This is a genomic window from Paenibacillus contaminans, assembly GCF_003285015.1.
In the GTDB taxonomy this organism is placed as follows: domain Bacteria; phylum Bacillota; class Bacilli; order Paenibacillales; family NBRC-103111; genus Paenibacillus_V; species Paenibacillus_V contaminans.
In genome coordinates this window covers 115,343-173,013 of sequence record NZ_QMFB01000009.1, presented here as the reverse complement: position 1 = coordinate 173,013, position 57,671 = coordinate 115,343, and the positions used below count along the sequence as shown (strand labels likewise).

The 57,671-nt window shown below is 54.9% G+C and carries 48 protein-coding genes and 2 pseudogenes (2 of these 50 running past the window's edge); 21 read left to right on the top strand and 29 right to left on the bottom strand.

What is annotated here, in order from left to right:
* The 7 genes from DQG23_RS17025 to DQG23_RS16995 all read left to right on the top strand — a co-directional run.
* Positions 1-630, top strand: the 3' portion of a protein-coding gene (locus DQG23_RS17025) for a FecCD family ABC transporter permease (protein WP_113032066.1). 381 nt of this gene lie to the left of the window's left edge; only the last 630 of its 1,011 coding nucleotides appear in the window; its start codon lies off the left edge, out of view; its stop codon occupies positions 628-630.
* Between the two features lie 8 nt (positions 631-638).
* Positions 639-1,682: a FecCD family ABC transporter permease gene (locus DQG23_RS17020; protein WP_113032169.1), complete on the top strand. Its 1,044-nt coding sequence runs from the start codon at positions 639-641 to the stop codon at positions 1,680-1,682.
* 2 nt (positions 1,683-1,684) lie between these two features.
* On the top strand, positions 1,685-2,560 hold the full coding sequence (locus DQG23_RS17015; protein ID WP_113032065.1) for an ABC transporter ATP-binding protein: 876 nt from the start codon (positions 1,685-1,687) through the stop codon (positions 2,558-2,560).
* Entirely contained in the window at positions 2,538-3,107 is a 570-nt protein-coding gene (locus DQG23_RS17010) for a nitroreductase family protein (protein ID WP_113032064.1), read from the top strand. Before DQG23_RS17015 ends, DQG23_RS17010 begins: the two co-directional genes overlap by 23 nt.
* Positions 3,108-3,246: 139 nt before the next feature.
* Positions 3,247-4,830 (top strand): AraC family transcriptional regulator, encoded by a 1,584-nt coding sequence (locus DQG23_RS17005; RefSeq protein WP_113032063.1) that lies wholly within the window; start codon positions 3,247-3,249, stop codon positions 4,828-4,830.
* A 438-nt stretch (positions 4,831-5,268) separates the two neighbouring features.
* Positions 5,269-6,207, top strand: a complete 939-nt coding sequence (locus tag DQG23_RS17000; RefSeq protein ID WP_113032062.1) for a hypothetical protein — start codon at positions 5,269-5,271, stop codon at positions 6,205-6,207.
* 9 nt (positions 6,208-6,216) lie between these two features.
* Positions 6,217-8,160, top strand: a complete 1,944-nt coding sequence (locus tag DQG23_RS16995; protein ID WP_113032061.1) for a hypothetical protein — start codon at positions 6,217-6,219, stop codon at positions 8,158-8,160.
* Between the two features lie 145 nt (positions 8,161-8,305).
* On the opposite strand, the gene DQG23_RS16990 is transcribed toward DQG23_RS16995, so the two are convergent.
* The 4 genes from DQG23_RS16990 to lplT all read right to left on the bottom strand — a co-directional run bounded on the left by DQG23_RS16990 (position 8,306) and on the right by lplT (position 15,412).
* Complete coding sequence (locus tag DQG23_RS16990; RefSeq protein ID WP_113032060.1) at positions 8,306-9,856, bottom strand: SMI1/KNR4 family protein; 1,551 nt, start codon at positions 9,854-9,856, stop codon at positions 8,306-8,308.
* 223 nt (positions 9,857-10,079) lie between these two features.
* A complete protein-coding gene (locus DQG23_RS16985; protein WP_113032059.1) occupies positions 10,080-12,236 on the bottom strand; it encodes an ABC transporter ATP-binding protein in 2,157 nt (718 codons plus the stop codon).
* Between the two features lie 20 nt (positions 12,237-12,256).
* Positions 12,257-14,008: an ABC transporter ATP-binding protein gene (locus DQG23_RS16980; RefSeq protein ID WP_113032058.1), complete on the bottom strand. Its 1,752-nt coding sequence runs from the start codon at positions 14,006-14,008 to the stop codon at positions 12,257-12,259.
* 165 nt (positions 14,009-14,173) lie between these two features.
* Complete coding sequence (gene lplT, locus DQG23_RS16975) at positions 14,174-15,412, bottom strand: lysophospholipid transporter LplT (RefSeq protein WP_158560564.1); 1,239 nt, start codon at positions 15,410-15,412, stop codon at positions 14,174-14,176.
* Between the two features lie 374 nt (positions 15,413-15,786).
* Here lplT and DQG23_RS16970 point away from each other — a divergent pair, with 374 nt between their 5' ends.
* The gene (locus tag DQG23_RS16970) at positions 15,787-16,566 is read left to right on the top strand and encodes a VOC family protein (protein WP_113032168.1); all 780 of its coding nucleotides are present in this window, start codon (positions 15,787-15,789) and stop codon (positions 16,564-16,566) included.
* Positions 16,567-16,648: 82 nt separating this feature from the next.
* Here DQG23_RS16970 and DQG23_RS16965 read toward each other — a convergent pair whose 3' ends face one another.
* The 5 genes from DQG23_RS16965 to DQG23_RS16945 all read right to left on the bottom strand — a co-directional run bounded on the left by DQG23_RS16965 (position 16,649) and on the right by DQG23_RS16945 (position 21,226).
* On the bottom strand, positions 16,649-17,410 hold the full coding sequence (locus tag DQG23_RS16965) for a hypothetical protein (protein WP_113032056.1): 762 nt from the start codon (positions 17,408-17,410) through the stop codon (positions 16,649-16,651).
* An 18-nt stretch (positions 17,411-17,428) separates the two neighbouring features.
* Positions 17,429-18,271 (bottom strand): AAC(3) family N-acetyltransferase, encoded by an 843-nt coding sequence (locus tag DQG23_RS16960; RefSeq protein ID WP_113032055.1) that lies wholly within the window; start codon positions 18,269-18,271, stop codon positions 17,429-17,431.
* Positions 18,261-18,962 (bottom strand): cyclase family protein, encoded by a 702-nt coding sequence (locus DQG23_RS16955; RefSeq protein WP_158560563.1) that lies wholly within the window; start codon positions 18,960-18,962, stop codon positions 18,261-18,263. The genes DQG23_RS16960 and DQG23_RS16955 overlap by 11 nt, the downstream gene beginning before the upstream one ends.
* A 384-nt stretch (positions 18,963-19,346) precedes the next feature.
* On the bottom strand, positions 19,347-20,519 hold the full coding sequence (locus tag DQG23_RS16950; RefSeq protein WP_113032054.1) for a M20 family metallopeptidase: 1,173 nt from the start codon (positions 20,517-20,519) through the stop codon (positions 19,347-19,349).
* A gap of 11 nt (positions 20,520-20,530) precedes the next feature.
* Positions 20,531-21,226: a uracil-DNA glycosylase gene (locus DQG23_RS16945; protein WP_113032053.1), complete on the bottom strand. Its 696-nt coding sequence runs from the start codon at positions 21,224-21,226 to the stop codon at positions 20,531-20,533.
* Between the two features lie 506 nt (positions 21,227-21,732).
* Here DQG23_RS16945 and DQG23_RS16940 point away from each other — a divergent pair.
* A complete protein-coding gene (locus tag DQG23_RS16940) occupies positions 21,733-21,945 on the top strand; it encodes a helix-turn-helix domain-containing protein (protein WP_113032052.1) in 213 nt (70 codons plus the stop codon).
* 17 nt (positions 21,946-21,962) lie between these two features.
* Here the strand turns inward: DQG23_RS16940 and DQG23_RS16935 are convergent, their stop codons facing one another.
* A complete protein-coding gene (locus tag DQG23_RS16935; protein WP_113032051.1) occupies positions 21,963-22,811 on the bottom strand; it encodes a helix-turn-helix transcriptional regulator in 849 nt (282 codons plus the stop codon).
* Between the two features lie 131 nt (positions 22,812-22,942).
* On the opposite strand from DQG23_RS16935, the gene fabF reads away from it, so the two are divergent.
* Positions 22,943-24,181, top strand: coding sequence for a beta-ketoacyl-ACP synthase II (fabF, locus tag DQG23_RS16930; protein WP_113032050.1), 1,239 nt, complete (start codon positions 22,943-22,945; stop codon positions 24,179-24,181).
* Positions 24,182-24,462: 281 nt separating this feature from the next.
* Here fabF and DQG23_RS16925 read toward each other — a convergent pair whose 3' ends face one another.
* From DQG23_RS16925 to DQG23_RS16905, 5 genes are all read right to left on the bottom strand, one after another.
* Positions 24,463-25,245 (bottom strand): DeoR/GlpR family DNA-binding transcription regulator, encoded by a 783-nt coding sequence (locus tag DQG23_RS16925; protein ID WP_113032049.1) that lies wholly within the window; start codon positions 25,243-25,245, stop codon positions 24,463-24,465.
* Between the two features lie 258 nt (positions 25,246-25,503).
* Positions 25,504-26,625, bottom strand: coding sequence for a 2-aminoethylphosphonate--pyruvate transaminase (locus DQG23_RS16920; protein WP_113032048.1), 1,122 nt, complete (start codon positions 26,623-26,625; stop codon positions 25,504-25,506).
* Positions 26,626-26,673: 48 nt separating this feature from the next.
* The gene (gene phnX, locus DQG23_RS16915) at positions 26,674-27,471 is read right to left on the bottom strand and encodes a phosphonoacetaldehyde hydrolase (RefSeq protein WP_113032047.1); all 798 of its coding nucleotides are present in this window, start codon (positions 27,469-27,471) and stop codon (positions 26,674-26,676) included.
* Positions 27,472-27,795: 324 nt separating this feature from the next.
* Positions 27,796-28,263, bottom strand: a complete 468-nt coding sequence (locus tag DQG23_RS16910) for a zinc ribbon domain-containing protein (protein WP_158560562.1) — start codon at positions 28,261-28,263, stop codon at positions 27,796-27,798.
* A gap of 346 nt (positions 28,264-28,609) precedes the next feature.
* Complete coding sequence (locus DQG23_RS16905; protein WP_113032045.1) at positions 28,610-29,134, bottom strand: C40 family peptidase; 525 nt, start codon at positions 29,132-29,134, stop codon at positions 28,610-28,612.
* Positions 29,135-29,369: 235 nt separating this feature from the next.
* Here DQG23_RS16905 and DQG23_RS16900 point away from each other — a divergent pair, with 235 nt between their 5' ends.
* A complete protein-coding gene (locus tag DQG23_RS16900; RefSeq protein WP_158560561.1) occupies positions 29,370-30,866 on the top strand; it encodes a CAP-associated domain-containing protein in 1,497 nt (498 codons plus the stop codon).
* A 105-nt stretch (positions 30,867-30,971) separates the two neighbouring features.
* Here the strand turns inward: DQG23_RS16900 and DQG23_RS16895 are convergent, their stop codons facing one another.
* From DQG23_RS16895 to DQG23_RS16885, 3 genes are read right to left on the bottom strand one after another with little or no spacing between them, the layout of a single operon-like run.
* Positions 30,972-31,823: a sugar phosphate isomerase/epimerase family protein gene (locus DQG23_RS16895; protein ID WP_113032043.1), complete on the bottom strand. Its 852-nt coding sequence runs from the start codon at positions 31,821-31,823 to the stop codon at positions 30,972-30,974.
* Positions 31,820-32,872, bottom strand: coding sequence for a Gfo/Idh/MocA family protein (locus tag DQG23_RS16890; RefSeq protein WP_113032042.1), 1,053 nt, complete (start codon positions 32,870-32,872; stop codon positions 31,820-31,822). The genes DQG23_RS16895 and DQG23_RS16890 overlap by 4 nt, the downstream gene beginning before the upstream one ends.
* Before the next feature lie 46 nt (positions 32,873-32,918).
* A complete protein-coding gene (locus tag DQG23_RS16885; RefSeq protein WP_113032041.1) occupies positions 32,919-33,902 on the bottom strand; it encodes a Gfo/Idh/MocA family protein in 984 nt (327 codons plus the stop codon).
* Positions 33,903-34,086: 184 nt separating this feature from the next.
* Here DQG23_RS16885 and DQG23_RS16880 point away from each other — a divergent pair, with 184 nt between their 5' ends.
* Positions 34,087-35,007, top strand: coding sequence for an AraC family transcriptional regulator (locus DQG23_RS16880; protein ID WP_113032040.1), 921 nt, complete (start codon positions 34,087-34,089; stop codon positions 35,005-35,007).
* Positions 35,008-35,288: 281 nt separating this feature from the next.
* Positions 35,289-36,218 carry a cysteine synthase A gene (gene cysK / locus DQG23_RS16875; RefSeq protein ID WP_113032039.1) on the top strand — a complete coding sequence of 310 codons (930 nt, stop codon included), beginning with the start codon at positions 35,289-35,291 and terminating at the stop codon, positions 36,216-36,218.
* 335 nt (positions 36,219-36,553) lie between these two features.
* Here the strand turns inward: cysK and DQG23_RS16870 are convergent, their stop codons facing one another.
* A complete protein-coding gene (locus tag DQG23_RS16870) occupies positions 36,554-36,772 on the bottom strand; it encodes a hypothetical protein (protein WP_238177915.1) in 219 nt (72 codons plus the stop codon).
* Positions 36,773-36,931: 159 nt separating this feature from the next.
* On the opposite strand from DQG23_RS16870, the gene DQG23_RS16865 reads away from it, so the two are divergent.
* The 3 genes from DQG23_RS16865 (at position 36,932) to DQG23_RS16855 (ending at position 42,234) form a co-directional block, all read left to right on the top strand.
* Positions 36,932-40,396 carry a response regulator gene (locus tag DQG23_RS16865; protein ID WP_113032038.1) on the top strand — a complete coding sequence of 1,155 codons (3,465 nt, stop codon included), beginning with the start codon at positions 36,932-36,934 and terminating at the stop codon, positions 40,394-40,396.
* 304 nt (positions 40,397-40,700) lie between these two features.
* Positions 40,701-41,411: a response regulator transcription factor gene (locus DQG23_RS16860; RefSeq protein ID WP_113032037.1), complete on the top strand. Its 711-nt coding sequence runs from the start codon at positions 40,701-40,703 to the stop codon at positions 41,409-41,411.
* 178 nt (positions 41,412-41,589) lie between these two features.
* A complete protein-coding gene (locus tag DQG23_RS16855) occupies positions 41,590-42,234 on the top strand; it encodes a cupin domain-containing protein (protein ID WP_420330237.1) in 645 nt (214 codons plus the stop codon).
* Between the two features lie 205 nt (positions 42,235-42,439).
* Here the strand turns inward: DQG23_RS16855 and DQG23_RS16850 are convergent, their stop codons facing one another.
* Positions 42,440-42,970, bottom strand: a complete 531-nt coding sequence (locus DQG23_RS16850) for a GNAT family N-acetyltransferase (RefSeq protein WP_113032035.1) — start codon at positions 42,968-42,970, stop codon at positions 42,440-42,442.
* Positions 42,971-43,574: 604 nt separating this feature from the next.
* Between DQG23_RS16850 and DQG23_RS16845 the strand changes: the two genes are divergently transcribed.
* The 3 genes and pseudogenes from DQG23_RS16845 to DQG23_RS42970 all read left to right on the top strand — a co-directional run.
* Complete coding sequence (locus tag DQG23_RS16845) at positions 43,575-44,471, top strand: AraC family transcriptional regulator (RefSeq protein WP_113032034.1); 897 nt, start codon at positions 43,575-43,577, stop codon at positions 44,469-44,471.
* 247 nt (positions 44,472-44,718) lie between these two features.
* Positions 44,719-44,937 (top strand): annotated as a pseudogene (locus tag DQG23_RS42975) (YiaA/YiaB family inner membrane protein); the annotation flags it as partial.
* Between the two features lie 27 nt (positions 44,938-44,964).
* Positions 44,965-45,165 (top strand): annotated as a pseudogene (locus DQG23_RS42970) (YiaA/YiaB family inner membrane protein); the annotation flags it as partial.
* A 278-nt stretch (positions 45,166-45,443) separates the two neighbouring features.
* Here DQG23_RS42970 and DQG23_RS16835 read toward each other — a convergent pair.
* From DQG23_RS16835 to pyk, 3 genes are all read right to left on the bottom strand, one after another.
* Positions 45,444-46,595, bottom strand: a complete 1,152-nt coding sequence (locus DQG23_RS16835; RefSeq protein WP_158560560.1) for a BTAD domain-containing putative transcriptional regulator — start codon at positions 46,593-46,595, stop codon at positions 45,444-45,446.
* 14 nt (positions 46,596-46,609) lie between these two features.
* A complete protein-coding gene (locus DQG23_RS16830) occupies positions 46,610-48,397 on the bottom strand; it encodes a sensor histidine kinase (protein ID WP_113032031.1) in 1,788 nt (595 codons plus the stop codon).
* Positions 48,398-48,746: 349 nt separating this feature from the next.
* Positions 48,747-50,162: a pyruvate kinase gene (gene pyk, locus DQG23_RS16825; protein ID WP_113032030.1), complete on the bottom strand. Its 1,416-nt coding sequence runs from the start codon at positions 50,160-50,162 to the stop codon at positions 48,747-48,749.
* Positions 50,163-50,317: 155 nt separating this feature from the next.
* On the opposite strand from pyk, the gene DQG23_RS16820 reads away from it, so the two are divergent.
* A complete protein-coding gene (locus DQG23_RS16820; RefSeq protein WP_113032029.1) occupies positions 50,318-51,103 on the top strand; it encodes a helix-turn-helix transcriptional regulator in 786 nt (261 codons plus the stop codon).
* Positions 51,104-51,324: 221 nt separating this feature from the next.
* Here the strand turns inward: DQG23_RS16820 and DQG23_RS16815 are convergent, their stop codons facing one another.
* From DQG23_RS16815 to DQG23_RS16800, 4 genes are all read right to left on the bottom strand, one after another.
* The gene (locus DQG23_RS16815) at positions 51,325-52,167 is read right to left on the bottom strand and encodes an SDR family oxidoreductase (protein ID WP_113032028.1); all 843 of its coding nucleotides are present in this window, start codon (positions 52,165-52,167) and stop codon (positions 51,325-51,327) included.
* A 140-nt stretch (positions 52,168-52,307) separates the two neighbouring features.
* Entirely contained in the window at positions 52,308-52,778 is a 471-nt protein-coding gene (locus DQG23_RS16810) for a nucleoside deaminase (RefSeq protein WP_113032027.1), read from the bottom strand.
* Between the two features lie 332 nt (positions 52,779-53,110).
* The gene (locus DQG23_RS16805; protein WP_146762322.1) at positions 53,111-53,653 is read right to left on the bottom strand and encodes an SET domain-containing protein-lysine N-methyltransferase; all 543 of its coding nucleotides are present in this window, start codon (positions 53,651-53,653) and stop codon (positions 53,111-53,113) included.
* Positions 53,550-53,924: an S-adenosylmethionine decarboxylase family protein gene (locus DQG23_RS16800; RefSeq protein ID WP_113032025.1), complete on the bottom strand. Its 375-nt coding sequence runs from the start codon at positions 53,922-53,924 to the stop codon at positions 53,550-53,552. The genes DQG23_RS16805 and DQG23_RS16800 overlap by 104 nt, the downstream gene beginning before the upstream one ends.
* Positions 53,925-54,130: 206 nt before the next feature.
* On the opposite strand from DQG23_RS16800, the gene DQG23_RS16795 reads away from it, so the two are divergent.
* The gene (locus DQG23_RS16795; protein ID WP_113032024.1) at positions 54,131-55,114 is read left to right on the top strand and encodes a copper amine oxidase N-terminal domain-containing protein; all 984 of its coding nucleotides are present in this window, start codon (positions 54,131-54,133) and stop codon (positions 55,112-55,114) included.
* 196 nt (positions 55,115-55,310) lie between these two features.
* Here DQG23_RS16795 and DQG23_RS16790 read toward each other — a convergent pair whose 3' ends face one another.
* Positions 55,311-57,068 carry a sensor histidine kinase gene (locus tag DQG23_RS16790; RefSeq protein ID WP_113032023.1) on the bottom strand — a complete coding sequence of 586 codons (1,758 nt, stop codon included), beginning with the start codon at positions 57,066-57,068 and terminating at the stop codon, positions 55,311-55,313.
* 248 nt (positions 57,069-57,316) lie between these two features.
* A protein-coding gene (locus DQG23_RS16785) for an extracellular solute-binding protein (RefSeq protein WP_113032022.1) crosses the window boundary here: on the bottom strand, positions 57,317-57,671 show its end. Its footprint extends 1,157 nt past the window's final position; only the last 355 of its 1,512 coding nucleotides appear in the window; its start codon lies off the right edge, out of view; it ends in the stop codon at positions 57,317-57,319.

The window sequence follows — 57,671 nt, the reverse complement described above, 5'->3', positions numbered from 1 at the left end:
GCCGGAGCGGCCTTGGGTGCGGCAGTGGTCTTCATGCTGGGTTCGCTGGGCCGGGACGGACTGACGCCGATGAAGATGGTGCTGGCCGGCGCCGCAATGACGGCGCTGTTCTCGTCTTTTACCCAAGGCATTCTGGTGCTGAATAAACAAGGGCTCGGCACCGTGCTGTACTGGTTGACCGGTACGATTGCCGGGCGCGAGCCGGATATGCTGGCTGTCGTCTTGCCGTATATGATCATTTGCTGGATCGCATCATGGTTCATATCCCGGGATTTGAACGTCCTGATGATGGGCGAGGATACGGCCAAAGGTCTGGGGCAGAAAACGGCGTGGCTCAAGGCGGCGGCCGGGCTGATCGTAGTCGTTCTGGCCGGCGGAGCCGTCTCCGTGGCCGGGCCGATCGGATTTATCGGCGTAGTCATCCCCCACATCGCACGGTTTTTCTCCGGAATCGACCATCGCTGGGTTATTCCTTATTGCGCCGTATTTGGAGCGATTCTGCTTATTGCCGCCGATCTGGCGGCGCGCTTCATCATGATTCCGGAGGAAGTGCCGGTAGGCGTTATGACGGCGCTGATCGGCGTGCCATTCTTTTTTTACATTGCCCGAAGGGGGATTGTCCGATCATGAAAAGCTTCATGAAAGCGTACGCTCCCTATCGCTCGGGAAGGCAGAACCTATCGTTTCTCGTTCATAAGAAAACGGTGTTCGTTGCGTCCGTGTTGCTGGTCGCCAGTGTCGTCATCGCCATTGTCAGCACCGGTCTGGGGGAAATGTACATTTCCCCGCTCAATGTGCTTCGCGCCGTGTTCGGCGCCGGGGCCGAGGAGCATGTCATGGTGATCCAGAAGCTGCGTTTGCCGAGGATTATCGTCGCTATGCTGGCAGGAGCCGCTTTGGCCGGATCAGGCGCTTTGCTGCAGGGGATGATACGCAATCCGCTTGCTTCTCCCGACATTATCGGCGTTACCGGCGGCGCCTCCGTATCGGCGGTTTTATTCCTTACTTACCTGTCCGGACAAATCAGCATCCGCTGGATGCCGTTTTTTGCGATGGCCGGCGCCGTTCTGGCTTCGATTTTGCTGTACTTGCTGGCCTGGAAAAAAGGGATCACACCCGTGCGGCTTATTCTGATCGGCATCGGCATGGCTTCTTTGACCTCGGCGGCAACGACCATGATGATCCTGTTCAGCCCGAAAAACGATCCCGGCCAAGCCTATTTGTGGATGACCGGATCCGTATATGCAGCCAACTGGGAAAATGTGCTGACGATTCTTCCCTGGGCGCTGGTCCTGCTTCCGCTTGCTTTCCTCCTCTCCCGCCACGTCAACATCGGCCAGCTTGGCGACGATATCGCGGCCAGCGCAGGCAGTGCGGTCGAGCGAAATCGCCTGATATTGCTGCTCATCAGCGTCGCGCTGGCAGCGGCGGCGGTATCGGTTGCCGGCGGCATCGGATTTGTCGGATTGCTGGCCCCGCACATGGCGCGCAAGCTCGTCGGGTCGAGCTTTACCCGGCTGTTACCCGTTTCCGTGCTGCTGGGCGGCATGATCGTGATGCTGGCGGACCTGGCCGGAAGAACGTTTTTTCTTCCGCTCGATGTTCCGGCAGGCGTCTTTACGTCTGCCGTCGGAGCTCCGTTTTTTATTTATTTGCTGTATGCCAAACGGAAGGAGCAGTAAAGGTGCCGATATTGGAAACCCGAAATCTCAGTTTATCCTATGGTCATGAACGGATTATCGAGCAGCTTGATCTTACTGTGCCGAGAAAGCAGATTACGGTATTCATCGGTTCGAACGGATGCGGCAAATCGACGCTGCTTCGCTCGATGGCCCGTTTGCTGAAGCCCGAGCAAGGAGAAATCATTCTCGACGGCAGGCAAATTCGGGAGCTGCCTACGAAGGAAATTGCCAAGCGATTGGCAATCTTGCCGCAAGGCCCGATTACGCCGGAAGGCCTGACCGTATTTCAACTGGTGAAGCAAGGGCGTTATCCTTACCAGCATTGGATCAAGCAATGGTCGGAGGAGGATGAGCGCATGGTCGTTCAGGCTATGGAAGCGACCAAAATGCTGGAATTGGCGGATAAGCCGGTAGACTCTTTATCCGGCGGTCAACGGCAGCGGGCGTGGATCGCCATGACCTTGGCCCAGGGGACCCGGACGATTTTGCTGGACGAACCGACGACTTATTTGGATATGGCGCATCAAATCGACATTCTCGATCTGCTGTTCGAACTGAATGCGCAGTCACGGACGACTGTCGTCATGGTGCTTCACGATTTGAATCTGGCCTGCCGCTATGCGCACCATATCGTAGCGATCAAAGACAAATCGGTGTACGCGCAAGGCAAACCGGAGGACGTCATCCACGAGGAACTGGTCAAAGCGGTGTTCGGTATGGAATGCAAGGTGATACCGGATCCGTTTTTTACAACGCCCCTGTGCATCCCGAAGGGGAAAGGAAGGATTGCTGCGCCGGTCACCCCCTATCCGGCCAGTTTAAATAACGAGACCCATTCAGAGAGGAAGATGGATTTTGAAACCGTTGGAAAAAAGTGAAACGCCGGTAGCGGACTTGATCAAGGCGAGAAGAACGGTCAGACTGTTTACGAACGACGAGGTTCCCGAGACGCTGCTGCTGGAGCTGCTGAACGCGGCCGTATGGGCCCCAAACCACGAATATCGACAGCCTTGGCGGTTTATCTTGTTCCAAGGCGAAGCCAGACGAACCTTCGCTGAAGCGATGGTCCGTACCTATGATGCTGAGGATATGGCGAAATATGGACCTAAAAAGCGGGAATACCTCGAATCCGTCCCGGCCCATCTTATTGTCGTGCTCAAGGAAGATCCGCGCCAGAAGGTTTGGGATGAGGATTACGCCGCCGTATGCAGCCTGATTCAAAATTTTCAACTGGCCGCCTGGGAGCAAGGACTTGGAGTCGTGTGGAAAACAAACCACTATAATTACGATCCCTCATTCCGCGAGACGGTTGGCGTGCAGCCGGGGGAAAAAATAGCCGGCGTGCTTCACATCGGTTATCCGAAAGTTGTTCCGCCAGCTCGTCCCCGTACGCCAGCCGAGGAATTGCTGACCGTCTTCAAATAAAACCTTCCATTCCGATAAAAAAACAGCTATACTGACATTGCTGATAATGATTCTCATTGATATGTCATGGGAAATACGGGCGCCGCTCCGGCGGACGTCCCGTTTCTTCCCGACGCTGTGGCCAGGAAGGTGAAGACATATGCTGTCCTGCACTGTTCCCCAATATCCTCTTATGCTGCTTTCCTCTCTCCATAAACGCCGCTTCCGCTCCAAGCATGTATTGTCCCGTCAACCGATTCCAAGCAATATGCTGTGCGTGATCATCCAGGGAAAAGGTTTGCTGCATCTCGATCATCGTGCAATCCCCCTACAGCCGAACCAAATTTATTTTCTGCAGCCGTCGATGAACGTAGATATCATCCTCGAATCGAGCTGCATCGAATATTATGTGCTCATGTTCAGCAGTGTAACTGTCGGAAAACGTCTGGGGAATTGGACCTGCTCGCCGGGCGATGAGGCCCGTATGCCGCTTCCGCCTGGCAGGCTGCAGATTCGATCGGTCAAGCCGATCCTCAACCGGATTGAGCGGATGTATCGCAACAGGCGTTCGCACCCCGATCAGGCACAGAGGCTGCAGCTTGAGTTCCAGTCGCTTCTGCAGGCCATAGCCGATGATGTATCCGAGCAGGACGAGCCGGCGGCGGAACATGGAGGTATCGACCAAACTGTCGCATATATGTATAAGCATTTTCATGAAAAGGTAAAGCTGGATACGTTGTCCGATATAGCGGGGCTGACACAAACCTCATACTCCAGAAGCTTCAAGAAAGCCAAAGGAGTATCGCCGATGGAATACTTGAATCAGATTCGGATCGACAGCTCCAAGCAGATGCTGGAACAAAACTACTCCGTTAAAGAGGCGGCCGAATCCGTCGGCATCGGCAATCCGTTCTATTTCAGCAGGATGTTCAAGCGAGCGATAGGAATCTCCCCCGCCGTTTACGTCCAAAGAAGACAGCTTCGCGTAGCCGTTGCTTGCTCCTTTCGTTATGAGGACAATCTTCGTTCTCTTGGCATCGAGCCGCTGGCCGAGCTGAACAAAGGCCTCTATGTGGAGCTAAGCCCGGAGGAGTACGACATTGAGGTCGGACAGCAACTGCAGCTTCTCCGTCAAGCATGCCCGGATCTCATCATCGCAGACTGCCGGCATCGTCAGTTCTACGAGCAGCTGAAGCGGATCGCGCCGACCGTCGTATTGGAATTTACCGCGAACTGGCGGCAAAATCACCGAAAAATCGCCGAGCTAGTAGGCAGAGAAAGTGAAGCGGAGCAAAATCTTCGCAAGGTCGAACAAAAAATACAAGACGCCCGAAAACGATTAAGCTCCATCCACCCCGGCGAAACGTTCTCCTTCATGCGCCTGTACAGCCAAAAAGTCAGGATGCAGGGGCTCGCCAACCATCCGATGAATACATTGCTGTATGCGGAGCTCGGCCTGAAGCCGGGCGGCAGTGTGCCGCCGGACATTCAATACCGGGAGTTCGATGTGCACCAGGTGCCGCCGTTCGATACGGACTATTTGTACATTTGCAAGCTCGAGGAGCTTGACGGCACGGCGGAGTTCCTGACCCGGATGCAGCAGAACGCATGCCGGGACGGGATACAGGCTGCTTCGAACCAGCACATTCGTTTGGTATCGAACTGGATAGGCAAAAGCTGGTCGCCGATCGGGCAGTTTCAGATTATGGATGAACTGCTGGAAGGGGAAGTATCACAAGGATAACCGGCTTCGTTGTGGACGAACGCGTTACCGTCGAAGTCGGAATTACCGAAACATCAAGCGGTATCGATCAGCAAATCAAGCTCTGACAGTCCCTGAACCGAGTTGAATTTCCGGAGCAGGGGTTGTTTGCGTATAATAGTAAACGGAAGGCTTTAAAGGATTTCTACCGAAGACGGTGAATTACAGGAATTAGGGAGTGTTCCGACCTCCAGGAAAACGATCGTGATCATAAGGCGGCTTTTCGGAACAATCTCTAAAACGGAAGGAGCATTCATTTGACATTATCCTTGATGCAAACCGTTGTTTACGGCATTTGTCTCCTAGCCATCGCGTGTTACGCGGTCTTTCAAACGCTTTTCATACTGCGTAAGCGCAGCCCTGCTCAAGATCAAACAGACGCGCTTCTGCTGAAACTATTAAACGGTGAGAGTGATCGAGATGAAAAAGCTAGCCGTTCAATTTAGCAAACCGGCCCTTACTAAATACACCTTCGATCGCCTGAAGCTTTGCCGGAAATGCGAAATCTACACGGTGCTGGACAATACGCACTGCCAAGCATGCGGGAGCCAAAGTCCCTTTGTCTCCTTCCGCGATTATTCCGATACGCTGTGCCGGCGCAAATTCTATACGGAATCGGCGCTTGCGCTCGCGCTCGGCTGCATTGCCGTCGTCATGGCTTCTACGATTCCGCAGCTGCTTGCCGCGGCGGGCGTTACATTGGCCCTGCCCTTGTTTCTCTGGCTGCTCTATCGCAAAGCGCTTCCCCGCAGACAGTCGATCCAGCTGGAGAAGCTTGTTCTTCATGAGCACAAGAAGATTCTCGAGGGTTTGGAAAAAGACATTCTAAGCGCCATCGCCGACGCCAACGAGGAGAAATTCAAGCCCGCTTACGAGAAGCTCCGGGAGATCAGCGTTTTCCTTCATAACGATAATATCAAGAAGGTCAAAATCGTAATCCTGAACCGCTTCGTGCTGCGCCGCGACATGAATCTTGAGTTGGAATCGCTGATCCCGTCCGATTTCGACAAGGATTTCGTCTATTACCTTCTCGAGGTGTCCAAAGTGAACAGGCAGCTGATGAAAAGCAAAACGTTCGACTATATCATCCGGTACAGGCACGCCATCGCGCAAATGGAAGACGGAACGGATCTGCTCGTGAATGCGGCCGGTGCGGCTCTGCGGTTGAAGCAGTATGTCGACCGCTACATGGAGCTGATTTTGCCCCACCTGGACGCTCTTCCTAGGGAACGCCTGCTTCGTTTATGCAAGCTGCTCGCTTCGCGGGAATCCGGTGAATGGCAAGAGCTGTACGCCCGCACGAAAGACGTTGTCAAGAAAAAATACGACTTCGACCCGGAATTCAAAGGGGTCATCTAGGAGTACGCCATGCATTTTACTTCCAATCGAACATCGCTCAGGATCCGCAACATCGCGATTGCGATTCTCCTGATATGCGCTGCGGCGGCTTGCTATAAACTTTATTTGACGGATCGCAAAATGGACCTGGTGAACGAAGCGGACGAGCTGTACAAGCAGAATGAATGGATTCGGGCCGAGGAGCTTTTTACGAAGTTGGACGGCATGTGGGCGATCGAATACAAAAAGGACCTGATCAGGCAATCGCTCGCCGCGCTTCAGCCGGTTACGGAGATGAAAAGCCGGCTGGCTTCGCTTCATCGCCGGGCTGAGGAAGCGGCCGGAAACGATAACAGCGCCGCTCTTGTCGAGACGTATAACGAGTATGCCAAGCTCGCTGCGGAGGTGGGCAAAGAGCCTGAGAAGCTCGCCGTTTTCCAGGAGCTGACCGGGCGCCTTAACACCGAGATCGAGCTTAAGTCAGCGATCGACCAAGTCAAGGAACGTTTAATGGCGCAAATGACGAACGACATAAACAAAAATAACTTCGGGCAGGACCAAGTTGTAGAAAGCCTGCTGCTTATTCCCGACTCGTTCTTCGGCAAATCCGGCGCGAAGCAGAAGGCGATTAACGAGCTGCTGCAAAATTACGATACCGCCGCCCTTCAAGCGCAAGCCAAAAAATCCGGCATTCAGGAGCTCGGCGAAGCCGTTAATGCCAAGCTGCAGTTATATAAAAAATACAAATGGCAGGCGTCTTGGCTGACCTCATGGCTGGACGCCCACGCCTTGCAGGCTTTGCAGAAGCCCGGCCAGGCCGGCGAAATCCAGAACTTTATCGGCTTGGCCAAAACGGTGCAGGCTATGAAGGATGTCATTCCGGCATCCGGCAAAGCGCAGTCGTATATCAAGAAAACGATCGACGGCTGGTTTAAATCCGCCGAGCAATCGGTCAAAGCCAATAAATTCAGCGATGCCGTCGCCATGTATGAAAAATTGAACGATTACCGGGATACGTCCAAGGAAAAGGCGGAGGCCGAGCGGAAATGGGCGATCGCGCAGCCGAATCATATTCTGGAAGCGAAGTTCCCGGGGCGTAAAGTCGACATGCTGTATACGGATGCCCAGAAAGCCGGATTGACTGCTATCGCAGCCGCCGTTGCCGACGGAAATACGCTTATTTTCGGAGCGATGCTGCCGAACGGCACGCTGCAGACGGCGGAAGCCGGACTGGATAGAAGCGACAAGGTGAAAAGCCTTAAGAGCTACGATGGTATAAGCGTGAACGGAAAGTACGTCCTTGTAGCCCAAACGGCTTCCGGCACCCGAGAAAGCCGCTACATCGGCTACGAATTCCGCGACGGCGCGCTGCAGCCGTTATTCGATTTCGAGGCGAACGGCTTCGCTATGGAGCGTCCGGGGCTTATGCTCGTTCAGTCTCCGGCGGACAAAGCGGACGGAGAGCAGGCGTATTACGAGATCGTAAACGGCAAATACACTTACAGCCGTCCAAAGTCGGATTATGTGGACATTGTCTTGGATGACTTGCTGAACTATCCGAAGAAGAAGGTCCGATTTACCGGCAAAATCGTATCCGTTAACGGACAAACAGCCATCGCCGAGTTCAAGGACAGCTACATGATGCTGAAAGGAAGCTTCCCGTTTGCAGTCGGAGCAGCGCAAATCACCGGTACTTGGACCGGCTACGAATCCATGCAAATGGACGGCCAAACCTTGCAGCTCCCAAGCTTCCAGGTCAGCGGGCTGGAAAGCCGCGAAGCCGCGGGAACACGCGAAACCCAAGGAGGGGCCAAAGCCGACGGTGCCACCAAGGCCGATGGAACCACCAAAGGGGACGGAAGCGCCAAGACCGACGGAGCTGCTAAAGCGACTGAGACGCCCAAAAGGTCGCCTCAGCCGTCCCCGAGCGGTACTCCGGCCCGATCACCGGCCCATTCGCCGGTCCGTTCTTGACGGCTTCGTTAACAGGAAACGCTCATAACCCGCGGGGCCGCAGGCTATGATGAAAATTCAGCCGGCGATCGTGCATTTTAGTAAAAAACGGCTGTCGACGTCATTGACGCCTCAGTGGAAGCGGCATGGCAGCCTTGTAACCGATCTACCTGCGGGCACGGTCCATGTATTCATGCCAAATTTCACTTTCCTCTTCCGTCATACATCCGTTCATCGTTGAGAAATCGATGATACGGTCAAAACATTCTTTTAACAGGGAAAATTGTTGGTACGATGCCATTATTTTTTTCAACGAGGCCGAACGGGCTACCTCCTCCAGTTTCCCGACATCGGGACATTCACTCATTGTTAAGGTGTGGAGGTTCTCAAGCTTAGCCACAGTTGACATATCCAGAACCGCAGAGTCCTTTAAAACCAGCTCTTGCAGCTTATGGCATCCTTGTACGAACTCCAGATTCGTCAAAGAAACGCCTTCCAGCTCAAGCTTTTGCAAATTCACAAGTTGTCCGATTGCATCCAAATCGCTCACTGCGACAGTCCCTAAGCCGGAGATCGCAAGTTCCCGAAGCTGACTGAGCTCCGACAAACCGCTTAGCTGCTCCGCATCCGGCCAGGTGATTTTCAGGGTACGCAAGCTCTTGATCGGTTTCAAAGGAGAGAAATCGCGAATTTGTGTTTGTTGAGCATCCAACTCCTTTAATTTTGGAAGCAAGCTAAGAGGGGATAAATCGGTAACAGCCGTACCCGATATGATTAGCTCCTGCAAATGCTCCAACTTTTGCAGCGGACGAAGGTCCATAACCGGATTTTTCACCAGATACAGCTTCTTCAATTGCTTGCAGCCGCTCAAAGCTTCAATGGAGTGAATATCGTTCACGCTCAGAACTAGTTCTCGAACGTCCTCACAACGTCCCAGCGGGGTAATATCCGTTAGCCCCTCACGAATAAAACGAAGTTGTTTCGCCAAAAGAAATTGTTCCGATGTGCCGACCGATTGGATCCGCTCTTGCCAACCTTTATCCAGACTTTCAAACCAACTCTTCACATCCGTCGCGCCTGACTGTTGTCGAGCCGGCTGCAATACGGGGAGCTCCAATTTACGAATTGCGTCGAGAAAATGAACGGCCCCCTCGCGGCCATAGCTCCAAGAGTGATGATCCTCATCTTGAATAACGGTGTAGTTGCCTTCTTTAGCCGTATCCCGGATAAATTGCAGGAAATGAGCGACTTGCCGGGCGATCACATACTTGATCTCTTCGTCGCGGCCGAAATTGATCACTTGTCCTCGTATGCCGTTCTTGTCAGGATCCAGGTCGACGCCAATGTTGTTGCCGCCCCAATCTTTGCTGATCGGCAGCCAATACCGGTTAATGTACCGCTCTCTAATCCAGCCGGAGGGTACGGAATAATGCTCTCCTTCCAGGGCGTAGCCCTCCTCCAGTTCTGTCCAGACCTTCCACTCCGATAACATCTCACCAAGCGAAAGGAACGGCAATCCTAAAAACAACCCCGGCCCCCCGTCCTTTTCTCCATTATGAATCAGGTAGAGCTCCCGCAGCTCCGACGGCAGGGAGATCCCGAGTTCCTCTTCCGTTTGGCGAAGCTCTTCTTCGGTTGCAGGCGCATTTAACGATTCGGCTAACCCGGGAAGATCCGTCCGAAGCAGCTCTATTATTTCTTGAACCAAATGTTTCATCTACTATATTTCCTCCTTGCAGCTCTGCATAGGTTGTTGATCTGCAAGCTGCGGTAGTTGCTCGAATGGTTACTTGAGGTAATGGAACGGGGTCAATCCGTTCTCCTTCGCCGTCTCGATGCCATCTCTCTTTCGGCCGCGTATCGCCGGTTTCGGTCGACTTAAGAGCCGCCAGCGTCTTCTATTCGCAGCAGTTCTGCCGGTGTTGAGCAAATTGGAGCCTCTAACGTCTCTTATTCGCCTCCGCGACGCCCGCAGTTCCTGCAGTACCCGTAGCGCCCGTAGCGCCCGTTTCACCGGTTTGGAGCTGGTACATCTTGTAATACCTTCCGCCGAGCTGCATCAGCTCGTCGTGGGTGCCGCGCTCGACGATTTCGCCCCGGTGCAGGACGAGAATGCGGTCCGCCTCGCGGATCGTCGACAGCCGGTGGGCGATGACGAACGTCGTGCGGCCTTCGCTCAGCACCGCGAGCGCGCGTTGAATGAGCCCTTCCGTCTCGCTGTCGATGCTGGCCGTCGCCTCGTCGAGGATAAGAATCGCGGGATCGAACGCCAGCGCCCGCGCGAACGAGATGAGCTGCCGCTGTCCGGCCGACAGCGTGCTGCCCCTTTCGACGACCGGCTCGTCATAGCCGTTCGGCAGCTGCTCGACGAACGAATCGGCGCCGACGTCGCGAAGCGCTTTTTTCACCTTTTCCAAATCGATGGAAGGGTTATACAAGCTGACGTTGAATTTGATGTCGCCGGCGAACAAGAACGGGTCCTGCAGGACGATGCCCATCCATTTGCGCAGCTCCTGCTTGGAGAACTCCCGAATATCTCTGCCGTCAATTCGGATGGCCCCTTCTCCCGGCTCATAGAAGCCAAGCAGCAAATTCATGATCGAGCTTTTGCCCGATCCGGTATGCCCGACAAGCGCTACGGTTTCGCCTTGCTTAGCCTCGAACGAAATGCCGCGCAGTACCGGCTGGCCCTCCTTATACGCGAACGTAACGTTATCGAACGTGACGCGCCCTTCCGGACGGGCTGCCTTCACCGATGCCGATGCCTCCGCCTCGCGATCGACCGGTTCGTCCAGCAGATTGAACACGCGCTCCGCCGATACGAATGCCCGCTGCGCATTCATCATCTGGTCGAAAATCCCGATGATCGGCTGCGTAAAGCGGCCCAAATAATCGATAAATGCATACAACACCCCGAAGGATACGGATGCGTGAAGCGACTGTCCGCCAAAATACCAAACGACCGCCGCCGTAGCCAAACCGCCTACCAGCATGACAATATTTCGCGTCGACAAAGCGAATACCCTGATTTGTTTTTTCTGATTGATGTACCGGTCCTGGTTAAGCCCGTCGAATTCCTTGGCTGCCGCATCCTCCCGGCGAAACGCCTGAATGATCGGCATGACGTTGATCGCTTCGTTCAGCTTGGCGTTCATGTCCGCAAGTCTGGCGCGCATGTTCGTGACGTAAACCTTGGAATACTTCAAATGGATCATCATGACGACGGCAAAAATCGGCAGCATCGCAAGCGCGACGAAAGCCAGCCTGACGTCCAGCAGGAACAGCGCCACCAATATGCCGAGCAGCGTTACCCCGCTGACGACGAACGTCGCCATAAAGCTCATGAACAGCTCCTTGATAGCCTCGGTATCGTTAGCGATCCGGGACACGATCTGACCGATCGGCGTGCTGTCGAAATAACGGATCGGCATCCGCTGAATATGATTCATGACATCCATCCGCATTTTCTGAATAATTTGCAGCGCGGTCGTTTGCAGCATATACGACTGGAGAAACGTCAGCCCGCCCGACAGGAGCAGCATGATCACGAACAGGCCCGTCAGCTCAAGTACCGGTTTCAGGTCATGCTTATAAAAAGCGACGACATCCGTTATCTCCAGCTTCTCCGCCGGATACGTCTTCGTCCCGCCGTTCGCCGTAATGACGACTTGCCCGTCTGCGGAGAGATTCCAAGCGGCTTCCGCCGGCACCCTGTCATGAACCAAATAAAAATCCAGGCCGATCTGCGATATCGCAGCCGGCTTCCAAGCGTCCGGCGCCGGCCCCCGCAGCCAATCTTCCCTTACGTACTGCCGTTCTTTGAAAGACACCGTCCGTATATCCGTCTCCGCGGCTCCTTGCGGCGGCTCAGAGGGCTGAGCTTCGTACCACGGCTTCTGAATGCCCGATATATGCTGATCGATTATGATTTTCGATATGTACGGGCCGGCAAGCTGAGCGCCGGTCGCAGCCAGAAGCACCAGCATCGCGACGGTAATGCGCAGCTTGTACAGCAGCACGTAATCGAACAGGCGCGTGAGCAGCCGTTTTTTGCTTGCCGGGCCGTTCTTTCCCGTTTCGCCCGCAGTTTCCTTCATCGTCCCCGCACCTCCTATGTTCAAACGCCGTCCTGCAGCAAATTTGCTTCCATCTGCTGACGCTCATACTGCGTCTTGTACCAGCCGCCGAGCATCATCAATTGCTCGTGCGTTCCTTCCTCTACGATACGGCCCCGGTCGAGCACGACGATCCAGTCCGCATGGCTGACCGCGGAAAGCCGGTGCGTTGCAATCCAGGTCGTTCTTCCGGCCCGTTCCCTGCGGATATTGTGCAGAATCGCGCTTTCCGTACGGGCGTCTACAGCGGATAACGCATCGTCCAAAATAAGCATTTCCGGATCGGCGAGCAGCGCGCGGGCGATCGACAGCCGCTGCTTCTGCCCCCCGGAGAGCATAACGCCGTGCTCGCCGACGACCGTGGCGAGGCCTTCCGCCATCTGCCCGACGTCCTGCGCGAACGATGCCATCTCCGTCGCGCGCTGCAGTTCTTCTTCCGCGGCTTCGGGCTTCCCGAGCTTAATATTGTCACGAATGGAACGGGACAGAAGCAGATGCTCCTGCGGCACATACCCGCTCCACGACCTCACCTGCTCCGGAGTTATCCGTTCGATGGGAACACCCGCAACGAACAGCCGGTCCGGCTCGATCGGATATTGGCGCAGAAGCTGCTTCAGCAGCGTCGATTTGCCGCTGCCGGTACGCCCGACGATGCCGATCGTCTGGCCGCGTTCCACGGTCAGAGATATAGCTGAGAGGCTATCCGACGGTGCCCCGGGGTAGCGGAAGGTGAGCGATTTCAGCTCGATCAGCGTAGGCACCGGCACATCGGCCGGGCGCTCCGGAGCCGCAACGTCGGCCGTTTGCGCAAGGGCGTTTTCCAGGCGGTCGACCGAAGCGCTTCCCCGCTGCAGCACATTAATAAATTCGCCGAAGGCGATCATCGGCCAAATAAGCAAACCCAAGTAAACGGTGAAAGAAACGAGTTGTCCCAGCGTCATATCGCCGTGAAACACCAAATAGGCTCCGTAGCCGAAAGAAATCGCATAGCTCATGCCGACGATCGTGGATACGACAGGCTGGAACAGCGCATTCGTGACGGCAACTTTCTTGTTGCGCTGCATGACCTCGCGGGTAACCCGGTCAAAAGCGGCGGCATCGCTGGATTCCTGCACATAGGACCGAATGACCCGCATACCCGAAATCGACTCGAGCGCTTGATCGTTCATTTGGCCGAATGCCGCCTGGGCCCCCAAAAACCGCGTGCGCATCACTTTGCCGAGCTTATTGATCGCATAAGCCAGGAAAGGAAGCGGCAGCAGAGCGGCAAGCATCAGCTTCCAGCTTGTAAACGCAACCATGGAAACGAGCACCACAGTTGTCCCGATCAACGTGTTGGCAAGCGTCAGTACGCCGTATCCGGCGGTTTGGCTGATCGCCACGATATCGTTCGTCGCGAGTGCCATCAGGTCGCCCGTCCGGTTGCGGTGGTAGAAGGACGGCGCCATCCGCGTCAAATGGACGAACAGCTTTCCGCGCAGCACCGTCTCAAGCAAGTTCGAATTGCCGAACAGCGTCGTAATCGAAAAATAACTGGTTGCATATCGCAGCAAGGCCAGGCCAATCAGCAATCCGACGGTTTGCGCGAGAATCGCTTCGGTGAGAAGCCCCTTTTTGATTTGATCGATCAGGTCGCCGATTATTTTGGGCGGCACGCTATTCGTCACGCTGATGATCACCATCAGGACGATGACCGCAACGTAGTGCATCAGCTGCTGCTTGAAAAACCACTGCAGCTTCGTAATAAAAGACATTCCGCATTCCCTCCCGGTCGATTATCCTTGCGGCGGTCTCGCGCCACTCTCCTCAAAAATACGCTCATACGTTCGATTATAGCATAAATAACATGAATAGCATCCAGAATTTGTTTACAGCAAAAAGGACCATCCGCTGCCGGATAGTCCCTTCCCTTATGCTTATTATGCGCCGCTCTTCAGCTCCGCGGCGGCCTTGCGGGCTTTGTCGTCCGTTCCGGCCCGCTTCACGAGACCGACCTGCGTCGCAAGGTAAAGCACGAACAGCAGCAGCAGCGTCCCCATGCCGACGACCGACCAGTTGATCGGCGTCCCTGCCGATATGAGCAGCAGGTATACGGTCAAACCGCTGACATTCAGCGCGTTTTCGACGAAGTTTTGGATAGCGATCGTTTTGCCCGGGCCGATGAGGTCCTTGCCTACCTCTTGGAGAATCGTGTTCAGCGGGATCAGGAACACGCCGCCGAACAACCCGATGATCAGCATAAGCACGACCGTCAGCCAAACGTTCGGCGAGAACGCCGCTACCATGACCGCCGTCACCATGATGAAGCCGTACACGTACGAGCTGTACAGCTTCCCGGCAGGCACAAGCTTCGGAGTAACGAAGGCGCTGAACACGACGCCGATGGCGCAAACGCCGATAATGAGCGACTGCTGGTCGGTATCCGTGATGCCGAGATTTTCCGGAAGCCACGCGATCAGCGCAATGCGCAGCACCGAAGCGGTCAGCCAGAACGCCCCTGTGCCGATCAGCGAGAACCGGGCAGCCGGATGCGCAAACAACACCTTCACGTCGCGCAGGAACGCTACGGCGGAAGCCCCGTACCGCACGTCGCGGTTGCCACCGCGAGCCGGAACGAAAAACGTCATTGCGATCGATGCGGAATAAACGACCAAGCAAGCGATCAAGCCCGGCAAATCGGACTCCTTGGCGAGCAGCCCGCCCGCGACCGTACCGAGCAGAATGGCGAGAATCGTCGTGCCCTCCACCTTAGCGTTCGCCCTAAGCAGCTCGTCCTCGGTGTTTGTCAGCTCCGTCAAAATCCCGTATTTCGCCGGCGAATAAATAACCGCCCCGATTCCTAGCACAAGATAACAGACTGCCGGATGAAGACCGGTAAACAGCAGCAGAATGCCTGCCGTTTTGAACAGGTTCCCGACCAGCAGCACTTGCGATTTCGCCCTCTTGTCGGCAAATGTTCCGACGACCGGCGCCAATATGACATAAGCGGCCAAAAATGCGATTTGAATGTAGCTGACATAAGCGTCCGGATTGGCGAACCCCTGACGGTTGACCATCCCGACAATAATGAAAAAGTTTAAATTATCCGCAAACGAGCTCAAAAACTGCGTCCAAACGACCGCGTTAAGCGGCCTCATCCCCTTGCGTTTTGCTGACATGACTGCCTCCCCGGAACGGCGGATAACGCCTTTCTTCTGGTTGAACCTCGATTCCGCAACCTTATTAACGATACCATTCTCCCGAAAAAGGTGCAATCGTCCGCCTAGCGAAAGCCGGTATATTTTTTCCAAAAACTTCATTGACAAATAGAGGGAAATGGGATAAAAAGGGGAATATACATTCCCATTTCTTTCGAATGTAGTCCAAACGTTTCGATCGAGTATGAAGCATTGCCGCAACGACGACCCGCCGTTAAACAACTGTCCAGGGCAAGCCGGCCGGACAGCCGCTTCGGCGCTATACGCAGCCCCCCGGCGGATCCGCTTCCGCGGCCCCCGGATCGCTTTTTCACATTCAAAGGAGATGAAACGGCATGGCCAATCAAATCGGCAGTTCGTTAACGGCATTGATGGTTTCCGACGCTAAACGCTCGCAGCAATTTTACCGGGAGATGCTGGGCTTTGACGTTACCGACTGGTGGGCGCAGCGGGACGGGCTTCAAGGCATCGCCCTGAAGCTTCTGCAAGCATCGGACCCGTCCGATGTAAGACCCAATCCGCCTGAGAAAGGCGGCACGCGCCCCTACGACGTTTACGCATATGTAGAAAATTGGACCGCACTGGACAGCCTGTACGAGGAGTTCCGCAGCAAAGGCGCCGTCATCTCGGGAGAACCGGTCATTTATCCGGATGGAGGCCCTTGGAAAGAGTTTATCGTTCAAGACCCCGACGGATACAATCTAGCCTTCGGCGGCATTGACGGCCGCAAGTCGCACTGCTTCGTGCAAAGCCATATCGATTCCGTATTTCTATGGGTGCGGAACCTGGACGAATCGGTGCAACTGTACGCCAAATTCATGGGACTCGAGGTGCGCGAGCAGGACCGCTTCGGCCACTTGCATATGTTCAATCTGGCAAACGGCACGACCCTCATCCTCGATTCCAACGGCATGGAGAATGTTCCCGTTCCCGAGTCCGCTCCCGGCCCGGTCTTATTCAAAGTGAGCGCCAGCGACCTGGAGGGCGCCTACCGGCACGCGCAAGAGCTCGGCTTCCAGATCGTCTACGGAATCGTCCGTTATCCGGCGGTATCGTTCTTTAATATCCGCGACAGCGACGGCAACATCATAACCGTTTCGCAAAATCATCCCTAACGGGGCGGCTCGCAAAAAAAGCCGATTCCCTAAAGCGGAAATCTCCGCTCCGGAAAATCGGCCTTTGCCGCAGACACCCGTCTCACAGCGTCATCAGCATGCTTTTGAATCTATTCATCATATCGGCGTACCGGGCAATATCGGTATTCGGCAAATACGGCGTAAACGAAAAATATCCTTTATAAGACCGCGACAGCAAGATGGAAGCCAGCTCCTTGAGCTCCGCATTCCCTTCCCCGGGCAATGCAGCGGTACCGTCAACGAATAACCCGTCATTGACGCGAAGGAATCGGATATCGCCTTTCAGCTTGCTGTTATAGAAAACGTGAAAAAACGGATGCACCCGTTTCTTCGCATGCTCCAGCGGATTGAAAATGACGCCGGTCTGTTCCGTGCGAATTTGCTTGAACAGTACCGTCATGCTGCGGTCGTCGGCTAGCGGAGATAAGGCATCATTCTCGATGAGCAGGCCGATGCCGTAGCTTTTGGCGACAGGACAGAGCTTCCCGATAGCGGCGGCGATATCTTCTTGGCTCGTCCCGAAGACATCCGCCCTAACCCTGACGTTATCCGCATGCAGCAAGAACGCCCGGGCGAACAATTTACGATAATAATCGAAATCGGTGACAGGCTCGGTGCCATTAATAAGCACGATTCGCTTATGATTCCTAATGAGCAGGCTGCGAACCGCTTCAAGCTCCTCGCCGTTCATGACGGTCAGGCTTTTGCCGCCGAGCTTGTCGTCGATCTCCATATGGGACAACAGCAGCTCGCTGCAAACGTTTATTTTATGTTCCAGGCCGACGGCAATCCGGTCGTCCACCAGCATGCTGAAATTAAACATATCCGTACCTCCTTCGGGCTATTCAACTGCGCAAATCTCGCAGGCCGCATCAACGCAGCCCTTCCCTTCATACCGGGACAAATCGACCTCGGCGTCCTCGTACAGCAGCCGGGACCAGTGACAGGAATGACAAGCTTCGTTATGGCATATGAAAAAGAGCGGATCGTCCCGCAGCAGTTCCAGCCCAATCTCGAACACTTGGCGAACGTCCATCACCTTTACTACTGCGTTCCCCATCTTCCCTTCCGTCAACGCGTCCCGCTTTCGCAAAAACGGGGTAAGCCGTAAAAAGTCGCGATGCCCCGGCGGAAACTTTTTCAGCGTGAACGTTGCCGTTCCTTCCGGCATATAGGTCGGAGCCGGGATGTCCAGCGTATGCAAATACCGGGCATCGATTTCCTCTTCAAGGGAATGCATGATCGTATTGCGATCCATATCGACGCCGAGCAGCATCACTTTACCGCCCAGATCCTTTATTTTATAATAGGGGCTTCCCGGCCCGCAGCCCGTTTCGCACAGCTCGTGGCCCGTCGTAATATATTCCGCCTGCCTGCCTACCGCCGCCACGGAATGAACGGGGTGGAGACTGCGGTGCGCATCGCTGCGCAGCCGGAACGTTTCGGATATCTTCCCGACCGCCGAAGCCGTCTTGGCCGCGTCGAAAGGCTCCGCCCAGCCTGTCAGCGTGGACATGACGATCGTCCCCTCATCCCCGACCGTCTCGAGCAGCGCATCGATTACGGCGCCCGCCCCGCCTTCGACATAGCCGATGCTTGTCAACGAGCTGTGCACGAGTACGATATCTCCGCGCTCCACGCCCATCAGCCCCAGGCTGATCTTCATTTCCTGCTTAGTTACCATAATAGCCTTCCTCCTCTTCCATGATGACCGCCCTGCACGGCACCGCGCTCGTACCCGGGATGTGCAGCGGAAGCGCCGTAAGCCTCACATCGGGCCTTTTGACTTGCTCCAGATTCACGCATGGCGCGAGCATTAAAATATCCGCTTCGTAGAAATCGGCAAAAAAACCTTCCGATTTCGGCAGGTTGTCCCACCGCGGAAAATCGCTTCCGAGCAAAAACGGCTTTCGGGCAATCAGCCATTCCATCGCATCGTACGTAAAATACGGAGACTGCTCGAGATAACAAGCGTCCATCCAATGCTTCCCCCAGCCCGTCCCTACGAGAATCGCATCTCCTTCCGCAAGCAGTTTGCTGCCCGGGCAGCGTTCCAGCATCCCGGCGTCGATCGGCTTTCTCGGCCCCGCACTTGCAAACTCGCTCTCGTTAAGCATTAGCACCTTGCAGGGCATATCGACAAGCTTGCTTACCGGAATTTCTGCTACGGAATAGCTCCGGTCGTTGCCGAAAAAATGAGCCGGCGTTTCCAGGTACGTTCCCGTCTGCGAATGCATCCCCTCGAAAACCTCGCAATAGACGTCGCCCTTCACCCACGGCACTTTATCAAGCGGCCTCATCCGGAACGACGGAAACGGCCATTCGTAATTCCACATTCCCTCCCGGATGACACCGGTCAAATCAATGACGTTCATTTTCGCAGCCCCCATTCGGCAATATCCTTTAGCAACGATTGTTCAAAAGCCCTGACAATGACTTCCCGGTTACGTTAATCGACTTGCGGACTCGCACAATCTGCCTCTCGCTCTATTAAATACTATTAATAAAACTTGTATGTAACGTGTCTCATATACTATCCAGAATGGCATGTTCCTCGCCGCTTTGCAAGCGCCAGTTTTTATTAAGGCGAACATTTACACTTTCGGATCCCCCAAAACCAAGAAAATCCGCTAACTAGGCTTTCGCGCGGAAACGTAGCGGATCGCGGACAACGACGTTCAGGCCTCCTTCCATCCCGGTCATTTGTTCCGCTGCACAAAAAAATCACCCCGCACTTAACCGTGTCAGGGTGATTATGTTTAGCCATTTTGACGCTTCGCCGCGAACTCATCGCGAATCGCCTGAAGCACGCCCGGTTCGGCTATAACGTCATAGGCCGTGAATGCGAGCGTTTTTGCCGTAAAAATCATCGCGTCAAGCGCGCGCTCCTCCATAGCCAGATCGCGGAATTCCCGCGTATGCAGGTTGTGAGGCTCGTCGACCACCTTGACGAACGGGTGAATCGTCGGACAGCGACGGGAAACGTTTCCGAGGTCAAGCGATCCGTGATCCTTCCCGAATTCTATTTGATCCGGCGCGATGCCCATTGCAAGCAAATTGCGCTCGTAGACGGCCGAAAGCGTCTCGTTCGTCATCAGCTCGTCATAGGAATATTCGTAATTGGACACTTTCCACGTGCAGCCCGTTTGGAGCGCCGCCCCTTCCGCACACTTAAGCACTTTTCTTACGGTTTCGTCCGTCCGCTGTCTCGTCGCCGCCCGCACATAAAATTGAGCGGTCGCATGATCCGGTATAATGTTCGCGGCTTTACCGCCCTCGGTTACGATGCCGTGAATGCGGACATCGTCGTGCAGCTGCTGACGCAGCGCATTGATCGCGCCGAACAGCTGCAGCACTGCGTCCAGCGCATTGATTCCATCGTGCGGGCTTGCCGCGGCATGCGCAGCTCGTCCGAAAAAGTCGAACTGCAGCGCATCCATAGCCAGCGACGAGCCCGAGCGTTCATAAACATAGAAGGGATGCGCCATTAGCGCAAAATCGACGTCATCGAACAACCCCTCCGCCGCCATCGGCACCTTGGCGCCCTTCGTTTCCTCCGCCGGCGTTCCGTATACGCGGATGCTGCCGCCCGCTTCATCGACGACGGCCTTCAGTCCGACTGCCGCGCCGATGCTCATCATGCAAATTAGATGATGCCCGCAGGCATGGCCAAGCTCCGGCAGCGCGTCATATTCGCTCAGGAAAGCGACGACCGGACCCGGCTTCCCGGAATCGTAGGAGGCAATAAACGCAGTTTCCAAGCCTATCGTTCCCCGCTCCACCTGAAATCCGTGAAACTCCAGCTCGTCCGTCAGCTTCCGAGCGGCAAGAAACTCCTCGTTGCCGAGCTCGGGATTCGCGCCGATATATGCGGAAATCTGCTTAAATCGTTCCGCATTCCTATCGATCGCCTGCTCGATCGTCTTTTTCATAAGCTCCCTCCTTATCCTATCTGCTGCTGTTCGGATAAATCCGGTATTTGCCAATCGATTTCCGTCTCGCCGATGCTGCGCAAGTAGGCGTTTGCCTGCGAAAACGGCTTGCTGCCGAAAAACCCGCGATGTGCCGACAGCGGACTCGGATGCGGCGACCGGATCACATAATGTTTGTTCGTATCGATGAGCGGCAGCTTCGCTTGGGCATGGCTTCCCCACAGCATAAACACGACCGGTTCCTTCCGCAAGCTCAACGCTTCGATAACGCGGGTCGTGAACGTTTCCCAGCCGGCTGCTTTGTGCGAATTCGGCAATTGCTGGCGTACGGTTAATACGGTGTTTAGCAGCAGCACCCCTTGCTCCGCCCATTTCACCAAATACCCGTTGTCGGGAATTTTACAACCGAGGTCGGTGTGCAGCTCCTTGAACATATTTTGCAGCGAAGGCGGCGTCGCTACTCCCGGTTTGACCGAAAAGCTGAGTCCATGCGCTTGTCCCGGCCCGTGATACGGATCTTGTCCCAATATAACGACCTTCACACCGGCATAAGGCGTCAAATGCAGCGCAGAAAAAATATCGTGCTGATTCGGATAGATGACCTGCGTCCGGTATTCCTCAACAAGAAACTGCCGCAGCTTCAAGTAGTAGGGCTGCTCGAATTCCTGCTCCAGCAGCGGCGCCCAATCGTTTTTTAATATCGCCATCGTTCGATTCCTCCGCATCCATTTCTTTAAATCTATCATCTCATTTCCAAATGGCAGCTGTCAAAGAGGCAATCGTTATCCACAGTATTTCGAAATATTCAGACGACTTATGAAACCGCATACCGTCGGGTGATCTCAGCGCTTTCAAGAAAGTTTTCACTCGGCTTATCCACAAGATATTCACAATTTATCCATAGACGCAACCCGATTTATCCGGATGATGCCCACAAGTTATCCACTTATCCACAGAAATAATCCACAAACATTTGTTCGCGTAGTTAATTATTCATGATGAAAGTAAAATGAAGGGTAACACCAGGCAAGCGCTTCCCTGTGCGGGAGTACCGTGCCGGTCTCGTAATTTCGGAACGCCCGGCATTCCCGGCGCGCGGTGCTTGTTCACACGGCGATTGTCAGACCTCGTTCTTTTGGGGCCGATTAACTTCCGCGCTTTCTTGGAACACTGTTGGTGTCAGCCATACTACAGGGTACGGAGGATTAACGCTATGAAACTTCAACTTGGCCGCTGCCTGCTGCAGAAACGAATGGAGGAACGGGGCGTGACGGCGAACGGGCTTGCGCAAGCTCTTTTATACAAGCCTGAGCGTTTAAAGGACTACGCCGACAACAAACGGATTATGCCGCTTCAGGTCGCAATCTCGATCGCCGATACGCTTGGCTGCGACGTTCGCGGGCTATATGAGCTGTCGCCGGCATAATCGGCCGTAAGCTCTCGCTAAGCTTCTCCGGCTCGCTCCATAAGCCGCTTAAGCTTCGATTCCGTCAGCGATTCCGGCGCGGGCGTATACATGCTGCAGCGCAAATCCGCATCGCCCTGCACCTGCAAGGAAAGCAGATGGAACAACATTTTGCCCGCTTTGGCGTGCCGGAACTCGATGAGAACCTCCGGGGCGGTGCTGACATGGCTCTGCTCCCAGAGGCGGTTGAAGTCGGGATATAGGCCGCCCATTTCCTGCAGAAACCGTTCGTACCATTCATCCTCTACATATTGACCGTAATAGGCGCGGAAAATAGCCAGAAAATCTTTGACGAAATGCTCCCAATTGACCGCCAAACTGCGGAATTCCTTCCTGGCGAACAACAACCGGATCATATTTCGCTCCTCCGGCGGGACTTGCTCGAAATCCAAAAACACGCAGGACGCCGCTTCGTTCCATGCTACAATCTGACAGCGCCTGTCGGATACGATGGTCGGGCAGTAGCGCAGCTCCTGTAAAATCTTTTGCAGCGACGGGCTTATTTGGGGCTGCCGTTCGTTGCGAAGCACCGTCCCCGGATTCGCCTCCAGCGCCAAAGCGAATAAATATTTGCGCTCGTCGACCGTCAGCCTCAGCGCTGCAGCCACGCAATCCAGCACCGATGCCGATACCTTGATGTCCCTGCCCTGCTCGAGCCAAGTGTACCAGGTCGTACTGACCCCGGCCAGCTGGGCAACCTCCTCCCTGCGCAAACCGGGCGTTCTTCTGCGCGTCCCTGCCGGCAAGCCGGCCGATTCCGGAGAGAGCTTGGCGCGCTGCGCCTTCAGAAAAAGCGAAAGCGCTTGAAGTCTGGCTTGATTGTTCATATACGTCCCCTCTTTATTTCTCCAAGTCTTTGCATAGTATTGATTATACTAGGATAAACACCAACTTGTAATAGGATACGCACTATGGAATAGTAAACGTATTACGAAACGAAGCAGGAGGGATTGCGAATATGGAAAGAGTCGTCATTACCGGAATGGGCGTCATATCGCCGCTCGGCAACGATGTCGGCACCTTTTGGAGCCGCTTGAAGGAAGGGCAATCCGGCATTTCTGCGATTGATTCCTTCGATACGAGCAGACATAAAACGAAAATAGCCGGAATCGTGCGGGATTTTGATGCCGACGCAAGGTTCGGCCGTAAAGAGGCGCGCAGAATGGACCGGTTTTGCCAATTTGCGCTGGCTGCTGCGGAGCAGGCGCGGGACGATGCCGGTTTGCAGCTGGAGCAGGCGGACCGCGAACGGATCGGCGTTTATGTCGGTTCAGGCATCGGCGGCATTCAGACGCTGCTCGAGCAGGACGCTATCCTGAGAGAACGCGGTCCCGAACGGGTAAGTCCGCTGCTTGTGCCGATGATGATATCGAATATGGCAGCGGCGACGATCAGCATCGCTTTCGGCGCGTGCGGACCGACAATGTCGCCCGTTACCGCCTGCTCTATCGGCAATACCGCTATCGGCGAAGCGTTCCGGCTCATCCGCGCAGGCGGCGCCGACGTAGTGTTTGCCGGAGGAGCGGAGGCGGCTATCTCCGATATTTCGCTGGCGAGCTTCGGCAACGCCACCGCCTTATCCGCCCGCAACGACGAGCCGGCTCGGGCCAGCCGCCCGTTCGACGCAGGCCGCGACGGCTTCGTCATGGCGGAAGGCTCAGGCATTCTGGTGCTGGAATCGTACGCACACGCCAAGGGGCGCAATGCCCGCATCTTAGCGGAAGTGACCGGCTACGGCGCCAGCTCCGACGCCTATCACGTAGTCGCCACCCATCCGGAAGGGGCGGGCGCTTATCAGGCGATGAAAGCGGCCATTCGGGAAGCGGGCTTGCTTCCCGAAGACATCGACGTAATTAGCGCACATGCGACGAGCACCGGACTGGGCGACCGCTCGGAAACGCTTGCGATCAAGCGGCTGTTCGGCGAACACGCTTACCGCATCCCCGTTACGGCCAACAAATCCATGACCGGCCATATGTTCGGAGCCGCCGGCGGGGCGGAAGCGATCGCACTGGTCAAAAGCTTGCAGGAGGGCATCATCCCTCCGACAATCAATCAAGAGTTGCCGGATCCGGATTGCGATCTCGATACCGTACCGAACGTTGCCCGCAAAGCCGATATCCGGATCGGCATATCCAACTCCTTCGGCTTCGGCGGCCATAATGCGGTGATCGTTCTGCAGGCGTTCGAGGAATAGGCGGCACAACCAAATATGGATACACGCTCATGCCCATCAAGGCACAGGCTAGGATGAAAATTCGGCGCGGCGATCGAGCATTTTCGTAAAAGCGTCTTCGCCGTCCTAAACGCTTTCGAAGAAAGCGACTTCGTAAGCAAAAGCTTGGACGAGCGCGTTTACCGGGAAATAAATCAGCGGAGAATATACTTCTGGCATTTAGAAAAAAACCATGGCAGCCCTTTTCCGGTGGGTGCGCCATGGTTTCTTTGCTCGCGAGCATATGAATGAATGTCAGGCGGCTATTCCGCCACGATCCAATTGATATCCTTCTTCCCGAGCTCCGTCTTCCATTCCTCCGGCGCCGGCACATTGCAGACTATCGTATCGATTTCCTTCAAATCGCAAATTCTATAAAACGTGTTTGCGCCGATTTTCGAATGGTCGGCGAGCACGATCGTTTCGTCCGCATGATCGACGAACTGCCGCCCCAGCTGCGATTTATCCGAATCGAAGCTCGTAGCCGACTTATGGGTAATGCCGTCGATTGAAATGAACGCTTTATCGACGTGGAAATTGGCCATCATTTTCTCGGCGATCGATCCGGCCACCCGGTAATGCTTAGCGTTGACCTTGCCTCCGATAAAGTAGATGTCGCCATCGAACATGCCTTGATTTTGAAGCTGCACCAGAAGCGACAGAGCGGTTATCGACGGCGTAACGATCGTCAGGCGGCCGATGCCGGACAAGGCCGGAATCATTTGCAGCGGCGTCGTCCCGTCATCGATAACGATGACGTCCCCCTCCTGCACCAGCTTGGCGGCGGCAGCGCCGATCCGCTTTTTTTCCTCCGCCCACAAAACTTCGCGCTTGAAGTGGGACGGCTCCTCCCGGTCATGCTTGATCTTGATCGCGCCGCCGTAAACCTTGCGCAGCTTATTCTCCGCTTCCATTTCCTCCAGGTACCGGCGTACCGTCTCGGAGGAAACCTGAAGCCGCTCGACCAAGTCGTTCGTCTTTACCTTCCCCTCAAGATTAAGCAGGTTCAAAATAATCGCTTTCCGTTCTTCCCCTACGAGTGACATGGAACGCTCCCCCTTTAGTCCGTCCTTGCATAAACGAATAACCGCACAACGCCGTTTTTACGGCTTTTATTCAGATTATACAAGTATTGGCTGATGCAATCCAGTAGGCCGGCCGATCCGGTCGCCGTTTGGCTTCACGCGTCCGGAAAAACGATTTATCCGCATCTATCTCAACTCCCGGCGCGCGAGCGCTCGGTTACGGCGGCAGTCAAACCTCGTGTTGCCCGTGATTCGCTCCTGACCGCGTACCGCGCGTCCCTACCAGAACCGGTTCCCCTCGATCGCTTCCAGCAAACGATCGATATCGGCGGCGTGCACGTCTCCGATGTTGCCGATGCGGAAGGTGCTCGCGTTCGTCAGCTTGCCGGGATAGATGACGAAGCCCGCCTTCTTGAGCCGCTCGTAAAACGCGCCGAATGTAAACGCGGCGGGTTCCGGCTCATGAAACGCCGTAATGATCGGCGATTGCTGCGGCCTAGGCAGCAGCGTACGGAACCCGAGCCGCTCCATGCCGTCCGTCAGCTTGGCCTGATTGCCTGCATACCTGGCGGCCCGCGCCGCGATGCCGCCTTCCTCCTCCAGCTCCAGCAGCGCCTGCGCGAATGCCCGCACGACATGCGTCGGCGAAGTGAAGCGCCATTTGCCGCCATGCCGCTCCATCGTGACCCATTGATCATATAGGTCGAGCGACAGCGAGCGGGCCCGGCCTTTGCAGGCCTGCAGGGCTTCGATATCGGCTATGACGAAGCCGAAGCCGGGTACGCCTTGGATGCATTTGTTCGCGCTGCTGATCAGAAAATCGATGCCAAGCGCGGCTGCATCAAGCTCCACGCCGCCGAAGCTGCTCATCGCGTCGACAATGAGCGTTCGGCCGTGCGCCTTGACGGTCCGGGCGATTTCGGCCAGCGGATTGATCATACCGGTCGTCGTTTCCGTATGGACAACGGCTGCGTGCGTAATGGCCGCGTCTTCGGCTAACGCCGCTTCTACGGCATGCGCATCGACGGGAGCCAGCTCGCCGAAATCGACGACCGTAGTCGCGATGCCGAGCACCTGCGCGATTTGGGCGATTCGCTGCCCGTATGCGCCGTTTGCCAGTACGAGCAGCTTGCCGTCCCGCGGAATGACGGAGCCGATTGCCGCCTCAACCGCAAACGTTCCGCTTCCCTGCATCAGCACCGCCGAATACCGCTGCGGATCGCTCGCCGAAGCCAAACGCGCCAGCTTGAAGCGAATGTCCTGCACAAGTCCGTTATATTCGTTGTCCCACGTGCACCAGTCGCGAAGCATCGCCGCCTTGACGGACGGCGTCGTCGTAAGCGGCCCCGGCGTCAGAAGTAAATAAGGGTTTTCCGGAAGCTGCAGCTTTTCATTATTCATGTGAGATCTCCCTTTCTGGTATGTCGTCATCCGGTTCCAAGCCGGCAATCACGGTCTTTCTCCCGCCGCCAAACGCCGATTTATGTCGTCGATCGCCTCGTCGAGCCGCCCGATATGCTCAATCGCATAGTGAGCGCCGGCTGCCCGGAATCGCTCGCCGATCTCGCGAATCCGCTTATCAAGCTCCGCAGGATCGCAAACGCGAACCTTCTCTTCGCTCATGCCCAGCTCGCTGCTTCCCAGCACGACGCCGACCGTCCATAGGCCGGCGTTGACACCCTCCTGCATGTCGCTGATCGTGTCGCCCACTTTGACGATATGCGACAGCGGATAAACGCCAAGCGCCTTCGCGTTCTCGTAAATCATCCACGGATACGGCCGGCCTGCCGGAACATCGTCCGGCGTCACGAGCATGTCCGGCGCATAGCCGCGTTTTTTCGCCTCAGCCGCCACGATTTGCATCATCTCGGCCGTGTAGCCCGTCGTCGAGCCGATGAGAATCCCTCTTTCGCGAAGCCGGGCCGCAAGCTCCACCGCCCCCGGAATGGGCTCGGCGTAATCGTGCAGAATCGACAGGAGCATCGGTTCGAACAATGCGTACAGCTCGTTCACATCGTTCTCGTCCGGAAACCGCCCGTACTTTTCGCGCCAAGCTTCAGCCACCCGCTCCATCCGGCAGATCGCCCGAATATGATCGCGCTTCAGCAGTCCCATCGGGCCGCGGGCCTCTTCATCGGTAATCGCGACGCCTTTTTGCCGGAACACCTCCACAAAAACCCGCATCGGCGCAAAGCACCCGTAATCAACCATCGTGCCGGCCCAATCGGCCATAACCGCTTTAATCATCAATATTGCCCCCTGTTCCAAATTAGTGCTGATTTCATCCGATTCAAACACCATGTCATGCATCAACCCGCGGCTAGCAGTATCCTTTTGTTCCAAAAAACGCAACCAATACCACAATCCATCACCTTAATGCTCTTGCTGTTTTCTTTGTATTCATACTGTAAACCTTGATTGTTAACGCAGTGTAATCTAAATGTTAAGAAATTGTTTCAATTGCTTTTAGTTGTTTTTAAGTTGTTTATCAGACAAAAAAAAACACCCCGCTCCACACCTAGGCGGAACGGGGTCTCAACTCTATAAGATTGTAAAGATTTCGCCGGCGCTTTAGGCCAGCGTATGTCCGCAATTGCCGCAAAACCGCGCATCTTCCTCGATGACGCTGGCGCAGGAAGGGCAATTCGCTTGAACGACGGTAACCGCCGCCCCTACAGGCTGGACAGGTTCCTCGAACTTATGCCCGCACCCTTGACAAAACTTCGCATCCAAAGGCACGACCTTCCCGCATACGCAATCCTTCTCGTTTTTTACTTCTTTGATCTTCTGCTCCAAAGCGGCGATTTCCTTCTGCCACCCGATAATATCCTGGCTGAGCGTTTGGATCTCAGGCTCCGCCGCGCTCAAATCGCCATCAGCATAGGCTTGAAACACCGTTTCGCCTATCTTGGCGTAGCTACGCTCAATGTCCCTTTTTTTACCGGAAATTTGCGTGTTCAATCTGGTCACTTCGACCGTTTCCTTCGCTTTGTCGGCCGCCTTGGTTGCGCCTTCCTTCAGCTTGTCGAGAAATCCCATCGGTATCCCCCTAATCATTAATGAATCTTGCGTCAAAGCGCATACGGTTAATCTATTCATTAATATAACATAGTGCGATAAAGCGGGAAATATAACCCGGCCGGGCAGCGCATATTGAATGTCTTCATTCGGTTCCGGGGAATCGGAATTTTCGGCCGGATTCGCGGCATGGGCCAAGCGTGAAGCGCTTTCGGAAAGCCGTCTCGGAACATAAGCTTGAATACGCTCGACACGTATCGGCGGCATTCGGAGCGAAGATTAAAGCATTGTCAGGCAATAAGAACTACAGCTCACTCGCAACGTAAACGAATGCAAAAAAAGGGGAGCTTGTCCCCTCCTTCACATGCTACAATACCCGTCTGGCTGTGATGTAACGTTTGGTATATGTAGCCGAATTCAAATCGCTGATAATCACGCCGTTTACCGATTTGCCGATTGTGTTATGAATGAATTTCCCGTCTCCGATGTAGATGCCGACATGGTTGATTTTGCCCGGCGTGCCTACGCTCAGGAAAATAAGGTCGCCCTTCTTCAAGTTGCTTTTGGCTACGTAAGTGCCCTGCTTGCTTTGAACGCTCGTGCCCCATTTAAGCGAGACGCCTTGCGATGCGAACACATACTTGGTAAACGAGGAGCAGTCGAAAACGAAATTTTTCGTATCGTTCACGCCGTATTTGTAACGCACTTTGCCCTGCAGCGACTTGGCTTTCGCGATAATTTTATCCGCTTTCACAGATGCCGAAGACGCAGCCTGAGTTGTGGCTGTTGCCGCATAAGCCGAATTCGGAGCCGCAACAAGGCCGGAGGTCAGAAGCAAAGAGAGACAGCCTACACCGACAACGGTTCGAGTTAGCAAGTTATGTTTTTTCATGATGTCCTCCCAGTAGTCTTTAGTGGCTTTTCTGGTAGGAGTATAGCATAGGTGCTAGGAAGTGGTAATTACTAAAATAATTCATCTGCTAGGAACATTTGTAAGATTCCCCGTTTCGAACGGCGATATCAACTGATTTTCCCGACAATTCCCATCGCTAATTTATCCATACCAACCATGTTACGGAAGGAAATTGATAGATTTTGTCGAATGTTGTCCATAAAGGGGGTGTATGATGACAACTAGTTCGACAGGCGTCAAACGCAATCTGCTTATGATCGCAGCGGCGTTCGCCATAACAGCTGCGGGCTGCACAGGCTTGCCTAGCGGTCCGCATAAGGCCGAAGCGGCAGGGGACGTCAAAAGCCTGGCGAATCCGTCCGGCTCTTTCACGGACGCCGCGAACCATTGGGCAGCGGATACGATCCGCTGGGCCGTACAACAGCGCGTTGTAGACGGCTACGAGGACGGCACTTTCAAGCCGGACAACAAGGTGGCGGAGCCGGAATTTTTGGCGATGCTGCTGCGGGCTTACCCGGAAATCCAGGCAGGCTCGCCAAGCGCAGGGGAGCCTTGGTATGCGCCGTACTATCGCGTAGCAGGCGAAAAAAGATGGGCCGTGCGCCAGGTGACGTCGGCGGATCAGTTCAACCGCGGCAATGTGGCGCAGCTTATCGCTACGACGCAAGGTCGGAGTGAGACGGTCGAAGGCGCGATCCGCTTTTTGCTTGCCCAAGGGCTCGCCAGCGGCAAAACGGCCGATACCGTTGAAGGCTTCGGGCAATATGACCAGTTGACCCGTGCAGAAGCGGTTCAATTCATTAAGAACATGAAGGATAAACGCACTGCCGTTACGGACGGACCCGCAGAAGCCCTTGCCGAAGAAGCTGCGTTTACGGTAAGCGGCTTGCAGCTCGGGCAGACGGAGGCATCCGTGATCGCCAAGCTGGGACAACCCGCCCGCAAGGACGCAAGCGAATACGGCTTCAGCTGGTACATCTACAACAGCGACTACAGCAACTATGCGCAAGTCGGCATTCAAGCCGGCAAAATCGTCGCGCTGTTCTCCAACGCCGATAACTGGAGCTCCGACACCGGCGTGAAAATCGGCACAAGCGCGTCCGACGTCGAAGCGATTTACGGAAAGCCGATCAAGCTGGCCAAAGGGAACATTTTGGACTCTTACGCCAGTAACGAGGTAGCCGTTTATAGGGTTGACGACAGCTACGCGACCATTTTCTTCGATAAGCATAAAAACAACACCGCCTCTGCCGTTCAGCTCGTCGATAAAGCGACGGAAGATTCACAGCAGTCGTACTTCCCGCCGTTCAGCGAAGAGCTGCGCAGCAGCTTCGAGAAGCAAATATTCGATCAAGCGAACGCCTCGCGCGCCCGTTTCGGTCTGGCGCCGTTCGCTTGGGACGACAAAGCGGCGGATACGGCAAGGAAGCACAGCGAAGACATGGCGAAGCAGGATTACTTCGATCATACGAACCTGAAGGGCGAATCCCCGTTTGACCGGATGGAGGCGAATGGAATCGTTTACCGCACGGCGGCGGAGAACATCGCCGCAGGACAGCGGAACGCGATTTACGCCCATGCCGGCTGGATGAATTCTCTAGGGCACCGCAACAACCTGCTGGCGGACATTTCCCGGCTCGGCGTCGGCATCCATTTTGGCGGGGATATGAGCATGTACTATACGCAGAACTTTTTTACCCCATTGCGTTAGCGGGAGCTCCCCGCTGCGTCTATGTAAAACAAGAACCTCCATCCCTTTTTGACCGGCGGGAATGGAGGTTCTTTGGGTTGTGCCGCCGAAGACGGCGGGCACCTGTTATTCCGCTGCAAATCCGGCATCCGCCAGCAGCTTCACCAGCTCGCTGCGGGCATCCGCAATGCGGCGGTCGAGCTCGTCGGCGGACAATGGGCCGCTGTCCGTGCCGTCGAGGCGCTCGACGACGACCGGCCCTGCAAACCCGTTCGTGCGCAGCGTTCGGAAGATCGCGGCGAAATCGACATCGCCTCTGCCCGGTATCGGGAAATCGACGTTGCCGCGCGCGCCGCGATGATCTTTGGCGATGATCGATACGGTTTGATCCGCAATCGCCGCCAAATCTTCGGCAGGGTCGATCCCCTCGTAGTAGCTCACATTGCCCGGATCGTAAGACGCCTTGACGGCAGGCGATCCGATCGACGCCAGCGTCCGCTTCAGTACGTCAGCCGTGGCCGTGTTGCCGGTATGCGGCTTCAGCGTCACCGTTACGCCCGCGCGTTCCGCTTCGACAGCCACAAGCCGCAGCTGCGCTGCGAATTCCTCGTCGGCTGCCGTGCGCTCGCTAGCGTCGATCGGCTGATCCGGGAATTGGCGGAAGCCCCACGTTCCGAGACTGATTACCTCGTCCGCACCTACCATCCGCGCAAAAGCGAACAAACGGGCCGCGCGTTCAACCGGCTGCCCCGGGGCAATCCAAGGCGTGCCGACCAGCATGGCCGCCTTCAGTCCGAAACGGTCCAGCTGGCGGACGATCTCCGCAGCCTCCGCTTCATCCCCGCTCTCCGGTATTTGCCTGCCTTCATGCGGCAATCCGAAGGCCACGTAGCGGTAGCCGGCGCCGGCGATACCCTGCAGCGCCCGCTCGAACGAGTATGCCGTGTACGGCCATGTCATGCAAGCGAGCTTGATCATGCCCCGTCCCCCCCGCTTGCAGCTTCCCGTCTGGACGCTGCAGGACCGTAATCGACAGCCACCTCGCGGCGTTCGCGCAGCGAACGGATAGCCGCCTCCGAAACGGCGATCGCACGCAGTCCGTCTTCGAGCGTAACGAGAGGCTGGACATTATCGCGAACGCATGCGACAAAATGACCGTTCAGCTTCTCCCACATATCGTTCTCCGCAAATTGGATCCGTTCCTCCGGCCCGTTGTCGTCCTTCACGCGCAGCTCGCCGTTCGTATTGACGACGGTCAGGCGGTCCGTGGCGACACCCGTCGCATCGTTCTCGACCCGCGTCACCCAAGGCGTGCTGACGTGAGCGATCGCACCGCTTGCGTAACGGATCGCCAGCGTGAACGCGTCTGTGACCCCGCCTGATACGGGGCTGTTGGCGCCATAAGCGAATACGCTTTCGATATCCCCGCCATACCAGTGCAGCAGATCGTAATCGTGGGACGCGTGCGAATAGATCGGCCCCGCTTTATCGCTGCCGTCAAAATACCAATTCGGCGTATCGTAGTAATGATCGCGGTATTTGTCGTACACCCTCTGGGTCGGAACGAGAAAATGCGTGCGCATCGACCATGCCTGCAGCACATTCCCCGCATCCGGTTGCGACAATATTTCCTTCATCTTCCGGTACCCCGGCGAGAAGCGCAGCGGATAGCCGACCATCGCCTTCAGATCGGGCCGTTTGGCGCCGGCGGCGATGATGCGGGCGGCGTCCTCCGGCGAGGTCGCAATAACCTTCTCCAGGAAAAGATGCTTGCCCGCCTCCAAGGCGGCGATGGAAATATCCGTATGCAAATGGTCCGGCGTCGCTACCCATACGGCATCGATATCCTGATCGAGCAGCTGCTCGTAGCTGTCGTATACGCTGCCCCCTACTTCCTTGCTTAATAGCTCCGCCTTATCGCGCGAACGATTGTACAGCGCGGCGATTTGCACGTCCGGCATTTGCCGAAGCGTGCGCGCGTGCAAGCTTCCCATCAGCCCGCAGCCGATGATGCCGATTTTGAGCATAATATGGACCTCCTTATTTTGCTTCTTCTTGTTCCGTTCCTTGCCGCTATTCCTTTACTTTAACGCCTTCGGCAGCGTAGGCCGCCCAGATCGTCCGGTGCGACTGCAGCGCATCCCAGCCGTTCGTCTCAGGAACGCGGTCTTCGGCAATGCTCGACAGAAAATGCTCGATCTCGTATTTCGTGTTGCTCGACCTCTCCGGATTCCGTTCTCCCGTATAAATAACCTCCTTGCCTGTACTCGTGGTTGCTGTGATTTCAAGACAATCTCTGGAAAGCGCAAGAAGCCCCTCGGTCGTATGGATATGGAACAGAGCAGGCGGCTCGGCATGCCGAATTCCCCAACTGCAGCTTACATGGCCAAGCGTTCCGCTCTCGAAAAGAATCGTGGCGTGCGACGTACCCTCGCCCTCCATCCACTCTGTCCCTGCATGCGTGCCAAGCGAGGTCACACGGTCCGGCTTGCCGAAAAACCAGAGCATCAGATCGACGTAATGGCAGCCATGGCTGAACAGAACCCCGCCGCCTAGCATATCTTTACGCGAAAACCAGCTTCCCGGGCTCGGCGGCAGGAAGCCTTCGATCCAACAGTTCGCATTGATCGGCCGGCCATACTTGCCGCTGTCCAGCACTTCCTTCAGCCGAACGACACCCGGCACGTAGCGCATTACGTAGGCGACCATCAGCTTTACATTTTTCTCCTCGGCCGCACGTATGACTTGAAGGCACTCCTCTTCCGTATTGGCAAGCGGCTTCTCGACGAGCACATGCTTGCCTGCGGCGATCGCCTGCAGCGATTGCGGCGCATGGAGATGATGAGGCGTACAGAAGCTGATCGCATCGATATCGTCCAGGATCGTCGTCCAATCCGTCGTATACCCGCAGCCAAGATCTTCGGCAACCGACTTTGCCTTGGCTTCGTCCAGGTCGACGACCCAGCGTAAATCCGATTTTTCCGACTCGTGAAACGCATAAGCATGCGTCAAACCCATATTCAAACCGACAACCGCCGTGCGAATTTGCTTTGTCATTTCGATACCCTCCGCATATTTGCTGGTGGTGCGCACCTGACCTCATCATAGCTTGAACGTCCTTCAAAAGCTTTGTTCTTTCGGCGCCCAAATTTGCACTTTCGTTCGAACATCCGCAAGCAGGAAACGGCGGTGCGGCGGAGAAGTGATACAAAAGCATATCCGCCCGGAGGAGGGCCTAACGATGCAACTGCCCAAGCTTAAGCTGAGCCGGATCGTCAACGTAGACACCATCATCAGCTTCCACTATTCCGAGTATCCCAAAAGCTTTCAGGCACAGGATTGCTACGACTTTTGGCAGCTGTTTTACGTGGACAAAGGGGAATGGGAGTTCAGCGCGGAGTCGGACACGTTCGCGATGAAGCAAGGCGACTGCCTATTCGTCCCGCCCGGCGTGATCCGCCGCAGCCAGACGAAGCCGGTTACGCCTCCCAACGTCATGATCCTTTCGTTCGAATGTCGTTCCGCCGCGATCAAGCGGCTTGCAGGCCGGACATTCCGGCTAAACGATGAAGAAAGACTTGTCCTTTCGCAGCTGATCCGGGAAGGCAATCATGCCTTCCTCCCGCCTCCGCTCGACCGGAACCGGAAAGCCGGAACGTTCCGGTTCAACGATCAGGCTCTGCTCGGCAGCCAGCAGATGGTGAGAAACTATTTCGAGATTTTATTGGTTTCGCTCCTGCGCCGTGCCGGATCGAACCGTTCGACGCCGAAGCTGCCGGCCGCCCCTCAGGAAAACCGGGAGAAATCGGTTGTCGACAGGCTTCTCGTCCATATCGAGGAAAACCTGGGAGGCGACCTGTCCATGCCTGCGCTTTGCCGCAGGTTTGCGGTAAGCAGGACGCACTTGTACGACGCCTTCAAAAAAAGGTTCGGCTGCGGCATCTCCGATTACGTACGCAAAATCCGCACGGAGCAAGCCAAAGTCATCATTCGCGAAGAGACGAGCAGCATGACCGAAATCGCCGAACGGCTCGGGTACAGCAGCATTCACTATTTCTCCAGGGATTTTAAAAAATTGACCGGCATGACCCCCACAGACTATGCCAAAAGCATACAAGCCAGGTTAGGGGCGGACAATAAACGCCAGGTGCCGGATGCATAACCGCGGACTCACCGATAAGCAGCGGCGCTTGCGAGAAAGATGCCCCGCCGGCCCCCTGCGGGGCTATATGCCATTCTCGGAACATATTTTCGAAAACGAGTATTCGCTTTCTCGATAATCGCCTACCGGCGTTAAAGTCGCTTGTAGTCCGAAAACACACACTTGCGTTGAATAGACTATACGAGGATACGACCCCGGTTTGCACATTGTCCGTACAAGTACTACAATTATTCCGCCAAGTTAAATCGGCATACTGACCGAAGCAAGAAGGAGGGACCTCCATGTCCAAGATCGCCAAAAACTTGACCGACCTGATCGGAAACACGCCTATGCTGGAGCTCGCCGGCTACAGCCGGCATTGCGGGCTTGAAGCCGCCATCGTCGGAAAGCTGGAATATTTCAATCCCGCGGGAAGCGTGAAGGATAGGATCGGCTACGCGCTGATCAAGGATGCCGAAGAGAAAGGAATCATTACCCGCGACTCCGTCATTATCGAGCCGACAAGCGGAAATACGGGCATTGCCCTAGCATTCGTAACGGCTGCCAGAGGCTATCGGCTGATTTTGACGATGCCGGAAACGATGAGCGCGGAGCGGAAAAATTTGCTGAAGGCGCTCGGCGCCGAGGTCGTGCTGACGCCTGGAGCGGAAGGAATGGGCGGAGCGATCCGCAAAGCGAACGAGCTGGCGGCCGAAATTCCGCATTCGTTCATCCCGCAGCAGTTCGACAACCCCGCTAATCCGGCCGTACACCGGGATACGACGGCGGAAGAAATATGGCGGGACACGGACGGACAGGTCGACGTGTTCGTGGCCGGAGTAGGCACCGGGGGGACGATTTCGGGCGTAGGCGAAGCGTTGAAGAGTAAAAACCCGAACATTGCCGTCATCGCGGTGGAGCCTGCCGAATCGCCCGTTTTATCGGGGGGAAGGCCGGGACCTAACCGCATTCAGGGCATAGGCGCCGGTTTCGTGCCAAAGGTGTTCAACCGGGCGGCCGTCGACCGGATTATGACCGTAGCCGCCGACAACGCCTTCGAAACCGCGAGGATTCTCGCCAGAACGGAAGGCTTGCTCGTAGGCATTTCGTCGGGTGCGGCCGTCTATGCCGCAGCGGAGCTCGCCAAACTCCCCGAGTACAAGGGTAAAACGATCGTCGCGCTGCTGCCGGATACGGGTGAACGCTATTTATCCGCCGATTTATACGTGTAACGCGCCTTTTGGCGCAGATCGTTAATCTCGACCGCAAGAGTTGGATGCGGCTCCTTTGCGCAGAGGGCGAGCCGATTATGAGGACTCACGCGCAGCGCGCCGCTCCCGACGCTCGGACAAGCAGACGTGTGACCAAGCACCGCGCCGGGACTCGCGCGCAGCGCGGAGAAACTCCCGCCGCCGACAAGTCGGCCGGCCGCGCCCATTGACGGCATACGAAAAAAAGAGCGGCTCTCATCGGAGCGGCTCTTTATCGTATGGGAGGCAGATCCCACTAATATACCGTATGCAAAATCGTGTCGAGCGGAAACGCATCTTGGCAGACCGTTTCTTTTTTACGAAACTTCCAAATACAGCTTGGTCCCGTCGTTATACTTGAAAATGGCCACGTCGCGAACCAGTTCTACCGACAAAACGCGCTTAAGCTTTTTGCGAAAGACGAAATCGTATTCCATCTCTTTCAATTTATTGCTCAACATGTCGAGGTTCGCTTTATGATCGATGCGGTATACCGGAATCGCTTTATTTTTGAAGGATATCATCGAAGGAATCATGAAGTCCCCCTCCTTTCCTCCTTATCATAACCGAAACCTTTTAGAGAAATATGAAGCCTGTATTAATATATGCGCACTTCCCTTCACACTTTTCTGACAAATTTCGACGGCCGCATTATAATGGATAAAAAGAACTACTTTTTGCAACGGAGGTAAGGTATGAAGCTTTCCCTGCGGGTACGGGTCATGGTTATGCTGCTCTTGATGACAAGCATTTGCTTGACGCTCGTAGGGGCGCTCAATTACCGGGATGCCAAACGGCATGTGCTGGAATCCCTGCGCAACCAAGCCGCCTCCGCAACAGGCTCGCATGCGTACGAGCTGTCGGCGTGGATCAATACCCGGCTGGCCGAGCTGAAGGTCATGAGCCGTACGGATCTCGTCCGGTTCGGCAAGCCCGAGGATCAAATGCTGTATCTGGAAAACGAACAATCGCGCGCAGAATTCGTCCGAACCTACGGCATTGCCGGAACGGACGGGCAAATGCCGCTAACCAGCGGCAATACGGTTAATATTGGGGACGATTTTTTATTTCAGGAAGCGATGGCCGGCAAAGCCGTCATAGCCGAACGGCCCATGTACAGCCTAGACGATCCGACACAAATCGTGCTGAAGCTGATCGTGCCTATCTTCGATACAAACAACCGCGTGACGGGGGCGTTGACTGAAACGCTGTTCACCGAGCAAGCGTTCCGCAAATATTTCAACATCCGGATCGGCAGCTCGTCCGCCGCTTATTTGATACATAAAGACGGCACCGTTCTGTATCACCCCGACACCGGCAAAATCTTAAAGGAAAACCTGCTTCAAGGCCCTGCCGAAATCCGGACGGCAATCGGAAGCTCGCTGCGGGACGGTTACGGGATCCTTCGGACGGAGGAAGGCCATAGACGCATTTTATTTACCGCCGCAGTGCCGAGTACGGACTGGTTCATGGTTATCGATACGGAACTGAGCGAGTTCAGGAAACCGCTTCAGTCCCTGCTTCGCAACACCTTTATTACAGTCGGCGCAGCCGAGCTTGTCATTGCGCTGCTGCTTCTGATCGTGCTGAACCCGATCGTTTCCCGAATCGAACGGCTCGTCCGCGTGACGGAGGCGGTCGCCGGCGGCAATTTGAACGTAAAACCCGTCCCTGTCGAAAAAGCGGACGAAATCGGCACGCTTGCACGCTCGATCAACGGCATGGTCGATCATCTTCGAACGCTGTTCGAGCGGCTCGAGGCCATCATCAATCACAATGATTACGCAATCGTCTATACGGATGCAAACTGGACCGTGACGTATTTCAACAAAACCGCGGAGACTTTGCTCGGCTACAAGGCGGAGGAAGTTATCAACATCCGGAGAATACCGTTTTATCACGACATGGACGATCTAGCTGCCGCGGCGGCGGAGTTGGCGGCCCGGCTCGGCTACGAGGTAAGCACCAATAATTATTTCCAGCAGTACGCCACAAGCGAGCGCTTATCCGTCGACTTCGAGCGGACGTACGTACATAAGAACGGCACCCGGATTCCGGTCATGGTCAACTCGACCAAGATCGTCGATCCGGACGGAAACATTACGGGATATGTGAACATTTTCCGGGATATTTCCGCCTTGAAAAAAACGCAGGAGGAGCTCGTTCAGGCGAAGAAGGAAGCGGAGGAAGCCACGCAGACCAAAAGCCGCTTTGTCGCAAGAATGAGCCATGAAATCCGGACGCCGCTCAACGGCATTATCGGCTTGTCCCAGCTGATGCTCAAGACGGAGATGACGCCCGTCCAGGAAGACTATCAGAAAAAAATTATCGAATCGTCGCAAAGTCTGCTGCGTATCGTGAACGATATTTTGGACTTTTCCAAAATGGAGGCCGGTAAGCTGGCGGTCGAGAAGGTCCGCTTCCAGCTGGACGACGTGTTCCGCAGATGCTCGGATACGCTGAGCGTGACGTTGAGCAAGCAGCAGCTTGAGGTTGTCATCGATACGCCCGAATGCCTGCCTGACGCGCTGCTTGGCGATCCGCTGCGGCTCGAGCAGATTTTGCTTAACCTATGCGGCAATGCGATCAAATTTACCGAGAAAGGCTTCGTCATTATTAAGGCCCAGGTCATGCAAGAAAGCGAGCAGGAGGTTACGATCCGCTTCATGGTCATCGATTCCGGCATCGGCCTGTCGGACGAGCAGCTTTCGATGCTGTTCCAGCCGTTCACGCAAGCGGACGGTTCGACGAGCCGCAAATACGGTGGGACGGGGCTCGGCCTTGTCATTTCCAAGAGCTTTATCGAAATGATGGGAGGAACGCTTGAGGTTTACAGCAAGCAAGGCGTCGGCAGCCAGTTTTCGTTCACGCTGACCTTCCCGCTTCCCGCCAATGCCAAGCCGAGGACGTTCAAGCTTCCCATATCCCAAACGACGCGCCGCGCGCTTATTGTGGAGGACAGCGACCTGATGCGCAGCAAGCTCCGGTCGATGCTTCAGTCGCTGGCTTTTCAGGTGACGAGCGTCGAATCGTGGAAAAGCGGGCTGGAGCTTCTGAGCAGTCCGGGCACGGCCGGCACTTACGATATCGTGCTGCTCGATATGGAAATGTCCGATATGTACGGAGCGGAAACATGGATTACGATGCACGAAGCGGCGGGCAAGGCGAAAGCGGCCACGCTCGCGATGACGACCGCTTTCGGCCGCGACGAGCTGATCGGCATGGATCAGACCGATCGTCCCGATGCGATAACCGTCAAGCCGATCAGCCGTCTGGGGTTATACCAGACTATAGCGGCTTTGCTGGACCGCAGGCTGGAGAAGCGGCTGCAGGTCTCCTACGCGAACGTCGCCGAAACGGCGGCTGCCGTCGAGGCGAAGGGTCGTATTTTGTTGGCCGAGGACAACTTGATCAATCAGCAGGTAGCCGTAGAGCTGCTGCAGGGCCGAGGCTTCGACGTAACGGTCGCGGGGAACGGCCGGGAAGCGCTGGACAAGCTCGGACAGGCGAATTGGGACCTAGTGCTCATGGATATTCATATGCCGGAAATGGACGGCTACGATGCCGTGAAGATCATTCGCCGCGATCATAAATACGACCGTTTGCCCATCATTGCGATGACCGCCAACATGATGAAGGAAGACCATGAAGCGTACTACCGGATCGGCATCAACGATGTCATCACGAAACCGATCGACGTCGGCTACATGTTCGCGGTCATCGCCAAATGGCTGAGGCAGGACGCAGTGGCCGGACAGCCGTACGGCGAGCCCCCTTATCCGGACGATATACAACCGTTGCCTCAGCTGAAGGGCATCCGGGTCGAGCAGGCGCTGCACCGTTTGGACGGAAAGGTCGGCATTTTTATGCGGATGGCCGGGACGTTCCATCGGGAGTATGCCGATTTCATGTCCCGACTGCGCGAAGCCATGCGGCAGGACGACGGGAAGCTCGCCGGCAGACTCGTCCATACGCTCAAAGGCGCGGCGGGCAATTTGGCGGCGGAGCGACTGTATGCCGCTGCAGAACAGCTGGAAGCGGATCTCCGCCACATCGACGACGGAAACTTGACGGGCTTGAGCTCCCTCGAAGCAGTCGAGCAGGCGCTTCTGGAAGTGCTCGAATCGGTAAAAACGCTGGATAACCCTCCCGCAAAGTGACGTTAAACCTCTATAGCGTATTCCGTCCGTGACGAACGACAGAGAGGAAACGCATCTAACCTTACCGATAAAAGCGGTCATACATCTTGAGTTGCTTCGATAATAGGTTATCCATTACTTTGCGGGAGCCACAGCCCCTCTGACACTTTTCTAACAAATACGATTCTATAGACGCTATAAGCAGATATATAGTATATTTATCCCAGATAGATTTATCTTTTGTTAGATTCTTATTTAATTATTGTTAAGAAAGGCTGACGACACCACACTTTCCTAACATTTTGTTTAAAAAGGTGGGTTATAGATGAACAAAGTGTTAATTATCGAAGACGATCCGATGATCGGCGAAATGTTATCGATGTACTTGTCCGAAGAGGACTACGAGGTAACGAGGGCGGTAAACGGCGAGCAAGGATTGGCCCAGCTGGAAGCCGTCCGGCCGGACATCGTCCTGCTCGATCTCGTTCTTCCCGATATGGACGGCACCCGGTTATGCAGAGGCATTCGGGAAGTGTCAACCGTGCCGATCCTGGTTGTATCGATGCGTACGGAAGTTACCGATCGCATTGACGCTTTGCTGGCCGGCGCCGACGATTATCTTTGCAAGCCGTTCAGCATGCGGGAATTGAGCGCGCGAATCACGGCGCTGATCCGCCGGTCCCATTATCCGGCGCAGACGGCTGCGGCTCCGTCCGAGCAAGAACCGGAGCAGGCTGTCATGAAAGGCGACAAACACATCACATTAGACCTTGAACGGAGGACCGTTTACGTAGACGACCGGCTTATCGAAACAACTTATTCCGAATTCGAGATCATGAGGCTGCTTTGCGCCAATCCGGGCAAAGTATTCAACCGGGAATCGCTCATCAATGCGCTGCGCGGCTTCGACTCGTTCGTCACCGACCGGGCGATCGACGTTCACATTGCCAATCTGCGCAAAAAAATCGAGTATGAGCCGAGAGAACCGAAGCATATCAAGACGGTTTGGGGAGTCGGCTATAAGTTCGAAATGTAGAAAAATCGACCCTGCGGACAGGAGGACCGCTGGAGTCGATTTTTTTGCGTTCCGGTACTGAAAACGATTCGGAAGCTCAATTAATAGTTGCCGCTTTCCTCGCTTTGCACACCGAACATGCTCTAATGTACATAAAATGCCTATATAGGTTTTTGGGACTTCTAAATGAAACGAGGCGATGAAAGCTTTGGGTGCAACTATTAATTACACCTCTCCGGCAACTCAATACAAATTTGACGTAAATAATAGTCTCTTGTTCAAAAAAGACGATAAAAACCTCATTAACGTATTGGGTGTGGAACAGCTAAACACATTGGAAAACGTGTCTCTCTTAGACATTTTCCTTAGCGCCGGCAATGTTGTAGAACCGCATTATCACCAGAACGCCGCCGAATTAGTCTATTGTATTTCCGGCGCTGCAGTCGTATCGATGCTGAACCCGTTCACAAAACAAATTCAAAATTACTCCATTACCCCCGGTCAAGTGGCAAACGTTCCGCAGGGGTGGTGGCATTATGAAGTGGCAACCGTAGATAATACGCATCTGCTGGCAATTTTCGACGCGCCTACTCCTGAGGTGATTTTAGGTTCGGATATTTTGAAATTCACTCCCGCCAATATTATGGCGCATACCTACTGTATCGATGAGAATAAATGGAAGGAAACCATTAAGCCCGTCAGACCGTCAACTTATATTGGGCCCTACGCGGACTGTCATAAACAAAATACCGGTTATCATGCTCAACAGTCTTTAAATCAACAGTATCCGCCATATAATCAACAATATCCTTACACTCCGCAATACGGGCGGTATTGGGGGTAATCGACAGCGCGCGCCGGAGCGAGCGAGAAAAAAGGCTGCCGCCGCACGAGGTTTGACCGCCGACGTGTGACCGAGCACCGCGCGCCGGGAGGCGAAGGCAGCCTCTTTACGCTTAATGATTAGTCCGCATGCTTGAACTGCGAACTGCGGCAACTTTACGCTAGACTACCGATCCGTTTATCGTAGTTTTCCGGCGTATCGAAATTTACCCGCGCCGGAACTCGCGATCCAAAATCGCGTACTGCAACGAGTCGAGCCAGCGCCCCTTGGCCCGGATGTGCTCTCGCAAACGGCCTTCATACCGCATGCCGACATGCTCCATAACCTTGGCGGAGCCCGTATTTTCGGGACGGCACGTCGCAAAAATGCGATGCAGCTTCAAGTCCTCGAAGCCAAGCGCAAGCATGGCCGTGGCCGCTTCGGAAGCATATCCCTGCCGCCAATAGGCCGGATGGAAGCAGTACCCGATCTCGCCTATTTCGCCTTCCGCGTGAAGCCCGCAGCCGCCGATCAGCTTGCCGTTATTGCGCAGCGTTACCGCGAGCTCGAACTCCGTCCGCGGATCGTCCTTCTGCCATGACATGGCGCGCCGGAGAAACGCCTTCGTCTCCTCCTCCGTGTTCGGCCCCCATTGCATATGCTCGGCGACCAGCGGACTCGAAGCATACTCGTGCACGGCTTCCCAGTCATCTTCACGCAAATCCCTTATGATCAAACGTTCCGTTTCAATCCGCATGCCAGCCGCCTCCTGCCATCAATTTGCAAAGTTTTCCAACCATCTTATCAGAAAAAGGCGGAGATGTCATGACAAACTTGGGCGCCTTGGACGACGACGTTTAGCCCAGATCGGTTAGCTTGCCGAGCGGCTTCATCCCGCGGACGGCCGGGCCTACCGCACCGTTTCATCCGTAAGCCACAACTGCGGCTCAGAATTTCGGAGGCTGCACGAAAAAGTCAGCATTCATTTGTTACACAATTGAAATATTTCCTTCATCTTCCCTTAATGATGCCCGCCTATAATAAAAGACGACCCCCTTTTGATTATATAAATTTAACCCGCAGGCCCGTTGCCTGCGGGTATTTTTTTCGCCGCCTTGCGGACATCGAATCAACGGTGAGGCAATTTGTTACACAAATGAAATATTTCTTTCATCTTCCCTTAATGATGCTCGCCTATAATAAAAGACGACCCCCCTTTTGATTATATATAACTTTAACCCGCAGGCCCGTTGCTTGCGGGCTTTCTTTTTGTGCGCGCATAATGCGGCACGGATTATCAAAAAAACTTTCGGGCTGCCGTGTACACTATGTTTAGGAGACAAACTTCCGGAGGGGTGGAAATGGACGATTTCAAAAGAATACAGCGTTCCATCGAATTTATAGAGGAAAATCTGCAAGAGGAGCTGCACATTAAAGATATCACCGCGCAGGCCTGTTTTTCCGCCTTTCACTTTCAGCGGTTGTTCCAAGCCATATCCGGCTTCTCCGTGCACGAGTACATTCGAAAAAGACGGCTGTCCGAAGCAGCGGAAGAGCTAAAGCAAACGGACAGGAGCGTCCTGGATATTTCGATCGCATACGGGTACGGCTCCCAAGAAGCGTTTACGCGCGCATTCGACGGATATTTCAGCATCACTCCGGCCAAATACCGTAAATCCGAATCCGCATTCAAACGGCAGCACAAAATTAACTTTTCGGTCTATCGGTCGGAAGACAAAGGAGACCTTGCGATGCATAAACCCGAAATCAAGCATTTGGATAGTATCCACACCGTATGCTTCGAATACCGGACGAGTTTGGAGGATAACCGTCATTTCAATGAAATCCCCGGGTTTTACCATGATTTCGGGAAAAACGGATACTACGAGCGGATCCCCGGTAAAACGGCGCCCAATATGGCGTACGGCATTTCCTGCAATTTCCGGGATGACGGCGGATTTTCGTTCCTGGTCGGCGAAGAGGCGACGCGATCCGGCGAGACGCTGGAAGAAGGCTTTATTCGTTTCGATATTCCGGGCGGGACTTACGCCGTCTTTCAAGCTTTCGGCTCCGATGGTCTGGTCCAGCAAACCAGAACGTACATTTACGGCACCTGGCTGCCGAACTCCAATTACGAAAGGCGGGAAGGGCCTGATTTTGAAATTACGGACGTGATGCGCTCCTCTTTCCCCGATTTCTTGAGAATCACCGTCTACATCCCGGTCCGTCACCGATCGGATGAACGGCAGCGGGAGTGACGGCCATTTGTTACACAATTGAAATATTCCCTTCATCTTCCCTTAATGATGACCGCCTATAATAAAAGACGACCCCCTTTTGATAATATATACATTTAACCCGCAGGCCCGTTGCTTGCGGGTTCTTTTTTTGGTCCGGGCCGCAGTACTAGAAAAAGTTAGTACTTATTTCCATCCGGAAAATCCGTACAATATGACTTAGAAGCAGGTACTAAGACAAAGTTATCATATACGGAGGCTGGTTATCATGACGACGAGAAAACGGAACACCGCAGCATTCACTTTCCTTTCCTGGGCTTCATTCGGGCTGGCGTTCATCGCAATGTACATCGGCATTTACACGCTGGAGGAGCCGCTCCCGGTCAAAGGGTATTACGCCGTTTGCGCCATGTTCCTGACGATGTCCTCCTTCGTTCTGCAAAAAACGATCCGCGACAACCAAGAAGACGCCGAGTCCTTCAAAAAGCGGAATACCGGCGCTTTCACTTTCCTTGCCTGGGCTTCGTTCGCAAGCGCGCTGCTGGCGATTTTCATCGGTATCTACAACCTGAACCAGCCGCTGTCCGTGCAAGGTTATTATGCCGTAACCGCTCTGTTCCTGACGATGTCCGCTTTCGTTCTGCAGAAAACGGTCCGTGACAACAAAGAGGATGCCGACCGCAATTTGACGGTTGAAGGACAAGAGCAAGGGTAAACTACATTCGGCTTTCTTCCTTTGCTTCTCTTTAGCGACCCGTTGCAGGCGACGTAACCGATAAAAATGCTGTTACATTGGCGGGAATCGACGCTTAGAACGATGAATGCTCGGATTACGGCATCAAATCCAGTCAATATGCAGCATACCGGCAAAATCAAAAGCCGCCTGCCCCCTCCGCAAATCCGAGGATGGCCGGCGGCTTGTCTTGTGAGAGCCGCAAATGTCCGCTCAGTGTTTTTTTGACGCCGATTTTTGCTGCCGATTTTTACCGTCCGTTATTTTTTGACCGACAATTGGCTGATCAGACGCTCATACCAACGTCTCAGCTCTTCGCCCGGCTGGATGCCCAGCTCGCGGTTCACCAGCCGTACATAATCGTTGTACAGCGCGGTTAAGCTTTTTCTGTCGCCGGTTTCCCCGTAAACGCTCATCAATAAACGCATCGCCGTCTCATCCAGCGGGTTGCGCTCCTTCAGCTTATACAGCAGCTTGGACGCGGCCGTTGTATCCTTCAACATAATCAGCGCTTCGGCCAGGCTCACAACGAGAGACGTGTACAGCTTGGCGTAATGCTCCGTCTCGTACATCGCCCAGACATACGCTTTGTCCCCAAACAGTTCCCCGGTATAGAGCCGCTCGACCTGAAGCGCTCTGCTTACGTTGCGGCTATCAATGACGCCCAGCTCCTCGACCTGATTCGCAAACTCCGCATAATCAACGATATGGTTATGCAGATCAAGCGCGTAGCCGTCATTTTCCGACCGCACCATATCGCGCATACCGAGAGGCTCCAGCGACTTGCGCAATTGATATACGGTTGTATTCAGATAGTTCTCCGCGTTGTCCTGCCGCATCCCTGCAAATATTTCGGCAACCAGCCGCGAGCGCGGTACCCGCTTGCCCTGGTGGAGCAGCAAATACGCGAACAGCTCCGCGCATTTGCGGGAAATCCACTTGACGCGGCCTACGCTGCTGCTGACCGACAGATCGCCAAGCGCGGTAATAACCAGCTTCCCGGATACGGCCGAGTTGTGCGGGTTGGCCGGCTGGGCCTCGGGCTGCAGCGCTCCCCTGCCTGCAATCGCGCGGGTAACGGTGCGCTGCAGCCTCTCCTGCGATACGGGTTTGACCAGGTAATCTATAACGGACAGCTCATACGCCTCCAACGCAAATTCCTTATGCGAGGTCACAAACACAATCTGCAACCAGCTCATCGTTTCCGCCGCAGCCGCGGCAAACGCCAGTCCCCCTCCGGGAAGGGAGATGTCCACAAAAGCCAGCCCGATGTCCCGGTTGTCCTGCAGAAAAGCCAAAGCGGAGGCGGTGTCCGTAAAAGCGCCTGCAACGGTAACGCCGGGCAGCTTGGCCAGCATCATACGCATGATCAGGTGCATCGCCGGTTCATCGTCAATTAAAACAACCTTCATCATTCATCCCCCCTTCACTCGTCGGGCGCTGTCATACTTTCGCCTGCCGCAATCGGCAAGCTGAACGAAAAAGTTGCGCCTTCGCCGGGCTTGCTCTCAAACCAGAGACGCCCTCCATTGATACGAACGAACTCGCGGGCAAGCACAAGCCCGAACCGTGTCTCCCCCGCATCGTCCCCGACGCCGCCCGTACGAAAAAACGGGTCTTCCTGCAGCAGCAATTCCGCCGTCTGCTCATCAATCCCCTTCCCATTGTCGCGTACAGACAGGACAATCCTATCGCCTTGCCGCTCGGCAACAACCTCAATCGCTCCGTCCATCCCCGTATATTTGATGGCGTTCGACAACAAATTTCGCAGAATCAGGTCCAGCATCTCTTTATCGGCAAAAACAGCCAGCTCGCCATCCGTTTTCTCCGTCAGCTTGATCCGCTTCATGTTAGCCTTGACGCCCGCGAGCGCCAGCGCCTGCTGCACCACCTGCCGAACATTCCATACGGACGGCCGGAACGCCACCTTGCCCTTCTGACTGCGATACCAATCCAGCAAATTGTCGACAAGCCGATACGTATTCTGCATCTGTCCCTCTATCTCCCGAAACAGCTCCACCCGCTCAACGCCGGCAGCCGCCAATTCCTCCCCCAGCAGCTCGGTCAAGCTGACCAGCAGCGCAATCGGATCGCGAATATCATGCGCGACAACCGTAAACAGCTTGTCCTTAAACGCGTTCAGCTCCGTGAGCTGGCGGGCATTCTCCCGAAGTCTGGCTTCATTCTCCTTCAGCTCCGTTATATCGTTGAACATGAGGATTTTGCCGATCGGAGCCGTGCTGCCGTCATAAATATAGGTCAAGTTGCAAATGTAGTGCCTGACGCGGCCCTCGTGCATGCATTGGAACGGAAACCGGTCATCGCCGCTTGCGGCCGGAAGTATGCGCTCCAGCAAGGCAGGGTTAGATGCCAGCACCTCCGCAGCAGCCGCAGGAAAACGCTTGATGCGAAGGAGCTCGGGAAGAACCTCCTCCGCCGCGCTGTTGCAACGGATAATCCGGTTCTCGTAATCAAGCAGGACAACCCCGTCGCGGATCGTACCGAACACCTTAGCCATCGCAAGCGGCGCCAGACGCAGCAAATTAAACCGCCAAATGCCCCACATATACACAAGTCCCGATATAGCAAAACCAAAAGGAGTGGGATCAACCGTAAAACCAAACCAAAATAACAGATTGCAAAACATCGGGGCTGCCGCCCCCAAAATCAGAACAAAAATTTGCTTGCGTACGACCAGGAGAGAACGCCAATACATCGGGATGAACAACGATATGCCGCATAAGAGAACGGCATAACTATACAGGCCGTGAACGACATACCACGGACCTTTGACCGTTGTATAGAGAGGAATCCCACCCGCTGCGTTAAACTCGTACCGCTTATAGACGAGGTGATGCCAATCATTGGTCAGATGAAGGAGGAATACGGATACGGGGATCAGAAACAGCCATGCCGCCAAATGCTTCCGAAAGGCAGCAGCCGCGCCGGTAAATTGAATAACCTGAAACAACCATAACGTGGTGACAAACGGAATGCCCAAATATTGTATGTTAAGCGAAAGCTTTACTTGCCACAAGTCCGTACTCAGCAATTCAAACGCATAACCTGCCGCGTAACATGCTGCCGCCAGCATAGTGAGAGTCATCGTTTGCGCTACCGGCAGATGCCGTTTGCGGTTGGACAGCAATGCTACAAACACCATCAGCCCTGCAGCCAAAAAAAGCAAGATAGACATCCCTTGTTTCAAATCCACTGCCGCCGCTCCCGTCAGTTCCGCATTCGTATCCGCGTCTGCCGTGACCGCAGGGCGTTCGTCCGCGTTTTTCTAAACAGGATTATATCACTCTCTTTAAGGGGGTGTCCTCTTTATTTTTGACATTGAATTTTGCAGAATTTGTTGTTTAACAGTTACCGGTGGAATAATGCGGACAGCCTCATGAACAATAAGGTTTTCTCAACTACGCGCACGGTCCATGCATAACAAGTAAAAAGAAGCTTTCAAATCCACACCAAGAATGGAAATGTAAGCTTCTTTTATTAATTTCGCTCGTATACAATCCGGTCAAAAATGAAAATACTTCTTCCCGGCCAACCTATCCCGCCTACAGCTGCTCGATTTTGATCAGATTGGTCGATCCGGACCGTCCGACCGGAACGCCGGCCGACACGACGACGAGGTCGCCCTTTTGCACGATGCCGGTTTTGGTTCCGCAGTCGACCGCCAGACGGAACATGTCGTCCGTCGAGCAGACACGGTCGCCCTTAACCGGGATGACGCCCCATACCAGGCTCAAGCGGCGCAGCACGTGATCATTCTGCGTAACGGCGATGATCGGCGCTTTCGGGCGGTACTTCGATACCATCCGCGCGGTAAAACCGGTCTCCGTCGGGGTAACGATCGCCTTAGCGTCCAGCTGCAGCGAGGTATTTACGACAGCCTGGCTGATAACCTCGGTCACGTCCGTCTTTTGCAGCGCACCCTTCTTAACGTGCAGCTCGTCGTACGGCAATATCGACTCCGCCCGCTCCGCGATCGCCGCCATCGTCGCGACCGACTCCACCGGGTATTTGCCAGCCGCGGTTTCCCCGGAAAGCATCACGACGTCCGTACCGTCCAGCACCGCATTGGCGACGTCGCTCGCTTCCGCGCGAGTCGGACGCGGGTTGATCTGCATCGAATCGAGCATGTGTGTAGCCGTAATGACCGGCTTGCCCGCCAAATTGCATTTTTGAATCATCAGCTTTTGCACGACCGGCACTTCTTCAGCCGGAATTTCTACGCCCAGATCGCCGCGCGCGACCATTAAGCCGTCCGACACCGCCAGGATCGCATCGAGGTTCTCCACCCCTTCTTCGTTCTCGATCTTCGACACGATCTGGATGTGACCCGCCTCGCGGTCCTCCAGCAGCTGCCGAATTTCCATAATGTCCGCCGCTTTGCGGACGAACGACGCGGCAATGATGTCTATGCCCTGCTCGATGCCGAACGCAATATGCAACACGTCCCGTTCCGTCACGCCCGGCAGCGAAGTGCGAATGCCCGGCAAATTGACGCCTTTGCGCGGCTTGATCGTTCCTCCGTTGGCGATGCGGCAATGCACTTCCGTCCCCTCCACCGCTTCCACAAGCAGCTCGATCAAACCGTCATCGATCAAAATACGTGAACCGACACGCACATCGCGCGGCAGGTCCTGATAGGATACGGACAATCGCTCCGCGTCGCCGGCCATTTGCTCGGTCGTCAGCGTAATCCGCTCTCCCGCCTTCAACACGCAAGCCGCTTCTTTAAGGAGGCCCGTCCGGATTTCCGGCCCTTTGATATCGAGCAGTATCGCCACAGGCGCATTCAGCTCGGCCGCCGCTTGGCGGACGTTGTCCATCCGTTTGCGGTGCTCCTCCAAATCGCCGTGCGCCAGGTTTAATCGAGCCACGTTCATTCCCGCCTGAATCATCTCTTTGAGCACAGGCACGGAATCACAAGCAGGTCCCATCGTGCAAATGATTTTTGTTTTACGCATGGTGTGAACTTCCTCCTAATTGATGAGCCCCGTAAAGGTTCCGAGCTTCGCTTCGTTATTAACGATGATTATTGTAATCCTCCCGCATAAAAGAATCTATGAATTATAGTACGGTCTATGTAAAATAGTATTATCTCATTTGGAGGAAAACGGACATGCTGGACATCGAATCGATTCGTCACGATAACGGAAGCGAGTGGTACGAGCAGACGGACGGCGCCCGCAGCGGCATGACGCTGGTCATGGTCGGCTACGGCAAGTGCATGTACTGGCTCGGGCAGGAAAAGCTGCTCCTGGAGCAAGGCGATTTGCTGCTTTTACCGGCCGGGACGGCATTTTACGGCAAGAGCATTCCCACCCGCTCGCACGAAAAATATGTCGTCGCCTTTACCCGAACGACAGCGCCTGCGCCGCTGCCCATTCTGGAAACGCACAGCTGCATCAAGCAAAAAACCGGCGAAGCCGAGCTTCTGCTGGAACGTTTTCGCTCCATGCACCGGCAGTGGCACGAAGGCCTCCCCTACCGCCAAACGATGTGCCTCGCCCTGCTGCTGGAGGTGCTCACCCGCTGGAATCGCGGAATCGACAAAGGATCGCCCGCTCCAAGCAAGCTGCGGCATGTAGAAATGATGAAGTCCCATATCCAGAATCGATACAGGGAGAAAATAACGAAGGACGATCTCGGAAACGCGGCCGGCATCAGTCCGAGCTACGCCGCGGCCTTATTCAAAGAAGTGACCGGCCAAACGATCGGCGAATATACGCATGCGGTCAGGATCAAAACCGCCCTTTACTTGCTGCGGCATTCCCGGCTCAGCATCGCGGACATTGCGGAATCGCTCGGCTACTGCGACGCCTCCTTCTTCCACCGCACGTTCAAGCGGCTGACCGGCCTTTCGCCGTCACAGGTTATGCAGGAACGCGAGCAGCCGCTGCTGTAGGAACCGCCTACCGGCGCGTCTTTGACGCCGGCGTTTACCGAGCTTTAGAGCTGCTTCCACGATATACTTTGCTGTGATAAATCGGAAAAAACCGTGCAACGCCAAAAACCGCCGGAGCAATCACGCTCCCGCGGTTTTCATTCAGCTTGTTTAGGTCGTCCGACCGGCCGCTGTCCTGCAGCGCAAATGCCGCACCGGTATACCTTTACCTCATGCGATTTCTACAGCATTTTCGCGACTACCCGCTCGATCCACGCCCATGGCAGCATTGTTTTCATAAAGACGATGCTTTTTGCGTCGGCGCCGCATACGTACCGGACACGGGGCTTGCGCGATTGTACGGCACGAACGATCGTACGAGCCACAATGGCCGGATCGTTCCCTTTGCTTTCGGCCTTTTCATTAAAAGAGCGAAACGAACGGATCATCGGGGCGTACGGCGAATCCTCGGCTTCGTGATACACGTGCTTCGCGGCAATGCCGGTATTAAACGTGCCCGGCTCGATCAGCACGACGCGGACGCCGAACGGCAGCAGCTCGAAGCGAAGCGCTTCGCTGAAGCCTTCGACGGCAAACTTGGAAGCGGAATAGGCCCCCGTATTGGGGAAGCCCATCCGCCCCGCGCCGCTGCTGACGTTAACGATCGTGCCCGACCTTCGCCCGCGCATATGCGGCACGACCGTCTTGGTCAACGCCAGCGTACCGAAAAAGTTCGTCTCCAGCTGCGCCCGCCAATCGCTCATCGGCACTTCCTCGACCATCCCCATCACCGCATAGCCGGCATTGTTGACAAGCGCGTCAATGCGTCCGTATTGCGCTATAACGCCGCTGACGACACCCTCGATTTGGTCGGGTCTCGTCACGTCGAGCTCCGCATATTCCATCCGCTCGCTAACGCCGGCCGCGGCCGCCCGCTCCAGCAGCTCGCCGTTTTTGTAAAGCGCCCGCATCGTCGCCACGACATGATAGCCCGCTTCCGCCAATGCTATGGCCGTAAGCATGCCGAAGCCGCTCGACGCCCCCGTGACAAGCGCCACCGGCCGTTCTCCCGTTACCTGCTTCATCGTTTACCGCCTTTGTATGTGATGTGTTTGGATTTCCGGTACGTTTAGGAAGAATTATCGTTATGCCGCCGATGCCGCGTTTCCGGGTCGGGATGAAAAAGGAGGCTTCTTCGCCGCAGTCCGTTTGGCCAATCCGGCACTCAATACTCGATCCGGTTCGGCGAGTTCCCCCACGCTTGAAAAGGCTTGTCGCCTTGCGGCGGATATATCCGCGTCATTTCGATGGATCTCTGCTCCTTAGGGAGCTCCAGCTGCTCGTAAATAAACGCGTCGTCGAAGCCGGCCTTGGCGGCATCCTCCTTCGTGCACGCATAATAAACCGCCCGCGGCCTGGCCCAGTAAATGGCGCCGATGCACATCGGGCAAGGCTCGCAGCTTGTATAAATGTCGCATCCGTTCAACTGATGATCGTTCAGATGCCGGCATGCTTCTCGGATCGCTTGCACCTCCGCATGAGCGGTAGGATCGTGCAAAGCCGTCACCTCGTTGCGTCCCGTTCCGATAATGACGCCGTCTTTAACGACAATGGCACCGAAAGGCCCCCCGCGGCCGGACACCACATTCTCGTAAGCCGCTTGAACGGCTTGCTCCATAAGCGTTTGTTTATCCATGCAGGCACCTCCTACGCAAGCCGGCTTGCCAATTTAGTGAACCTGCCTCACGATGGAAAGCCGTTCCATAAACAATCTCATTTTTCCTGATTATACCATATCCTTCAGCGCGCGACAAAAAGGAATGGCTTAAATCAACTCCACGGCCCGGATCGAGCCAAATAAGCCGGAATTGTCAGGCTGTTTAAAAACTCCGTTTTTAGCAAAGCTAGGGACATCAGCCCCCTGTATTGACGCGGTTTTTCGGGCGATTTTTGTCGGAAGAGTACTTTCTAAACAGCCTGAGTTTTACCACGATACGCCTCGCTGCATTTGAAAATTTGCACTGACGATCATTTCCGCAAACTTGAACGGCTTTTTTTGCCGGTTATGCGTCCGCGGCAATTGTCAGATCCGCAGCGGCAATCGAACGGGCGGTACAGCTCATCTTCGGTCGATTCGTAATCCATCGTAATCCACTCCCCGGCACGAATGTCCCGCCGCGCCAGGAAACGCTGCGCCTCCATATCAGCGATTGCGTTCGGGTCGCAGGAGTGCAATATTTTGCCCATCACATACGGGTCTTCCACGTAAACGCCCTGCTTCTTCTGGAGCGTGAACAACGTTTGACTGCTGCACCGGGGACCGTCGAAACGGAACAGGAGCTCTCCCTTGCGGAACTCTCTTTTCGCCACCACCCCTTCGCCGTACAATGAGTGATGCCGGATGCCGAATTTATCGCGGGTCGGCTCGTCGGGATGCTTCGCCACCGTGTCGGGATAAAAACGCCCGCTACTCGCGAATAATCGTCTGATGCTCGATACGCTCCGGTGCAAAACATGTTTGCACGCTTTCCACAACCTGCTCCGCCGGGAAATCTTTGCAGCTAAAGACATCGAGATATCCCTCCCGGTGCAAGTCGTTCGTATGCAAAGTAATGCTGCTGGTGTATATAAGCTGCACAGCCGACAATCCGATTTCTTCCCCTTCGCCGAATCGGTAGCAATGGCATTCCCCGAACGCTTGCATCCCGATTTCCTCCACCAGCGAGCCGATAAACGCTTTTACTTCCTCAATGCTTAGAATACGCTCATTGCAGTTTACGAGATGAAGCAGCACATGTTTGCCGTAGCAGGGCATTCCGTTATGAACGATCCGTTTGTACATGCGTGGACGCTCCTTTTTGCCAGCCGAGTATTACATGATATTACGCTTCAAGGCGGCGCGCTTTAGGCGGATGTCATAGCGGAAGGGCGATCGCCGCTTGTATTCGGGCGCAACCTTTTGACGGCTTGGCTCGTCTAGGAGACCGTAAAGCAAGCAATTCCTGAATTCCCCAACCGACAACTAGAAGACGACAGGAGAGAAAACCGATGAAAAAAACGACGATTACCGCCACTCTCGCCTTGACGATCAGCTTAATGGGCACGCAAGCTTTTGCTCAATATGATCCGAACAAAGGCCCGCACATCATTAAGGACGCTAACGGCAATCCTATCGCTCAAACGCTCAGCATGCCGATTGAGCAGCCCCCCGGTATTCAAACGCCGGTTCCGATTTCCGCCGAGCTCCCGGATCTTGCCGCAAGCGCGGAGACGATCGGCCAATGGAAGCTGCAAATAAACGGCGCTCCCGTGCAGGATGCCGGTCTATACATAGCTGAAGATAAAACGGCGATGATTCCGCTCCGTGCAGTCGCCGAAGCGCTCGGATACGAGCTCGTGTGGAAGGGCGAAACCATGTCGGTCGAGCTGTCCAAAGGAAACCAATGGACGTCCGTCACAATCGGACAAGACCGGTACTCCTTTGCCAAAATGCTCTTGGAGCTCGGCAAAGCGCCTGAGCTGAAGGACAACACGACGTACGTCCCGCTCGCGTTTGCCGCCGAAGTGCTGAAAGCGAACGTTTCCGCCTCGGAAGAAACGCTTTCCATCTCTCAGATCGACCAGCAGCCGCAGGATTCGTTCGGAGGCATGCACTGGGTTCTCGTTGTCGACGGCGAGGGAATGGGCGACCCGCGCCCGCATGTTGACGGCGATCATGTGATGATTCCGCTCAAGCCGGTAGTCGAAGCGCTGGGCTACAAATACAGCTGGAATGAGGAAACGCAAACGGCCGAAGTGTCCAAAGGAGCGCAATGGACCTCGGTTAAAGTCGGGGAAGACAGCTATTCGTTCGCCAAAATGGCGATCAAGCTCGGCAAAGCGCCGACCTTGAAGGACGGAAACCTGTTCGTGCCGCTTAGCTTTGTGGACGAGGTCCTGAAGGTTAAGCACGGCATCGACCCGACCGGCGTCGTTTCGATTTCCGGACAGCCGAAAGAGGAAGAGCCAAAAGCTTCCGCCGAGATAAAGTAATTTCTACTCTAAACCGGCGCGCGGGAACGTTCCTTTCCTGCTTGCTTTATTTGCAAATCGTTTCAGTCCGAAAAAACACACTTGCGTGAGGGATTCAAACGAGAATGTTAAAAAAACCGTGCCAAAGCCGCTGCAAGAAGCGCGATGGCACGGTTTTTTAACATGTCTAAAGGTAAATGACGCAAACTTAATCCCGCTAATGAATCGGCAGCGATATGTGGAAAGTCGTCCCCTTCTCATCGTCCGCTTCTACCCGGATATCTCCCTTGTACTGGATGAGAAGCGTCTTGGCAATCGTCAGGCCGAGGCCGGAATGGCCTTCCTTCTTCGTCGTATAGCCTGGAGCGAACATCTGCTTGCGCTGCTCTTCGGCTAGCATACACCCTTCGTTCCATACCGTAATATGAAGACTGCCGTCCTTCATCCATCCTTGCAGCTCGACATTTCGGCGTACGGGAGGCAGCGTCATGACGGCATCGAATGCATTATCGACGATATTGCCGACGATTTTCACAATATCGACCGATTTGATGCCGATCGCATCGCGGTCAAGCTCCCCGAACCGGTGCGTGAAATTGACGTATTTGCTTAACGCCACAGCGGATTTGGCTTGCACCAATGCCGCGATCGCCGGCTCGCCGATGGCCATAATATCGCTCACCTGCCGGATATCGCCGACAAGCTCCTTCGTATACCTGCGCAAGTCGTCGATTTTATTCATCTGCACAAGGGTATGAATGATTTGAACATGATTGAGAAAATCATGCCGCTGACCTTTCACCACCGTAAACAGCTGATTCACTTCTTCGATGTAGGTGTCCTGCGTCTCCCTTACCGACCGCTCCCGCAGCTTGCGAAAAACGCGTATCGCCAGCAGCACGGCCCCAAGACTTGCAAGCGTGACTAGCGCGATTTGGAGGCCGAGCGAGGCGAACTGGCCGCTCAGCTCCCGCTGCACATCGTCGTAGCTGGAAGTGATGACGAGCACATACGTATCGATCGGCTTGCCGTCCAGATCCACATAGTTTGCGCTCGGCTCGATCGCCATCGGAATGAACGATTTAAGCACCTTTTTGCCGTTTATTTTATCGATTTCCTTGACGGTTTTGCCGGTCGACGCCGCTAATCTTACGTCAATCGCATCGGTTTCCGCAGCCTGATAACGGGTTTCGCCGAACATGATCGGACGGGTTACGTTATGCTTAAGCTCTTCCCCTTTGTCCGTGACCGTCTTCAGCTCCGTTCTGCCGAAAGTCGCCGGATTGACGCCGGTTATTTCGAGCAGGCGTTTGTTGGCCGCGATCGTTTTTTGCAATATCGCTTGAATGCCGGTCGTTTCCTGGAACTCCTCGAACTTCTTATTGCTGACGAACGGATCGATAATGTAATTCGTCGAGCCGTCATAGTAATAGCCCCATTTGTTGATGTTCAGCTTCGTCGGGTCGGCGCTCGCATATTCGAACGGACCGGACCAAAAATTCGGCAGGCTTTGGCCCCAGTCGATCGTCACCTCGCGTTTGTCGAACAATTGCTGGAACGCCTGATACCACGGCACCCATTTTTTCGTCGAGAGGCCCAGCTCCCCCGGATAAGAGGACTTATAGAGGACGATATCGTCATCCGTCCGTTTCATCAAGGTGAGATGGTCGATCCCGAGCTTTCGGCTCACTTCCTCCAGCCGTTCGTTCGTAACCTTCTCCACATCCGGGTCCAGCGCATACTGCGCGCCTACGGAAGCGGTTCTTAGCTGCTCGGCGATCTGCTCTTCCAAATATTCGGCAGCCGTCCGGGAATTTTCAATCGATATTTGTATTTGGGAAGCGACCGATGCCAGCTCGCGCTCCAAGTTACGCTCCAAAGTACTTTTCGTCAGCGCGTAATGAATGACGTTGTTTGCCACGATGAGAAACAGTACGAATGAACCGGCAAACAGCAGCGTTTTGGAACGCAGCAACTTGACTACCTCCGCTTCTTGCCTTTTTGTTCATTATACGAGATTCATTCGTCAAATATCGACAACTTTTTTAAGTCCTTATTTTTCCTTCGCCGCACAAGGATAAACGCCTACCGGCGTCTATGACGCTGGCGTTTACCGGGATTTAGAGCCTCTTCCACGATATACTTTGCCGATGAATCAAAAAAAAGCCGCCCCAAGAATCATATCGATTCCGGGACAGCTCCGATTCGGTTCGTTAACCGCATTTATTTTTTACTCGTATACCACTGGTTCATCGCGTCAATTGCGGCCTTGCCGCCCTTGGCGTTGAATTCTCCGACGAATTTGTCGAACTCGTTCAGATCGCGTTTGCCCATAATGAACCTCAGCGAATTTTCCTCCACATAGTTGCGCAGCTCGGTGAACTTCGTGTCCCATGCCTCAACGAACGGCGCATAGGAGGTTTCCTCGCGGTTTTGCTTGAACGGCAGCAGCTGCTTGTAGAACGGCAGGAAGCCTTTGGCCTCGAGACGGGCATTAAAGCTCTTATCGGTATCCAGCATAAAATAAAGCGTCCGCCACGGAATCGCATTGCTCTGCTCCGCGGTTTGCACGACCTTG

Bases quoted from the DNA above. Each gene is read 5' to 3' on its own strand.
- DQG23_RS17020 (WP_113032169.1), top strand. From the start codon at position 639: ATGAAAGCGTACGCTCCCTATCGCTCGGGAAGGCAGAACCTATCGTTT.
- DQG23_RS17005 (WP_113032063.1), top strand. From the start codon at position 3,247: ATGCTGTCCTGCACTGTTCCCCAATATCCTCTTATGCTGCTTTCCTCT.
- DQG23_RS17000 (WP_113032062.1), top strand. From the start codon at position 5,269: ATGAAAAAGCTAGCCGTTCAATTTAGCAAACCGGCCCTTACTAAATAC.
- DQG23_RS16995 (WP_113032061.1), top strand. From the start codon at position 6,217: ATGCATTTTACTTCCAATCGAACATCGCTCAGGATCCGCAACATCGCG.
- DQG23_RS16990 (WP_113032060.1), bottom strand. From the start codon at position 9,856: ATGAAACATTTGGTTCAAGAAATAATAGAGCTGCTTCGGACGGATCTT.
- DQG23_RS16985 (WP_113032059.1), bottom strand. From the start codon at position 12,236: ATGAAGGAAACTGCGGGCGAAACGGGAAAGAACGGCCCGGCAAGCAAA.
- DQG23_RS16980 (WP_113032058.1), bottom strand. From the start codon at position 14,008: ATGTCTTTTATTACGAAGCTGCAGTGGTTTTTCAAGCAGCAGCTGATG.
- lplT (WP_158560564.1), bottom strand. From the start codon at position 15,412: ATGTCAGCAAAACGCAAGGGGATGAGGCCGCTTAACGCGGTCGTTTGG.
- DQG23_RS16970 (WP_113032168.1), top strand. From the start codon at position 15,787: ATGGCCAATCAAATCGGCAGTTCGTTAACGGCATTGATGGTTTCCGAC.
- DQG23_RS16965 (WP_113032056.1), bottom strand. From the start codon at position 17,410: ATGTTTAATTTCAGCATGCTGGTGGACGACCGGATTGCCGTCGGCCTG.
- DQG23_RS16960 (WP_113032055.1), bottom strand. From the start codon at position 18,271: ATGGTAACTAAGCAGGAAATGAAGATCAGCCTGGGGCTGATGGGCGTG.
- DQG23_RS16955 (WP_158560563.1), bottom strand. From the start codon at position 18,962: ATGAACGTCATTGATTTGACCGGTGTCATCCGGGAGGGAATGTGGAAT.
- DQG23_RS16950 (WP_113032054.1), bottom strand. From the start codon at position 20,519: ATGAAAAAGACGATCGAGCAGGCGATCGATAGGAATGCGGAACGATTT.
- DQG23_RS16945 (WP_113032053.1), bottom strand. From the start codon at position 21,226: ATGGCGATATTAAAAAACGATTGGGCGCCGCTGCTGGAGCAGGAATTC.
- DQG23_RS16940 (WP_113032052.1), top strand. From the start codon at position 21,733: ATGAAACTTCAACTTGGCCGCTGCCTGCTGCAGAAACGAATGGAGGAA.
- DQG23_RS16935 (WP_113032051.1), bottom strand. From the start codon at position 22,811: ATGAACAATCAAGCCAGACTTCAAGCGCTTTCGCTTTTTCTGAAGGCG.
- fabF (WP_113032050.1), top strand. From the start codon at position 22,943: ATGGAAAGAGTCGTCATTACCGGAATGGGCGTCATATCGCCGCTCGGC.
- DQG23_RS16925 (WP_113032049.1), bottom strand. From the start codon at position 25,245: ATGTCACTCGTAGGGGAAGAACGGAAAGCGATTATTTTGAACCTGCTT.
- DQG23_RS16920 (WP_113032048.1), bottom strand. From the start codon at position 26,625: ATGAATAATGAAAAGCTGCAGCTTCCGGAAAACCCTTATTTACTTCTG.
- phnX (WP_113032047.1), bottom strand. From the start codon at position 27,471: ATGATTAAAGCGGTTATGGCCGATTGGGCCGGCACGATGGTTGATTAC.
- DQG23_RS16910 (WP_158560562.1), bottom strand. From the start codon at position 28,263: ATGGGATTTCTCGACAAGCTGAAGGAAGGCGCAACCAAGGCGGCCGAC.
- DQG23_RS16905 (WP_113032045.1), bottom strand. From the start codon at position 29,134: ATGAAAAAACATAACTTGCTAACTCGAACCGTTGTCGGTGTAGGCTGT.
- DQG23_RS16900 (WP_158560561.1), top strand. From the start codon at position 29,370: ATGACAACTAGTTCGACAGGCGTCAAACGCAATCTGCTTATGATCGCA.
- DQG23_RS16895 (WP_113032043.1), bottom strand. From the start codon at position 31,823: ATGATCAAGCTCGCTTGCATGACATGGCCGTACACGGCATACTCGTTC.
- DQG23_RS16890 (WP_113032042.1), bottom strand. From the start codon at position 32,872: ATGCTCAAAATCGGCATCATCGGCTGCGGGCTGATGGGAAGCTTGCAC.
- DQG23_RS16885 (WP_113032041.1), bottom strand. From the start codon at position 33,902: ATGACAAAGCAAATTCGCACGGCGGTTGTCGGTTTGAATATGGGTTTG.
- DQG23_RS16880 (WP_113032040.1), top strand. From the start codon at position 34,087: ATGCAACTGCCCAAGCTTAAGCTGAGCCGGATCGTCAACGTAGACACC.
- cysK (WP_113032039.1), top strand. From the start codon at position 35,289: ATGTCCAAGATCGCCAAAAACTTGACCGACCTGATCGGAAACACGCCT.
- DQG23_RS16870 (WP_238177915.1), bottom strand. From the start codon at position 36,772: ATGATTCCTTCGATGATATCCTTCAAAAATAAAGCGATTCCGGTATAC.
- DQG23_RS16865 (WP_113032038.1), top strand. From the start codon at position 36,932: ATGAAGCTTTCCCTGCGGGTACGGGTCATGGTTATGCTGCTCTTGATG.
- DQG23_RS16860 (WP_113032037.1), top strand. From the start codon at position 40,701: ATGAACAAAGTGTTAATTATCGAAGACGATCCGATGATCGGCGAAATG.
- DQG23_RS16855 (WP_420330237.1), top strand. From the start codon at position 41,590: ATGAAAGCTTTGGGTGCAACTATTAATTACACCTCTCCGGCAACTCAA.
- DQG23_RS16850 (WP_113032035.1), bottom strand. From the start codon at position 42,970: ATGCGGATTGAAACGGAACGTTTGATCATAAGGGATTTGCGTGAAGAT.
- DQG23_RS16845 (WP_113032034.1), top strand. From the start codon at position 43,575: ATGGACGATTTCAAAAGAATACAGCGTTCCATCGAATTTATAGAGGAA.
- DQG23_RS16835 (WP_158560560.1), bottom strand. From the start codon at position 46,595: ATGAAGGTTGTTTTAATTGACGATGAACCGGCGATGCACCTGATCATG.
- pyk (WP_113032030.1), bottom strand. From the start codon at position 50,162: ATGCGTAAAACAAAAATCATTTGCACGATGGGACCTGCTTGTGATTCC.
- DQG23_RS16820 (WP_113032029.1), top strand. From the start codon at position 50,318: ATGCTGGACATCGAATCGATTCGTCACGATAACGGAAGCGAGTGGTAC.
- DQG23_RS16815 (WP_113032028.1), bottom strand. From the start codon at position 52,167: ATGAAGCAGGTAACGGGAGAACGGCCGGTGGCGCTTGTCACGGGGGCG.
- DQG23_RS16810 (WP_113032027.1), bottom strand. From the start codon at position 52,778: ATGGATAAACAAACGCTTATGGAGCAAGCCGTTCAAGCGGCTTACGAG.
- DQG23_RS16805 (WP_146762322.1), bottom strand. From the start codon at position 53,653: ATGTCTTTAGCTGCAAAGATTTCCCGGCGGAGCAGGTTGTGGAAAGCG.
- DQG23_RS16800 (WP_113032025.1), bottom strand. From the start codon at position 53,924: ATGTACAAACGGATCGTTCATAACGGAATGCCCTGCTACGGCAAACAT.
- DQG23_RS16795 (WP_113032024.1), top strand. From the start codon at position 54,131: ATGAAAAAAACGACGATTACCGCCACTCTCGCCTTGACGATCAGCTTA.